The 54,232-nt window shown below is 65.7% G+C and carries 56 protein-coding genes, 1 other RNA gene and 1 pseudogene (1 of these 58 cut by a window edge); 39 read left to right on the top strand and 19 right to left on the bottom strand.

Going from position 1 to position 54,232, the window contains the following annotated elements; all coding sequences use genetic code 11:
• On the top strand, positions 1-336 hold the 3' end of the coding sequence (locus CK489_RS00310) for an aldo/keto reductase (protein ID WP_050629749.1). 657 nt of this gene lie to the left of the window's left edge; only the last 336 of its 993 coding nucleotides appear in the window; its start codon lies off the left edge, out of view; its stop codon occupies positions 334-336.
• A gap of 181 nt (positions 337-517) precedes the next feature.
• Here CK489_RS00310 and CK489_RS00305 read toward each other — a convergent pair whose 3' ends face one another.
• Together CK489_RS00305 and CK489_RS00300 are read right to left on the bottom strand one after the other, a co-directional pair.
• Positions 518-1,549, bottom strand: coding sequence for a peptidoglycan -binding protein (locus CK489_RS00305; protein ID WP_095730888.1), 1,032 nt, complete (start codon positions 1,547-1,549; stop codon positions 518-520).
• Between the two features lie 85 nt (positions 1,550-1,634).
• The gene (locus CK489_RS00300) at positions 1,635-2,627 is read right to left on the bottom strand and encodes a hypothetical protein (RefSeq protein ID WP_050629747.1); all 993 of its coding nucleotides are present in this window, start codon (positions 2,625-2,627) and stop codon (positions 1,635-1,637) included.
• A 538-nt stretch (positions 2,628-3,165) separates the two neighbouring features.
• On the opposite strand from CK489_RS00300, the gene CK489_RS00295 reads away from it, so the two are divergent.
• From CK489_RS00295 to CK489_RS00285, 3 genes are all read left to right on the top strand, one after another.
• Positions 3,166-4,371: an efflux RND transporter periplasmic adaptor subunit gene (locus CK489_RS00295; protein ID WP_095730887.1), complete on the top strand. Its 1,206-nt coding sequence runs from the start codon at positions 3,166-3,168 to the stop codon at positions 4,369-4,371.
• Positions 4,372-4,377: 6 nt separating this feature from the next.
• Positions 4,378-7,530, top strand: a complete 3,153-nt coding sequence (locus CK489_RS00290) for a multidrug efflux RND transporter permease subunit (protein ID WP_095730886.1) — start codon at positions 4,378-4,380, stop codon at positions 7,528-7,530.
• Positions 7,531-7,667: 137 nt separating this feature from the next.
• Entirely contained in the window at positions 7,668-8,798 is a 1,131-nt protein-coding gene (locus CK489_RS00285) for an AAA family ATPase (RefSeq protein WP_095730885.1), read from the top strand.
• Between the two features lie 14 nt (positions 8,799-8,812).
• On the opposite strand, the gene CK489_RS00280 is transcribed toward CK489_RS00285, so the two are convergent.
• The 8 genes from CK489_RS00280 to tkt form a co-directional block, all read right to left on the bottom strand.
• The gene (locus tag CK489_RS00280; RefSeq protein WP_095730884.1) at positions 8,813-9,607 is read right to left on the bottom strand and encodes an inositol monophosphatase family protein; all 795 of its coding nucleotides are present in this window, start codon (positions 9,605-9,607) and stop codon (positions 8,813-8,815) included.
• A 233-nt stretch (positions 9,608-9,840) separates the two neighbouring features.
• A complete protein-coding gene (locus CK489_RS00275; protein WP_198960790.1) occupies positions 9,841-10,926 on the bottom strand; it encodes a tetratricopeptide repeat protein in 1,086 nt (361 codons plus the stop codon).
• Between the two features lie 7 nt (positions 10,927-10,933).
• Complete coding sequence (locus CK489_RS00270; RefSeq protein ID WP_095730883.1) at positions 10,934-11,611, bottom strand: thiamine phosphate synthase; 678 nt, start codon at positions 11,609-11,611, stop codon at positions 10,934-10,936.
• Positions 11,612-12,652 carry a class I fructose-bisphosphate aldolase gene (locus CK489_RS00265; RefSeq protein WP_050629808.1) on the bottom strand — a complete coding sequence of 347 codons (1,041 nt, stop codon included), beginning with the start codon at positions 12,650-12,652 and terminating at the stop codon, positions 11,612-11,614.
• A 190-nt stretch (positions 12,653-12,842) separates the two neighbouring features.
• A complete protein-coding gene (gene fba, locus CK489_RS00260; RefSeq protein ID WP_095730882.1) occupies positions 12,843-13,910 on the bottom strand; it encodes a class II fructose-bisphosphate aldolase in 1,068 nt (355 codons plus the stop codon).
• Between the two features lie 40 nt (positions 13,911-13,950).
• Positions 13,951-15,147 carry a phosphoglycerate kinase gene (locus tag CK489_RS00255; protein WP_050629743.1) on the bottom strand — a complete coding sequence of 399 codons (1,197 nt, stop codon included), beginning with the start codon at positions 15,145-15,147 and terminating at the stop codon, positions 13,951-13,953.
• Between the two features lie 144 nt (positions 15,148-15,291).
• Positions 15,292-16,299, bottom strand: coding sequence for a type I glyceraldehyde-3-phosphate dehydrogenase (gene gap / locus CK489_RS00250; RefSeq protein ID WP_050629742.1), 1,008 nt, complete (start codon positions 16,297-16,299; stop codon positions 15,292-15,294).
• 160 nt (positions 16,300-16,459) lie between these two features.
• The gene (gene tkt / locus CK489_RS00245; RefSeq protein ID WP_095730881.1) at positions 16,460-18,442 is read right to left on the bottom strand and encodes a transketolase; all 1,983 of its coding nucleotides are present in this window, start codon (positions 18,440-18,442) and stop codon (positions 16,460-16,462) included.
• A gap of 322 nt (positions 18,443-18,764) precedes the next feature.
• Between tkt and CK489_RS00240 the strand changes: the two genes are divergently transcribed.
• The 5 genes from CK489_RS00240 to CK489_RS00220 all read left to right on the top strand — a co-directional run bounded on the left by CK489_RS00240 (position 18,765) and on the right by CK489_RS00220 (position 21,542).
• Positions 18,765-19,085: a DUF4164 domain-containing protein gene (locus CK489_RS00240; RefSeq protein ID WP_050629740.1), complete on the top strand. Its 321-nt coding sequence runs from the start codon at positions 18,765-18,767 to the stop codon at positions 19,083-19,085.
• On the top strand, positions 19,082-19,465 hold the full coding sequence (locus CK489_RS00235) for a cell division protein ZapA (RefSeq protein WP_050629739.1): 384 nt from the start codon (positions 19,082-19,084) through the stop codon (positions 19,463-19,465). The genes CK489_RS00240 and CK489_RS00235 overlap by 4 nt, the downstream gene beginning before the upstream one ends.
• 342 nt (positions 19,466-19,807) lie before the next feature.
• Positions 19,808-19,968: non-coding RNA, 6S RNA (gene ssrS / locus CK489_RS00230), on the top strand.
• A 168-nt stretch (positions 19,969-20,136) separates the two neighbouring features.
• Complete coding sequence (locus CK489_RS00225; RefSeq protein ID WP_050629738.1) at positions 20,137-20,715, top strand: 5-formyltetrahydrofolate cyclo-ligase; 579 nt, start codon at positions 20,137-20,139, stop codon at positions 20,713-20,715.
• Between the two features lie 2 nt (positions 20,716-20,717).
• Positions 20,718-21,542, top strand: coding sequence for a TIGR00282 family metallophosphoesterase (locus CK489_RS00220; protein ID WP_095730880.1), 825 nt, complete (start codon positions 20,718-20,720; stop codon positions 21,540-21,542).
• Positions 21,543-21,734: 192 nt separating this feature from the next.
• Here CK489_RS00220 and CK489_RS00215 read toward each other — a convergent pair whose 3' ends face one another.
• Entirely contained in the window at positions 21,735-23,159 is a 1,425-nt protein-coding gene (locus CK489_RS00215; RefSeq protein ID WP_095730879.1) for a methyl-accepting chemotaxis protein, read from the bottom strand.
• Positions 23,160-23,309: 150 nt separating this feature from the next.
• Positions 23,310-25,064: a methyl-accepting chemotaxis protein gene (locus tag CK489_RS00210; RefSeq protein ID WP_095730878.1), complete on the bottom strand. Its 1,755-nt coding sequence runs from the start codon at positions 25,062-25,064 to the stop codon at positions 23,310-23,312.
• A 213-nt stretch (positions 25,065-25,277) separates the two neighbouring features.
• Between CK489_RS00210 and CK489_RS00205 the strand changes: the two genes are divergently transcribed.
• From CK489_RS00205 to tolA, 8 genes are all read left to right on the top strand, one after another.
• The gene (locus CK489_RS00205; RefSeq protein ID WP_050629736.1) at positions 25,278-26,024 is read left to right on the top strand and encodes a YebC/PmpR family DNA-binding transcriptional regulator; all 747 of its coding nucleotides are present in this window, start codon (positions 25,278-25,280) and stop codon (positions 26,022-26,024) included.
• 229 nt (positions 26,025-26,253) lie between these two features.
• The gene (ruvC, locus tag CK489_RS00200) at positions 26,254-26,781 is read left to right on the top strand and encodes a crossover junction endodeoxyribonuclease RuvC (protein WP_050419558.1); all 528 of its coding nucleotides are present in this window, start codon (positions 26,254-26,256) and stop codon (positions 26,779-26,781) included.
• Entirely contained in the window at positions 26,778-27,395 is a 618-nt protein-coding gene (gene ruvA / locus CK489_RS00195) for a Holliday junction branch migration protein RuvA (protein ID WP_021076496.1), read from the top strand. The genes ruvC and ruvA overlap by 4 nt, the downstream gene beginning before the upstream one ends.
• Entirely contained in the window at positions 27,392-28,441 is a 1,050-nt protein-coding gene (ruvB, locus tag CK489_RS00190; protein WP_050629735.1) for a Holliday junction branch migration DNA helicase RuvB, read from the top strand. The genes ruvA and ruvB overlap by 4 nt, the downstream gene beginning before the upstream one ends.
• Before the next feature lie 171 nt (positions 28,442-28,612).
• The gene (locus CK489_RS00185) at positions 28,613-29,530 is read left to right on the top strand and encodes a metallophosphoesterase (protein WP_095730877.1); all 918 of its coding nucleotides are present in this window, start codon (positions 28,613-28,615) and stop codon (positions 29,528-29,530) included.
• 159 nt (positions 29,531-29,689) lie between these two features.
• Positions 29,690-30,091: a tol-pal system-associated acyl-CoA thioesterase gene (ybgC, locus tag CK489_RS00180; protein WP_430649191.1), complete on the top strand. Its 402-nt coding sequence runs from the start codon at positions 29,690-29,692 to the stop codon at positions 30,089-30,091.
• An 80-nt stretch (positions 30,092-30,171) separates the two neighbouring features.
• Positions 30,172-30,639 carry a nuclear transport factor 2 family protein gene (locus tag CK489_RS00175; protein WP_050629732.1) on the top strand — a complete coding sequence of 156 codons (468 nt, stop codon included), beginning with the start codon at positions 30,172-30,174 and terminating at the stop codon, positions 30,637-30,639.
• Between the two features lie 164 nt (positions 30,640-30,803).
• Complete coding sequence (gene tolA, locus CK489_RS42830) at positions 30,804-31,277, top strand: cell envelope integrity protein TolA (RefSeq protein WP_050629731.1); 474 nt, start codon at positions 30,804-30,806, stop codon at positions 31,275-31,277.
• 176 nt (positions 31,278-31,453) lie between these two features.
• Here the strand turns inward: tolA and CK489_RS00165 are convergent, their stop codons facing one another.
• Positions 31,454-32,098 carry a glutathione binding-like protein gene (locus CK489_RS00165; protein WP_095730876.1) on the bottom strand — a complete coding sequence of 215 codons (645 nt, stop codon included), beginning with the start codon at positions 32,096-32,098 and terminating at the stop codon, positions 31,454-31,456.
• A 100-nt stretch (positions 32,099-32,198) separates the two neighbouring features.
• Here CK489_RS00165 and CK489_RS00160 point away from each other — a divergent pair, with 100 nt between their 5' ends.
• The 4 genes and pseudogenes from CK489_RS00160 to CK489_RS00145 all read left to right on the top strand — a co-directional run bounded on the left by CK489_RS00160 (position 32,199) and on the right by CK489_RS00145 (position 34,667).
• Entirely contained in the window at positions 32,199-32,858 is a 660-nt protein-coding gene (locus CK489_RS00160) for a TetR/AcrR family transcriptional regulator (protein ID WP_095730875.1), read from the top strand.
• A gap of 90 nt (positions 32,859-32,948) precedes the next feature.
• A complete protein-coding gene (locus CK489_RS00155) occupies positions 32,949-33,596 on the top strand; it encodes a dihydrofolate reductase family protein (protein ID WP_095730874.1) in 648 nt (215 codons plus the stop codon).
• A 98-nt stretch (positions 33,597-33,694) separates the two neighbouring features.
• Positions 33,695-34,021 (top strand): annotated as a pseudogene (locus CK489_RS42075) (ArsR/SmtB family transcription factor); the annotation flags it as partial.
• Positions 34,022-34,175: 154 nt separating this feature from the next.
• Positions 34,176-34,667, top strand: a complete 492-nt coding sequence (locus tag CK489_RS00145; RefSeq protein ID WP_095730873.1) for an SRPBCC domain-containing protein — start codon at positions 34,176-34,178, stop codon at positions 34,665-34,667.
• Positions 34,668-34,859: 192 nt separating this feature from the next.
• On the opposite strand, the gene CK489_RS00140 is transcribed toward CK489_RS00145, so the two are convergent.
• Positions 34,860-35,825 (bottom strand): 2-hydroxyacid dehydrogenase, encoded by a 966-nt coding sequence (locus CK489_RS00140; protein ID WP_050629727.1) that lies wholly within the window; start codon positions 35,823-35,825, stop codon positions 34,860-34,862.
• 89 nt (positions 35,826-35,914) lie between these two features.
• On the opposite strand from CK489_RS00140, the gene CK489_RS00135 reads away from it, so the two are divergent.
• From CK489_RS00135 to CK489_RS00110, 6 genes are all read left to right on the top strand, one after another.
• Positions 35,915-36,202 (top strand): hypothetical protein, encoded by a 288-nt coding sequence (locus CK489_RS00135; protein ID WP_095730872.1) that lies wholly within the window; start codon positions 35,915-35,917, stop codon positions 36,200-36,202.
• A 166-nt stretch (positions 36,203-36,368) separates the two neighbouring features.
• Positions 36,369-36,749, top strand: a complete 381-nt coding sequence (locus CK489_RS00130; RefSeq protein ID WP_050629806.1) for a YciI family protein — start codon at positions 36,369-36,371, stop codon at positions 36,747-36,749.
• Positions 36,746-38,023 (top strand): RNA polymerase sigma factor, encoded by a 1,278-nt coding sequence (locus CK489_RS00125; RefSeq protein WP_095730871.1) that lies wholly within the window; start codon positions 36,746-36,748, stop codon positions 38,021-38,023. The genes CK489_RS00130 and CK489_RS00125 overlap by 4 nt, the downstream gene beginning before the upstream one ends.
• A 356-nt stretch (positions 38,024-38,379) precedes the next feature.
• Positions 38,380-38,790 carry a DoxX family protein gene (locus CK489_RS00120; RefSeq protein WP_050629724.1) on the top strand — a complete coding sequence of 137 codons (411 nt, stop codon included), beginning with the start codon at positions 38,380-38,382 and terminating at the stop codon, positions 38,788-38,790.
• Positions 38,791-38,823: 33 nt separating this feature from the next.
• Positions 38,824-39,360: an SRPBCC family protein gene (locus CK489_RS00115; protein ID WP_095730870.1), complete on the top strand. Its 537-nt coding sequence runs from the start codon at positions 38,824-38,826 to the stop codon at positions 39,358-39,360.
• 77 nt (positions 39,361-39,437) lie between these two features.
• Complete coding sequence (locus tag CK489_RS00110) at positions 39,438-39,848, top strand: VOC family protein (RefSeq protein ID WP_095730869.1); 411 nt, start codon at positions 39,438-39,440, stop codon at positions 39,846-39,848.
• Positions 39,849-40,064: 216 nt separating this feature from the next.
• On the opposite strand, the gene CK489_RS00105 is transcribed toward CK489_RS00110, so the two are convergent.
• Both CK489_RS00105 and cobT read right to left on the bottom strand, forming a co-directional pair.
• A complete protein-coding gene (locus tag CK489_RS00105) occupies positions 40,065-40,481 on the bottom strand; it encodes a hypothetical protein (protein ID WP_430649190.1) in 417 nt (138 codons plus the stop codon).
• Positions 40,482-40,584: 103 nt separating this feature from the next.
• Complete coding sequence (gene cobT / locus CK489_RS00100; RefSeq protein ID WP_095730868.1) at positions 40,585-41,598, bottom strand: nicotinate-nucleotide--dimethylbenzimidazole phosphoribosyltransferase; 1,014 nt, start codon at positions 41,596-41,598, stop codon at positions 40,585-40,587.
• 178 nt (positions 41,599-41,776) lie between these two features.
• Between cobT and cobS the strand changes: the two genes are divergently transcribed.
• Together cobS and CK489_RS00090 are read left to right on the top strand one after the other, a co-directional pair.
• On the top strand, positions 41,777-42,529 hold the full coding sequence (cobS, locus tag CK489_RS00095; protein WP_095730867.1) for an adenosylcobinamide-GDP ribazoletransferase: 753 nt from the start codon (positions 41,777-41,779) through the stop codon (positions 42,527-42,529).
• 6 nt (positions 42,530-42,535) lie between these two features.
• Positions 42,536-43,105: a histidine phosphatase family protein gene (locus tag CK489_RS00090; protein ID WP_095730866.1), complete on the top strand. Its 570-nt coding sequence runs from the start codon at positions 42,536-42,538 to the stop codon at positions 43,103-43,105.
• On the opposite strand, the gene CK489_RS00085 is transcribed toward CK489_RS00090, so the two are convergent.
• Positions 43,102-43,887 carry an SDR family NAD(P)-dependent oxidoreductase gene (locus CK489_RS00085; RefSeq protein WP_050629805.1) on the bottom strand — a complete coding sequence of 262 codons (786 nt, stop codon included), beginning with the start codon at positions 43,885-43,887 and terminating at the stop codon, positions 43,102-43,104. The genes CK489_RS00090 and CK489_RS00085 overlap by 4 nt on opposite strands.
• 165 nt (positions 43,888-44,052) lie before the next feature.
• Positions 44,053-45,723 carry a methyl-accepting chemotaxis protein gene (locus CK489_RS00080; protein WP_050629717.1) on the bottom strand — a complete coding sequence of 557 codons (1,671 nt, stop codon included), beginning with the start codon at positions 45,721-45,723 and terminating at the stop codon, positions 44,053-44,055.
• Positions 45,724-46,209: 486 nt separating this feature from the next.
• Between CK489_RS00080 and CK489_RS00075 the strand changes: the two genes are divergently transcribed.
• From CK489_RS00075 to CK489_RS00030, 10 genes are all read left to right on the top strand, one after another.
• Positions 46,210-46,863, top strand: coding sequence for a glutathione S-transferase family protein (locus tag CK489_RS00075; protein ID WP_095730865.1), 654 nt, complete (start codon positions 46,210-46,212; stop codon positions 46,861-46,863).
• A 154-nt stretch (positions 46,864-47,017) separates the two neighbouring features.
• Positions 47,018-47,389, top strand: coding sequence for a nuclear transport factor 2 family protein (locus CK489_RS00070; protein WP_050629715.1), 372 nt, complete (start codon positions 47,018-47,020; stop codon positions 47,387-47,389).
• 71 nt (positions 47,390-47,460) lie between these two features.
• Positions 47,461-48,669 carry a serine hydrolase domain-containing protein gene (locus CK489_RS00065; protein WP_095730864.1) on the top strand — a complete coding sequence of 403 codons (1,209 nt, stop codon included), beginning with the start codon at positions 47,461-47,463 and terminating at the stop codon, positions 48,667-48,669.
• 123 nt (positions 48,670-48,792) lie between these two features.
• A complete protein-coding gene (locus tag CK489_RS00060) occupies positions 48,793-49,209 on the top strand; it encodes a YciI family protein (RefSeq protein ID WP_095730863.1) in 417 nt (138 codons plus the stop codon).
• Positions 49,210-49,364: 155 nt separating this feature from the next.
• Positions 49,365-49,790, top strand: a complete 426-nt coding sequence (locus CK489_RS00055; RefSeq protein WP_050629712.1) for a YciI family protein — start codon at positions 49,365-49,367, stop codon at positions 49,788-49,790.
• 145 nt (positions 49,791-49,935) lie between these two features.
• On the top strand, positions 49,936-50,301 hold the full coding sequence (locus tag CK489_RS00050; protein WP_050629711.1) for a YciI family protein: 366 nt from the start codon (positions 49,936-49,938) through the stop codon (positions 50,299-50,301).
• A 101-nt stretch (positions 50,302-50,402) separates the two neighbouring features.
• A complete protein-coding gene (locus tag CK489_RS00045) occupies positions 50,403-50,936 on the top strand; it encodes a dihydrofolate reductase family protein (RefSeq protein WP_095730862.1) in 534 nt (177 codons plus the stop codon).
• A 93-nt stretch (positions 50,937-51,029) separates the two neighbouring features.
• Complete coding sequence (locus tag CK489_RS00040) at positions 51,030-51,743, top strand: TetR/AcrR family transcriptional regulator (RefSeq protein WP_050629709.1); 714 nt, start codon at positions 51,030-51,032, stop codon at positions 51,741-51,743.
• 130 nt (positions 51,744-51,873) lie between these two features.
• Complete coding sequence (locus CK489_RS00035; RefSeq protein WP_021080144.1) at positions 51,874-52,365, top strand: DUF2852 domain-containing protein; 492 nt, start codon at positions 51,874-51,876, stop codon at positions 52,363-52,365.
• 152 nt (positions 52,366-52,517) lie between these two features.
• Positions 52,518-53,279: a serine acetyltransferase domain-containing protein gene (locus CK489_RS00030; protein ID WP_245350205.1), complete on the top strand. Its 762-nt coding sequence runs from the start codon at positions 52,518-52,520 to the stop codon at positions 53,277-53,279.
• A gap of 29 nt (positions 53,280-53,308) precedes the next feature.
• Here CK489_RS00030 and CK489_RS00025 read toward each other — a convergent pair whose 3' ends face one another.
• Positions 53,309-54,067, bottom strand: a complete 759-nt coding sequence (locus CK489_RS00025) for a haloacid dehalogenase type II (RefSeq protein ID WP_245350204.1) — start codon at positions 54,065-54,067, stop codon at positions 53,309-53,311.
• Between the last annotated feature and the right edge of the window lie 165 nt (positions 54,068-54,232).

Genomic DNA, 54,232 nt, shown 5'->3' with positions numbered 1-54,232 from the left:
ACGACATTCGCGAACGACGATTTCCGCAACCTCGTGCCGCGCTTCACGCCGGAGGCCCGACGCGCCAATCAGGCGCTGGTCGATCAGCTCGGCCGGATCGCCGCCGGCAAGGGGGCGACGGCGGCCCAGATCGCGTTGGCCTGGCTGCTCGCGCAAAAGCCCTGGATCGTGCCGATCCCGGGCACCACCAAGCTCAATCGGCTCGAGGAGAACATCGGCGCGGCGCGCGTCGAGCTGAGCTCCGCCGATCTTGCCGAGATCGGCAAGGCGGTCGCCGCGGTCGAGGTGCAGGGCGCGCGCTATCCGGAACAGTTGCTGGGGTTGGTCGGGCGCTGAGGAAGTCGAGCCGCACACTCGGTGTCGTCCCGGGCTTGACCCGGGACCCATAACCACTGATGGCAATTGTCGCGCGATGCTGGGGCCGCGATCCCGTTCATCACCGAATGCGGTGGTCATGGGTCCTGGCTGTCGCCAGGACGACGGATGGTTAGAGCCGGAGCGGCTGACCGCTTCTGCCCTACCTCTCCGTCAGCTTCAGCTCGATGCGGCGGTTGCGCTTGTAGGCGTCTTCGGTCTGCGCGGTGTCGAGCGGCTGGAATTCGGCGAAGCCGGCGGCGACCAGGCGCTGCGCCGGCACACCGAGCGAGATCAGGTATTGCACCACCGAGATCGCGCGTGCGGAGGACAATTCCCAATTCGACTTGAACAGCGGGCTGTTGGTGATCGGCCGCACGTCGGTGTGGCCGTCGACGCGCAGCACCCAGGCGATCTCGGCCGGGATCTGCTTGTCGAGGTCGATCAGCGCATTCGCCACCGTATCGAGCTCAGTCTTGCCTTCCGGCAGCAGCGTCGCCTGGCCGGTGTCGAAGAACACTTCGGACTGGAATACGAAGCGGTCGCCGACGATGCGGATATCAGGGCGGTTGCCGAGGATTGCGCGCAGCCGGCCGAAGAATTCCGAGCGGTATTTCGACAGCTCCTGCACCCGCTGCGCCAGCGCGACGTTGAGGCGCTGGCCGAGATCGGCGATCCGGTTCTGCGATTCCTTGTCGCGCTTCTCGGAGGCGTCGAGCGCCTCCTCGAGCGCGGCGAGCTGGCGGCGCAGCGCACTGATCTGCTGGTTCAGCACCTCGATCTGCGCCAGCGCGCGCGACGACACGCTCTTCTCGGACTCCAGCGCCTTGTTGAGCTCGTTGGCGCGGCCCTGCGCGTCGTTGCCGGAATTGGCGAGCCCCTCATAGAGTCCCTTCATCCGGTCGCGCTCGCCCTCGGCGGAGGCGAGGCCGGCGCGCAGCTGCGCGACCTGGTCGTCGAGCGTCAGCTTGGAGAGCTTCTCCAGCGACAACAGGTCGTTGAGCTGGGCGATCTTGGCGGTGAGCTGCTCCAGCGCCTTGTCCTTGCCGGTCACTTCCTGCGACAGGAAGAACTGCACGACGAGGAACACCGACAGCAGGAACACGATCGACAGCACCAGCGTCGACAGCGCGTCGACAAAGCCGGGCCAGTAGTTGAAGCCGGATTCGCTACGGCGCGAGCGGGCGAGGGCCATCAAACAATCTCCTCTCTCGTGTCCCGGGCGCGGCGCGGCATGCAACGCCGCTCAGCAGAGCCGAGACCCAAATTCTCTGCCCCTCTCAGCTCTTCTCGGGCTGACGGGCGAGGCGTTCGAGCAGCCGCTTGATCTCGCGGTTCTGCTCGCCCTGGCCGTCGGCCCATTCGCGGATCATCTGCTGCTCGGTGCGCATATGCGCAACCAGCCCCTGGATCGCCTCGGCCAGATTGGCCATCGCCGCGGTGGTGTTGCGGCCGCCCGTGCCGCCGCCACCTTCCTCGAGCGTGGCACGCAGCCGGTCGATCGCGCCCTGCATGTCGGCGCCGCCGACGCCGTCGCCGGAAATGCCGCGCACGGTGGTGGCGAGCCAGTCCTCGAGGTCGGTGTAGAAGCGGTTCTGGGCCTGGCTCGATTGCAGGTCGAGGAAGCCGAGGATCAGCGAGCCGGCGAGGCCGAACAGCGAGGACGAGAACGAGATGCCCATGCCGCCGAGCGGGGCGGCAAGGCCCTCCTTCAGCGTATCGAACAGCGCGCCGGCATCGCCGCCGACCTTGAGCCCGTCGATCACCTTGCCGACCGAGCCTACCGTCTCGATCAGGCCCCAGAAGGTGCCGAGCAGGCCGAGGAACACCAAAAGGCCGGTCATGTAACGCGAGATGTCGCGGGCCTCATCCAGGCGGGTTGCGATCGAATCGAGCAGATGCCGCATGGTCTGCTGCGTGATCGACATCCGTCCGGTGCGCTCGCCGCCGAGAATGGCAGCCATCGGAGCAAGCAGCGTCGGCCGGCGCTCGATCGCAAGGCCGGGATCGGCGATGCGGAAATTGTTGACCCAGGCCACTTCAGGATAAAGCCGGATCACCTGGCGGAACGCCAGGATGACGCCGATCAAGAGCACCGCGCCGATCAGGGCGTTGAGCCCGGGATTGGCGAAGAAGGCGGTGACGATCTGCTTGTACAGCACCACCCCGACCAGGCCGCAGAGCACCAGGAACACCAGCATCCGCACCAGGAAGATCCTGGGCGAGGACAGCTTGCTCAGTTCGATCTCCATTTCGGAGCGGGAAGGGGGCATTGCCGGATCATCCGTTCGCGAAGGCCGCATCTGTGAGCAATATGGCACAGCGGCGGAGTGAGGAAAGCCGAATCCAGGGGCTGGCGGTAGAACCTGGGGTTGATACGGAGTGGACTGTTGCCGCTTTGTGCAGCTTTCCGGGGCGCCGGCGCATGAGGGGTGTGCAGAAAGCGCCAGTCCCACGCGCGGATCGCGAGACGCACGCCGGTTGCGTCGCTTGGTGGTGGGCGCGGCGGTCGGCGATTCGCGCGCCGCGCATTACGAGTTTGCAACCTGCGGCATTGTGCGCAGGCAAACGGCCACTTTCCCGCTCGCGCAGTCCTTAACGCATTCCCACAGCCTGCGATGGAACCCGCTCACAATCCGGTGAGTCGTCAAAACATGCCGCGAAATCAGAGCGATAGGATTGTGTGACATTGAGCCGCCCGAGAAACGCATTGCGTCGCAGCAAGCAGGATTTATTTTCAGCGGGCAGAGCGGTGCCGCTGTGGCGCCGCCATTTGTTTATCCTAACCAACCCACAGGGGCGATCATCTCAATGTCTGGACTTCGCGCGCAATCGGCATGCATTGCTCTGATGCTGGCCGTGACGGCGCCACTGCTTGCTGGCTGCGACGAGCCGAATTCTGCAACCGCCGCCGTGCAAGCACCCGAGCCGGACGTCAGCGTGGTCACCGTGAAGCCGCAGGCGCGCGCGATGGTGCGCGAGCTGCCGGGCCGCATCGCCCCGACCCGCGTTTCCGAGGTGCGCCCGCGCGTCTCGGGCATCGTCGTCAACCGCATGTTCCATCAGGGCAGCGAGGTGAAGGTCGGCGATCCCCTGTACCAGATCGATCCGCGCCCGTTCGAGGTCGAATTGCAGTCGACCGAGGCGGCGCTGGCGCGCGCCAAGGCCGTGCTCGAGCAGACCTCGCTGCAGGCCCGCCGCATCGCGACCCTCACCAACCAGCGCGCGACCTCGGAGGCCGAGAACGAGAAGGCGATTGCCAACCTGAAGCAGGCCGAAGCCGACGTGCAGGGCCGCGAGGCCGACGTCGCGCGTGCCAAGCTCAACCTGGACTACGCGACGATCCGTGCGCCGATCGACGGCACCATCGGTGCTGCCGTCATCAGCGAAGGCGCGCTCGTCGTGCAGAACGACGCCGCGAGCCTTGCGACCATCCAGCAGCTCGATCCGATCTACGCCGACTTCCAGCAGTCGGTGACCGAGATGAACCAGCTCCGCCGCGCCTTCGAGAGCGGCGATCTGGACCGCATCGCGCCTGACGCGATGAAGGTACGCCTCGTGCTCGACGACGGCTCGATCTATCCGCTGCCGGGCAAGCTGCTGTTTTCCGACGCCAAGGTCGACGCCTATACCGGGCAGGTGACCCTGCGCGGCGAATTCCCCAACCCGCATCGCATCCTGCTGCCGGGCATGTATGTCCGCGTGCTGATCGAGCAGGGCATCGACTCGGACGCGATCGCCGTGCCGCAGCAGGCGATCCAGCGCAATGGCGGCGGCGGCAGCGAGGTGTTCGTCGTCAAGGACGATAATCACGTCGCGGTGCAGCCGGTGCGCACCGGCTCGCTGCAGGGCGGCCACTGGTTCGTGAGCGAAGGCCTCAAGGCCGGCGACAAGGTCGTGGTCGAGGGCTTCCAGAAATTCGCCGCCGGCGACAAGGTCCGGCCGCTGGCCTGGCGCGAGGTCGATGCTGCTGCAGCACAATCGGATTCGCAGCAGACCGCCCACGCGAAGCAGTGATCCGACATGCCTAGCTTCTTCATCGACAGGCCGATCTTCGCCTGGGTCGTCGCGCTGTTCATCTGTCTGGTCGGCGCGATCTCGATTCCGCTGCTCGCGGTCGCGCAGTACCCGATCATCGCGCCGCCTTCGATCTCGATCTCGACGAGCTATCCCGGCGCGTCGCCCGAGAACCTGTACAACAGCGTGACGCGGCTGATCGAGGAGGAGCTCAACGGCGCCGCGAACATCCTGAACTTCGAATCGACCTCCGATTCGCTCGGCCAGGTCGAGATCATCGCGAACTTCAAGCCGGGCACCGACACCAGCCAGGCTTCGGTCGAGGTGCAGAACCGCCTCAAGCGCGTCGAGGCGCGGCTGCCGCGCGCCGTGATCCAGCAGGGCATCCTGGTCGAGGAAGCCTCCTCGGCCGTGCTGCAGATCATCACGCTGAACTCGACTGACGGCTCGCTGGACGAAGTGGGCCTCGGCGACTTCATGATCCGCAACGTGCTGGGCGAGGTGCGCCGCATCCCCGGCGTCGGCCGCGCCACGCTCTATTCGACCGAGCGTTCGCTCCGCATCTGGATCGATCCAGCGAAGCTGGTCGGCTACGGCCTGTCTGCCGACGACGTCAACAAGGCGATCACGGCGCAGAATGCCCAGGTCGCCTCCGGCAGCATCGGCGCCGAGCCGAGCACCGATACGCAGAAGATTTCCGCGCAGGTGCTGGTCAAGGGCCAGCTCTCCTCGCCCGACGAGTTCGGCGCGATCATCCTGCGTGCCAATGCCGACGGATCAACGGTGCGGCTGCGCGACGTCGCGCGGATCGAGGTCGGCGGCCTCAGCTACCAGTTCAACACCCGCCTGAACGGCAAGCCGACCGCCGGCCTCTCGGTGCTGCTGTCGCCGAAGGGCAACGCGCTGGCGACCGCGAGCGCGGTCGAGGCCAAGATGAAGGAGCTGTCGCGCTTCTTCCCGGCCAACATCTCCTATGAGATTCCCTACAACATCACGCCGGTGGTGAAGGCTTCGATCGAGAAGGTCCTGATGACCCTGGTCGAGGCGGTGGTGCTGGTGTTCATCGTGATGTTCCTGTTCCTGCAGAACATCCGCTACACCATCATTCCGACCATCGTGGTGCCGGTGGCGCTGCTCGGCACCTGCGCCACGCTGATGGCCGTGGGCTACTCGATCAACATGCTGACCATGTTCGGCATGGTGCTGGCGGTCGGCATCCTGGTCGACGACGCCATCGTCGTGGTCGAGAACGTCGAGCGCATCATGGCCGAAGAGGGCCTGCCGCCGAAGGAAGCCACCCGAAAAGCAATGTCGCAGATCACCGGCGCCATCATCGGCATCACGCTGGTGCTGATGGCGGTGTTCGTGCCGATGGCATTCTTCCCCGGCTCGGTCGGCATCATCTACCGCCAGTTCTCGGTCACGATGGTGGCGGCGATCGCGTTCTCGGCGCTGCTCGCGCTGTCGCTGACGCCGGCGCTGTGCGCGACCTTGCTCAAGCCGGTCGAGAAGGGCCACGGCCATGCCCGCAAGGGCGTGTTCGGCTGGTTCAACCGCGTGCTCGACAACAGTCGCGCCGGCTACACGCGCACGGTGCAGGGCTCGCTGAAGCGCACCGGCCGGCTGATGCTGATCTATCTCGTGCTGTTCGCAGGCGTCGCCTACGGCTTCGTGCGGCTGCCCGGCGGCTTCCTCCCGGTCGACGACCAGGGCTTCATCACGACCGACGTGCAGACGCCGTCGGAATCGTCCTATGCGCGCACGGAAGGTGCGGTCGAGCAGGTCGAGAAGTACCTGAAGGATCGCGCCGGCATCGAGAACGTCACCTTCCTCACCGGCTTCAGCTTCCTGGGCCAGGGCATGAACACGGCGCAGGCCTTCATCACGCTGAAGGACTGGTCGGAGCGCGGCCCGAAGGATTCGGCCGCCGCGATCGTTGCCGACATCAACCGCGACCTGTCGTCGATCCGCGACGCCAGGATCTCGGCGCTGCAGCCGCCGCCGATCGACAATCTCGGCAACTCGTCGGGCTTCTCGTTCCGCCTGCAGGACCGCGGCCAGAAGGGCTATGCGGCGCTGATCGCCGCAAGCGACCGCCTGGTCGCGGAGGCCAACGCCAGCCCGATCCTGCAGAAGGTCTATGTCGAAGGCCTGCCGCCGGCGCCGCAGGTCAACCTGATGATCGACCGCGAGAAGGCCGGTGCGTTCGGCCTCACCTTCGAGGACATCAACAACACGATCTCGACCAACCTCGGCTCGAACTACATCAACGACTTTCCGAACCGCGGGCGCATGCAGCGCGTCATCGTGCAGGCCGACAAGACCAGCCGCATGAATGCGGACGACATCCTCAACTACAACGTCAAGAACAGTCGCGGCCAGCTGGTGCCGTTCTCGGCCTTCGCCACCATCGAATGGACGAAGGGGCCGACGCAGATCGCGGGCTTCAACTACTATCCGGCAGTGCGCATCTCCGGCGAGGCGAAGCCGGGCTTCACCTCGGGCGACGCGATCGCGGAGATGGAGCGGCTTGCCAACAAGCTGCCGCGCGGCTTCGGTTATGAATGGACCGGCCAGTCGCTGCAGGAGAAGCTGTCGGGCTCGCAGGCGCCGTTCCTGCTCGCGCTGTCGGTGCTGGTGGTGTTCCTGCTGCTCGCCGCGCTCTATGAGAGCTGGACCATTCCGCTCGCGGTGCTGCTCACCATTCCGCTCGGCATTTTCGGCGCCGTGGTGGCTGCGACGCTGCGCGGGCTGTCCAACGACGTCTATTTCACCGTCGGCCTGATCACCATCATCGGTCTTGCGGCGAAGGATGCGATCCTGATCATCGAGTTCGCCAAGGACCTGCGCGCGCAGGGCAAGCCGCTGGTCGAGGCGACCATCGAGGCGTGCAGTCTCAGATTCCGCCCGATCCTGATGACCGGCCTTGCCTTCGTCTGCGGCGTGCTGCCGATGGCGATCGCGACCGGCGCCGGCGGCGCCAGCCAGCAAGCGCTCGGCACCAGCGTGATGGGCGGCATGATCGCCGTCGTCATCCTCGCGCTGCTCTTGGTGCCGGTGTTCTTCGTCAGCGTGCAGCGCGTGCTGGCCGGTGACCGGGAGAAGGTCGAGAAGCCGGAAGTCTACGGTCCGCCCGCGCCGGCAACGGGCGGCCACTGACATCGAGGCCGGTCCTGATTGAATCAGGGCCGGCTTGCTTTCGGGGCATCGCCAATCCAGACTGCATCTCTGGATTGAACGGATTGTCCTTGGCACGGTGACGGAATGCGCAGGCATCGGCCGATCGAGAGCAGGTGATGCGCCCGACCGACATCGAGATCGCGAATTATCGTTCCATTCGCCGGCTCTTCATGCCCATCCACCCGCTGTCGGTGTTCGTCGGCGAGAACGGCGTCGGCAAATCCAATCTCTACAAGTCGATGTCACTGTTGCGCGACGCGGCGGCGGGCCGGATCACCCACACCATCGCCGACGAGGGCGGATTGAATTCGGTCTCCTGGTCCGGCAGGCGCAAGCGGGGCGACGATCCCCGGCTGCGGCTGGCTGCACGATTCGACGACATCAAATATTCGATCGAGCTCGGATATCCCGGCCCGGCTGAGGCGGCGTTTGCCGGCGAGCCGATGATCAGGTCCGAGCGGATCGAGATGATCCGCGGCAAGCGCAAAGTCCTGATGGTGGAGAGGACGAACGCGCTGGTCAGCATCCGCAACGAGAGCGGCGTCTGGGAAAGCCACAAGGAGGCGCTGTTGCCGTCCGAAACCGTGCTGGCCGGCTTCTTTGACGGCAAGAACTCCCCCGAGATCGACCAGATCAGAAACGCGATGCTGGGCTGGCGGTTCTATCACGACTTCCGGACCGATCAGGCGTCGCCGATCCGAAAGCCCTGCCTCGCGGTCACGACGCCGTCGCTGAGTGCCGACGGCAGCGATCTGGCCGCGACGCTCGCGACGCTCTACTCCATCCGGCAGGATGCCGCCGAGCTGCAGGCCGCGATCGAGGATGCATTCCCGGGCGCGGAGCTCCGCGCATGGGTCCAAAACGGCCAGTGCGAGTTCGATCTGCAGCTTGCGGATATGCCGCGCCCGTTCAAGGCCCACGAATTATCCGACGGCACGCTGAAATATATCTGCCTGCTCGCCGTGTTCATGGGCTACCGGCTGCCGCCGTTCATCGTGCTCAACGAGCCGGAGGCGAGCCTGCATCCATCGCTGCTGGCGCCGTTGGCGCGGCTGATCGCCAAGGCCTCGCGCCGCGCCGATATCTGGATCGTCACCCACTCGGACCATTTGATGGAGGCGTTGCGTAGCGAGAGTTCGGTCCCGCTGCGCCGGGTGGTCAAGGTGAAGGGCGCCACCGCCATCGAAGGCCTGAGCATCGGCGGCGAATTTCGCGACGGCGATGACGATGATGACGACGACGAATAGCTCGCGCCGCTGCGTTACTGCCCGAGCGGCTTCAGGATCTTGATCAGCTCGCCGTGCACGAACTCGTTGCCGCCGACGACGTGGCCGGTCTGCAGCGGGTCGTCGTTGCCCTGGATGCCGGAGACGGTGCCGCCGGCTTCCCGGATCATCAGCAGGCCGGCCGCGAGGTCCCAGGGCTGCAGGTTGCGTTCCCAATAGCCGTCGAGGCGGCCGGCGGCGACGAAGGCAAGGTCGAGCGAGGCGGCGCCGAAGCGACGGAAGCCCGCGACCTTGCTCTGCAGCGCGGCCAGCTCCTGCAGCGCCAGCTGATGGTTGCCGCGGCCGATATGCGGCAGGCCGCAGGCGACCACGCATTCGTTGAGCTGGCGGCGGCCGGCGACGCGGAGCCGCTGGTCGTTGAGGAACGCGCCCTTGCCGCGCTCGGCGATGTAGAGCTCGTCATTGGCGGGATTGTAGATCACGCCCGCGATCACGGTGTCCTCGCGCAGCAGCCCGATCGAGATCGCGAATTGCGGGATGCCGTGCAGGAAGTTGGTGGTGCCGTCGAGCGGATCGACGATCCAGGTGTGGCTCTTGTCCGAGCCTTCGCGCTTGCCGCCTTCCTCGCCGAGGAACCCGTAGCCGGGCCGGGCCTTTTCGAGATCGGTGTGGAGCATCTCCTCGGCGCGCTTGTCGGCCAGCGAGACGAAGTTCGCCGGGCCTTTCAGCGACACCTGGAGATGTTCGATCTCGCCGAGGTCGCGCTTGAGGCTGCGGCCGGCGCGGCGCGCGGCCTTGACCATGACATTGATGAGGGCGGAGTAGAGCATGATGAGAACTTGTGACCGAGATTGTGAATGTCGATAGAGCGGCGGGCGCAAATCTCAGCCCGTCATCCTGAGGAGCGCGAAGCGCGTCTCGAAGGATCGACGGCCCGGTCCGGGGCCGTGCATCCTTCGAGGCTCGCTCCGCTCGCACCTCAGGATGACGGGCGAAAAAAGAACGGAACGCGGCCACCTGGGCTTCGGACTGGGTGCCCTCTGGAAGTGGCGCCGTCAAGGCGTCATTTGACGTTGTTTCCGATCCATTTTCGGGCAGCTGCCTCGCCCTTGGCGCGGTCTTCCGGGGTCATATCGGCGAGGATGTCGTCGAGATCGGGGTCGCCCTTGCCGGCGGTCTTGGCGACGGTGTGCCATTTCAGCGCCTCGACCTTGTCGATCGGGGCGCCGGCGCCGGTCGCCAGCACGTGGGCGAGGCGGTTTTGCGCGATCGGGCTGTTCTGCCGGGCCGCCTTGCGCAGCAGCGCGATTGCCGCCGGCACGTTCCGCGGCGTGCCGGAGCCGTTGTAGAGCGCGATGGCGTATTCGACCTCGGCATCGACATTGTCGGCCAGCGAGGCGGCCTGCAGCAGCCGCGCCGCCTTTTCGAGGTCCTTCGGCACGCCGGTGCCTTCCTTGTAGAAGGTTGCAAGCGCGTATTGCGCCTCCGGGCTGCCGGCGTCCGCCGCCATGCGCAACAGCTCAGCGGAGCGCTTGAGGTCCTGCGGCAGGGTCTGGCCGTCGAGATAGAGCAGCGCGAGATTATAGGCCGCCTTGGGTTCGCCCAGCTTGGCCGCCGACGCCAGCAGCTTGACCGCGGAATCCTTGTCCACCGCACCGCCGCGGCCCGCGATCCGCATCATGGCGAGTGCGAACATCGCCTCGCGGTCGCCGGCATCGGACGCGCGCTTGTACCAGTCGTCGGCCTTGACGTAGTCGCGCTTGACGCCGAGCCCGTTGGCATAGAGCTCGCCCAGCATCGTCATGGCCTTGGCATCGTTGTTGTTCTGCGCGCGCGCTGTCGCCAGGTCGAACGCCGTCTTGTACATGCCGCGCTGATAGGCACCGTAGACGAGGTCGACGTTGGGATCGTCCGGGGTCGGCGACGGCGTCGGGGTCGGTGTCGCTGATGCGCCGGGCTTCGGCGTCGCTGTTGCGGCAGGCTTCGGCGCGGGCTTCTTCGCGACCGGCGAATGTACCTTCGGCTTCGGCGCCTCCTTCTTCGCAGGGGGTGGCGTCTGTGCCGGCGGCGTGATCGAGAGCTGCGCCATCGCGCCGCCCGTCAGCATCATGCAGCCGAGCGCAACAGCTATCGGACGCAGGCATTTCATTCCGGCGTCATCCCTCGGCCTTGGCCGTTCCGAACGTGGCGGCATGCGCCTGCGCAATAGCCTCGCCGATCTCGACCAGGGCGGCCTTGGCGCCGCGCGGATCCGACCAGATGAAGTCTCCGACCAGCACGAAGTCAGCGCCCGCCGCCGCGAACGCCTCGGCCTCCTCGCGCGAGGTCGCAAAGCCGACGCAGGGCGGCTCGAACAATTCGTCCCACCATTCCAGCCGCTCGGCGATCGCCTCCGCCGAGGGCCGCTGCCCCTTGGCGTCGGGCTCGCCGAACAGCACGTAGTCGGCGCCGGCTTCGCCCGCTGCCATCGAATCGTGGCGTGTCGCGAGCCCGCCGACACCGACGATGCGGTCGGGCCGCAGCGAAGGCATCGCCTCTTCCATCGCGGCGACGCCGGTCAGATGCGCGCCATCGGCGCCGGCGCGGGCCACGATGTCGGGATGGCCGTCGATCAAGAGTGCCGCACCGGCGCGCTGGATCGCCGGCGCCAGCGCCTTGACGGTGGAGATCATGCTGCGCGGGTCGCTCTCGCGCAGCCGAACCAGAACCGCCGCGACGTCGGCCGCGGCAAGCACGTCGGCAAGCTCGGCCGCAAGCCGTGCGGGCTCGTCGACCGGCGGGGTTGCCAGATAGAGGCGCGGCGCCGGCCGCGGCGGAACGGGCTTGGTGGCCAACTATGCCGCCTGCTTTTCGAGGCCGGCTTCCCAATTGCCGGTGCTCGCGAGCCCGTTCATCCGGGCGCGATGCGAGAAGGCGCGCTGTCCGGCGGGGACGTTGTCGGGCTTGCCGGACCACGCCTTCTGCGGCGCCGCCTGCAAGGCGCGGCCATAGGAGAAGGTCAGCCGCCACGGCAGATGGCCGATCTTGTTCATGGCGTCGAGATGCGCGGTCGCTTCCTCGTCGCTCTGCCCGCCGGACAGGAAGGCGATGCCGGGCACCGCGGCCGGCACGCAGCTCTTGAGCAGGCGGATGGTCTTCTCGGCGACTTCCTGCACCGACGCCTGCTTCGGGCACTTCTTGCCGGATATGGCCATGTTCGGCTTCAGGATCATGCCTTCGAGCGCGACACGCTGCACCCGCAATTCCTGGAAGGTGCGGTTCAGCACGCGCTGCGTCACCTCATAGCAGCGGTCGATGTCGTGATCGCCGTCCATCAGCACCTCGGGCTCGACGATCGGGACGATCTGCGCGGCCTGGCACAGCGCGGCGTAGCGCGCCAGCGCGTGGGCGTTGACGCGGATCGCGGTCATGGTCGGGATGCCGCGGCTGCCGGCGCCGGAGCCGATATCGATCACCGCGCGCCATTTGGCGAAGCGCGCACCGCGCTCGTAATATTTCTTCAGCCGCTCGGCGAGCTTGTCGAGGCCGACGGTGACGAGTTCGCCGGGGCAGTTCGGCAGCGGCTGGGTGCCTTCGTCGACCTTGATGCCGGGGATCGCGCCTGCCTGCTCGATCAGCTTGACCAGCGGCGTGCCGTCCTTGGCGTTCTGCCAGATCGTCTCGTCGTAGAGGATGACGCCGGAGATGTACTTGCTCATCGCCTCCTGCGAGCGGAACAGCATCTCGCGATAGTCGCGCCGATTGTCTTCGGTCGAATCGACCTTGATGGCGTCGAAGCGCTTCTTGATGGTGCCGGAGGATTCGTCGGCAGCGAGCAGGCCCTTGCCCGGGGTGACCATGGCAAGCGCAATTTTGTTGAGGTCAGCGAGGTTCATCGGGAACATCCTCCAGAGCATTGCCTTTGCAAACCAAAATAGGCGGTTCTCGGGCAAATGCCTAGAAAACGTTCGTCGCGGCCGGCGTTTGCCGCAGCCGGCGATCAAGCCTTCGGGACACCGTTTCCGACTGCGTCAGAGCCGGTGTCCCGCCTTAATGATTCAGGCAAGAAGTTGTCAGGTCGCCTCGTCAGGCGACCTTGGGATCGAGCTCGCCCTTGGCGTAGCGCTTGGCCATGTCAGCCGTGGTCAGCACCTTCTTGATCTTGCTGGCCTGGCCCGCGGTGTTGAACTCCTGCAGGCGCTGCTTGCACAGCTTGGTCATCGCTTCCATCGCGGGCTTCAGATACTTGCGCGGATCGAACTCTTCCGGATTGTCCTTCAGCACCTTGCGGATCTGGCCGGTCATCGCCATCCGGTTGTCGGTGTCGATGTTGATCTTGCGCACGCCGTTCTTGATGCCGCGCTGGATCTCGGCGACCGGCACGCCCCAGGTCGGCTTCATCTTGCCGCCATTGGCGTTGATGATCTCCTGCAGCTCCTGCGGCACCGACGAGGAGCCGTGCATGACGAGATGCGTGTTCGGCAGCTTGCGATGGATTTCCTCGATCACGTTCATGGCGAGGATGTCGCCGTCGGGCTTGCGGGTGAACTTGTAGGCGCCGTGCGAGGTGCCCATCGCGATCGCCAGCGCGTCGACCTTGGTTTCCCTGACGAACTTCACGGCCTCGTCGGGGTTGGTCAGCAGCTGGTCATGCGACAGCTTGCCCTCGGCGCCGTGGCCGTCTTCCTTGTCGCCCATGCCGGTCTCGAGCGAGCCGAGCACGCCGAGCTCGCCCTCGACCGAGATGCCGCCGAGATGCGCCATGCCGGTCACCGTCCGGGTGACGCCGACATTGTAGTCCCAGTCGCCGGGGGTCTTGCCGTCGGCCTTCAGCGAGCCGTCCATCATGACCGAGGTGAAGCCGGCCTGGATCGCGGTCATGCAGGTGGCGGGCTCGTTGCCGTGGTCGAGATGCACGCAGACCGGGATCTGCGGGTAGATCTCGGTGACGGCGTCCATCATGTGCTTGAGCATGACGTCGTTGGCGTAGGAGCGCGCGCCGCGCGAGGCCTGGATGATGACCGGCGCGTCGACTTCGGAGGCCGCCGCCATGATCGACAGCGCCTGCTCCATGTTGTTGATGTTGAAGGCAGGTACGCCGTAATCATGCTCTGCCGCGTGGTCGAGCAGTTGCCGCAACGTTATGCGAGCCATTCCATTTCTCCCTGTAGTGCGTGTTCGGATTCGAACTAAATCAACGGTTTTTCAAAACTTCGACGCCCGGCAGTGGCTTGCCTTCCATCCATTCAAGAAACGCGCCGCCCGCGGTCGAGACATAGGAAAAATCGCCGGCCACGCCCGCCTGGTTCAGCGCCGCGACGGTATCGCCGCCGCCGGCGACCGAGATCAGCTTCTTGGCCCTGGTGCGCTCGGCGGCATGCTTGGCCGAAACCACGGTGCCGCGGTCGAACGGCGTCAGCTCGAAGGCGCCGAGCGGCCCGTTCCAGACCAGCGTCGCGGCGTCGTCGATCGCGGCATGGATGCGCGCGATCGATTGCGGGCCGACGTCGAGGATCATGCCGTCGGCCGGGATCGCATCGAGGCCGTAGGCGTGCGACGGCGCGTTGGCGGCGAACTGGTTGGCGACGACGGCGTCGACGGGAAGGATGATCGCGCAGTTCGCGGCGTTGGCTTTCTCCATGATCCGCAGCGCGGTCGCGGCGAGGTCCTTCTCGGCGAGCGACTTGCCGACCGCGACGCCCTGGGCGTGCAGGAAGGTGTTGGCCATGCCGCCGCCGATCACCAGCGCGTCGACCTTGTTCACGAGGTTTTCCAGCAGGTCGATCTTGGTCGAGACCTTGGCGCCGCCGATGATCGCGATGACGGGCTTGGTCGGGGCTTCCAGCGCCTTGCCGAGCGCGTCGAGCTCGGCCTGCATGGTGCGGCCGGCATAGGCCGGCAGTTTGTGGCCGAGGCCTTCGGTCGAGGCGTGGGCGCGATGCGCGGCGGAGAAGGCGTCGTTGACCCAGATGTCGCCGAGCTTTGCCAGTTCAGCGACGAAGCCGGCGTCGTTCTTTTCCTCTTCCTTGTGAAAACGCGTGTTTTCCAGGCAGAGGATGTCGCCGTCCTTGAGGGCTGCAACCGCCGTGGCAGCAGCTTCGCCGATGCAGTCCTCGGCGAAGGCGACCGGACGCTTGATCACCTTCGACAGCGCTTCGGCAACCGGCTTCAGCGACTCCTTGGGATCGCGTCCCTTGGGCCGGCCGAAATGGGCGAGCAGGATCACCTTGCCGCCCTTGTCGGAAATTTCGGTGATGGTGGGGGCAACGCGCTCGAGCCGGGTGGCGTCGGTGACGCGGCCGCCTTCCATGGGAACGTTGAGGTCGACGCGCAGCAGCACGCGCTTGCCCTTCACATTGACGTCGTCGAGGGTACGGAACGATTTTGTCATGAGCGTTTCCTGTGCGGCCGGACACAGCCGTCCGATGGACGGCGTCGCGTTCGCTTGCCGATGTCGCGGCCGTCGGGGCCGCGGATGCGGAGGGCCAAAGACGCAGATGCCCGGCTTTGGGCCGGGCATCGCGAACAGCCGAACTTAGATCAGCTTGCCGATCGCGACGGCGGTGTCCGCCATGCGGTTCGAGAAGCCCCACTCGTTGTCGTACCAGGCCATCACGCGCACCAGCGTGCCGTTCTGCACCTTGGTCTGGTCCATGTGGAAGGTGGCCGAGTGCGGATCGTGGTTGAAGTCGATCGAGACGTTCGGCGCGTTGGTGTAGCCGAGGATGCCCTTGAGCTGCTGCTCGGCGGCGCGCTTCATCGCCTCGTTGATCTCCTTGGCGTCGGTGGCGCGCTTGGCGACGATCTTGAGGTCGATCACGGAGACGTTCGGGGTCGGCACGCGGACCGAGACGCCGTCGAGCTTGCCCTTCAGCTCCGGCAGCACCAGGCCGATCGCCTTGGCGGCGCCGGTCGAGGTCGGGATCATCGACATCGCTGCCGCGCGGCCGCGATAGAGGTCCTTGTGCAGGGTGTCGAGCGTCGGCTGGTCGCCGGTGTAGGCGTGGATCGTGGTCATGAAGCCGGTCTCGATGCCGACGGTGTCGTTCAGGACCTTGGCGACCGGCGCGAGGCAGTTGGTGGTGCAGGAGCCGTTGGAGACGACCAGCTGATCCTTGTTCAACGTGTCGTGGTTGACGCCGTAGACGATGGTGGCGTCAGCGCCATCGGCAGGCGCCGAGACCAGCACGCGCTTGGCGCCCGCGGTCAGATGCGCCGAGGCCTTGTCCTTCGCGGTGAAGATGCCGGTGCATTCCAGCGCGACGTCGACGCCCAGCGCCTTCCACGGCAGCTTCGCGGGATCGCGCTCGGCTGAAACCTTGATCTTGTTGTCGCCGAGGCTGATCGAGTCGCCTTCGACGGTCACGGTACCCGGGAAGCGGCCATGCACGGAATCGAAGCGCAGCAGATGTGCGTTGGTCTCGACCGGGCCGAGGTCGTTGATGCCGACCACCTCGATGTCCTTGCGGCCGGACTCGGCGATAGCGCGCAGAACGTTGCGGCCGATGCGCCCAAACCCGTTGATCGCGACGCGGATTGCCATGCTCGTCTCCTCTAAAGCTGTTGTCAGCCCCGCGGGAGGGCTCCCACGAGGTTTTTACGGCGGAACGCCCGGTTCGGCCGGGCGCGTACGGAAAAGATGGAGCTTTGGTAATCCTTTTTTACGACAAGCTCAACCGTGGGCCGCGGGTGCCAGCCCAGCGTCAGACGCGCTTGGTGGCAGCGTTAACGACAGCCTCAGCGGTAATGCCGAAATGCGGGAAAAGGTCCTTCGCGGGGGCGCTGGCGCCGAATCCGTGCATGCCGATGAATTCGCCGTCGTGGCCGATCACGGCGTCCCAGCCCCAGCGCACTGCGGCCTCGATCGCGATCTTGACCGGAGCCTTGCCGATAATGGCATTTTGCCGCTCGGCGGGCTGCGCCAGCAGCAATTCCAGCGACGGGACCGAGACGACCCGCGTCGCGATGCCGCGCCCGGCCAGCTGCTTCTGCGCCTCGACCGCGATCTGGACCTCGGAACCGGAGGCGAACAATGACACTTTTGCGTCACCCTGCGCCGCGACCAGCTCGTACGCGCCGTGGCTGCACGGGTTGTCGTTCGGCGCCGTGGTGCGGAGCTGCGGCAGGTTCTGGCGGGTCAGCGCCAGCACCGTCGGTCCGTCGACGCGGTTGAGCGCCAGTTCCCAGCACTCGGCGGTCTCGACCGCGTCGCAGGGACGGAACACGCGCATGTTGGGCATCGCGCGCAGTGCCGAGAGATGCTCGACCGGCTGGTGGGTCGGGCCGTCCTCGCCGAGGCCGATCGAGTCATGGGTCATGACATAGACGACGCCGGTGCCCATCAGCGCCGACAGGCGCATCGCGCCGCGCGCATAATCGGTGAACACCAGGAAGGTGGCGCCGTTCGGCGCGAAGCCGCCATGCAGGAAGATGCCGTTGAGGCACGCCGCCATGCCGTGCTCGCGGATGCCGTAATGGATGAAGCGGCCCTTCGGCGTCTTGGCGCCGAACGCGGTCGCCGACTTCGCCTTGTTGTTGTTGGAGCCGGTGAGGTCGGCGGAGCCGGCGACGAACTCCATCGGCATCGCAGCCGCGATCACTTCGATCGCAGCTTCCGACGACTTGCGGGTCGCGACGTTGAGCGGATTTTCCAGGAGACCCTTCTTGAAGGCGCGCAAACCCTTGGCGAGCGCTTGCGGCCGCTCGTGACGGATGCGGCGCTCGAACTCGGCGCGCTTGCGGTTGCCGAGCTGCGCGAACTGCTCGTCCCACGTCTTGTGCTCGGCGGCGCCGCGGCTGCCCGCCTCGCGCCAGGCCTTCAGCACGTCGTCCGGCACCGAGAACGGCTCGAGCGAGATGCCGAGCCTCTCCTTGGCGCCCTTCAGCTCAGCGGCGCCGAGCGCCTCGCCATGCGCCTTGGCGGTGCCGGCCCTGGTCGGTGCGCCGAAGCCGATCGTGGTCTTGCAGGCGATCAGCGAAGGCTTGCTGGATTTCTGCGCGCGGGTGATCGCAGCGGTGATCGCCTCCGGATCATGGCCGTCGATCAATTCGGCGGCCCAGCCGGCGGACTTGAAGCGCTTCACCTGGTCGACGGAATCGGCGATCGAGGTCGGGCCGTCGATCGAGATGCCGTTGTCGTCGTACAGCACGATCATCTTGTTGAGGCGCCAGACACCGGCGAGCGCGATCGCTTCCTGCGAGATGCCTTCCATCAGGTCGCCGTCGGAGGCGAGCACATAGGTGTGGTGATTGACGATCTTCTTGCCGAACTCGGCGGCGAGCATCTTCTCGGCGAGCGCCATGCCGACCGCGGTCGCAATGCCCTGGCCGAGCGGACCGGTGGTGGTCTCGATGCCCTTGGTGTGGAAGTTCTCCGGGTGTCCCGGCGTCAGCGATCCGAGCTGGCGGAAATGCTTGATCTGGTCGAGCGTCATATCCTTGTTGCCGGTGAGGTACAGCAACGCATAGAGCAGCATCGAGCCGTGGCCGGCGGAGAGCACGAAGCGGTCGCGGTCGGGCCATGCCGTGTCGGCGGCATCGAACTTCAGGAATTTCGTGAACAGCACGGTCGCGATGTCGGCGGCGCCCATCGGCAGGCCGGGATGGCCGGAATTCGCCTTCTCGACGGCGTCCATGGCAAGGCCACGGATCGCATTGGCCATACGGGTGTGATCGACCTGCGTCATGATGAAAAGTCCGCCTGGAATGAGGAGCTGATTGCTGGACGTATCGGGGCGGGCAGCCGCGATACGCGCGTGGATGGCCTTACGGGTTGGAGGGTGGATTAGCACCTCAAATCCGCAAGTCCAAGGCGATGAAACGCCCCAAAACGGGGAAAAGTTGCTCGAAATGGCCCTATTTCATTGAACGGTGCATAGTTCTGCGCCGCCGTTGCGCTTCGCTCGCTCGCCACGTAAATTTCGTCCCGTAAACGCTTGCCGAACCGCCAGTTTTGCCGTGCGGCAGCCATCTCCAGCAGGCCTAATTGAGGGGTCCACGCCGCGTGTCATGAGTGATCGTCTCGCCAACGGGTCTGGCAATACCGAGGCACCGCTTGCCGATATCGATGCTGCGACCAAGCGGCTGATGGCAGCACTTGATGCGCTGGAAAGCTCGGTGGAGCGGCGCCGCGAGGCCGACCGCGACGAGAACGAATTGGCGAGCAGGATCCAGGCGCTCGGCGCCGATCGCTCGCGGCTTGCCGACGAACTCGACGGATCGCTGGTGAAGACGCGCAGGCTCGAGCGCGTCAATCGCGACATCGCAGAAAAGCTCGACGCGGCGATCGGCACCATTCGCGCCGTGCTCGAGGGCGGAGAGGGTAGATGAGCCACATCAACGTCACCATCAATGGCCGGCAATACCGGATGGCCTGCGAGGAGGGCCAGGAGGTGCGGCTGCTGAAGCTCGCGGAGAATCTGCAGCAGCGCGTCGAATCACTGCGCGGCAAGTTCGGCGAGATCGGCGATGCGAGGCTCACCGTGATGGCGGCGCTGACCGCCTGCGACGAGTTGGTCGATGCGAGCGCGCGCATTCGCAGCCTCGAGGAAGAGATCGAGCAGCTGCGCAATGCCCGCACCGCCGCCACCGATCGCGCCCGCGCGACCCAGGCCGCGGTCTCCAACGCGCTCAACGCCGCTGCCGAGCGGATCGAGCGCACCACGCAGGTGCTCAACCGCACCATCGGCGGCGGCATCGCGATCGGGTGATCTTGCTCCCCCCTCCCTCGGAGGGCAGGACTATCGCATATGGCTGCCGGCTATGACGACGTGGAAACGTCGGTTGCAGAAGCATGCAAATGCCATGCGCGCCCCTTGGGGGGAGTGCCGCCTGCCGGATTTCGGAATACCGGAAGAGTATCGGTGAGTTGCCCGACGCGTCAAGTCGTTTGGTCGAACGTCGGCCCCCGCCGCCGCTTTGCATGGGGTTGTTTTCGATATTTTGGCGGCGCGCCCCCGCAGATGCTCTCAGGTGGACAATGAAGAGGAGCAGGAGCTCTGCGTCGTCCTTACCGCTGGCGGATTTGGCCAACGATAGCTAGATTAGCCCCCGCGAAGCTGCGTCGTGCGTCAGGAGCCATATATCCCCGGGGCCTTATCGATCCTTTAGGGAACTGTCCCTGGCCGGGTCCGTGGACCCGGACATATGGTGCCCACCTACTTTCGTAGGGAACTCCGGGATCGAGCGCTCCAACGGCCTCTGCGGCTTCGCACTATTTTTGCTGTTGCCTGGTCGTCGCGCGGCGGCGGTTCGATTGTGGTGCAGCGCTGTCCCCTGCGAAGCAGGGCGTCCAGTGCGCCGCGGCCTGGCCCTTTGAATGCGAGCGTCTCTGAATGATGGATCGTCCGTTGTCGCGGACGACGACAGCGGAAGATGGATCATGCACGCATCTCCATCGAAGGCCGAGCTTCGGGCGCTCGCCCTCGCCAAGCGCGACGCGCTGAGCGACGAGCAGCGCGCGACGGCTGCGGAAGCGCTCGCCAAGCGCGGCGCGCCGTTCGAGATCACGCAGGGCATGATCATCTCCGGTTATGCGCCGATCCGCAGCGAGCTCGATCCGGCGCCGCTGATGAAGAAGCTTGCCGACAAGGGCGCGCGGCTCGCGCTGCCCTGCATCAATGCCCGCGGTCAGTCGCTGACCTTCCGCAGCTGGTCGCCGCAGGACCGGCTGATGCTCGGGCCGCTCGGCATTCCCGAGCCGTCGCCGGCGGCGGCCGAGGTGCATCCGGACGTGATGCTGGTGCCGCTCGCCGCATTCGATAAGCTCGGCCACCGCATCGGTTACGGTGCCGGCTATTACGACTATACCTTTGCGCATCTGCGCAAGGCCAAGCATGTGATCGGCGTGGGAATTGCCTTTGCTGCACAGGAAACCAAGGCTATCCCGGCGCTGTCGCACGACGTCCCGCTCGATTATGTGCTAACGGAGCGCAAGACGTTCGATTTCCGGAGTAGCTAGCCTTGCGTATCCTCTTCGTTGGTGACGTCGTCGGCAGGACCGGCCGCACCGCCATCTCAGACCATCTTCCCGGCATGATCAGGGACTGGTCGCTCGACCTCGTCGTCGTCAATGGCGAGAATTCCGCAGGTGGCTTCGGCATCACCGAGGCGATCTATCAGGAGCTCGTCGATGCCGGCGCCGACGCGATCACGCTCGGCAACCACGCCTGGAATCAGAAGGAGGCGCTGGTCTTCATCGAGCGCGCGCCGCGACTGATCCGCCCGCTGAATTTCCCGCGCCACTCGCCCGGCCGCGGCGCCACGCTGGTCGACACCAAGAACGGCCAGCGCGCGCTCGTGCTCAATGCGATCGGCCGCGTGTTCATGGAGCCGTCGTCCAACGATCCGTTCAGCGCGATCGATCGCGAGCTCGAGGCCTGCCCGTTGCGCGAAGGCGCAGATGCCATCGTGCTCGATTTCCATGCCGAGGCGACCAGCGAGAAGCAGGGCGTCGGCTTCTTCTGCGACGGCCGCGTCAGCCTCGTGGTCGGGACCCATACCCATGTGCCGACCGCCGATCACCAGGTGCTGCCCGGCGGCACCGCCTATATGAGCGATGCCGGCATGACCGGCGACTATGATTCGGTGATCGGCATGCAGAAGGAGGAGCCGCTGCAGCGCTTCATCACCGGCATTCCCTCCGGCCGTTTCGAACCGGCAGGCGGCGTTGCGACGCTCAGCGGCATCGCGGTCGAGACCGACGATGCGACCGGGCTTGCGGTCAAGGTCGCGCCGGTGCGCGCCGGCGGCCGGCTCGAGCCCGCGGTGCCGGGGTTCTGGACCTGAGTCATCATCAGGCCGCGGACTTCACGACTGGCCGGGACGAGGAGCGTCCATTATTTCGGAATAATGGAAAAATGCTCCTGAGTTGCCCGACGTGTCAAGCGCAGTGTCGGGCGCCGACAGCCGCCGGCTTGCTTTGCATGGGGTTGTTTTGCATTTTTTTGGCAGTGCGCCCCATCCCGGCCGGTGGCTGGCCTAGCCCTGGCGGAAGCCCATCCGGAACGCGCCCCAGTGGCGGCCGCCGACGAAGATCGGCGATGACAGGTCCTTCATCAGCACGAAATTGCCGCCGCCCATGTCGCGGCGGTAGGTCTGCAGCAGGAACGGCTTGGTGTTGGCCGCAACCTTGCTCACCGCGCGGTCGTTGAACAGCCGGCGGTTGCGGCAATTGGCGTTGTTCCAGACCGGGTCCGGTCCCTGCGGCTGCCGGTAGTTCGGATTGTGGGTCGGTAGGTAGCCGCCGCGCGCCCAGGCGACGCAGAACACGATGCGCGGATCGGCCTTCTGGATGGGGTCCTGGATCGCCGGCAGCACGCGGTCGGTGAAGCTGACGTAATCCGTCAGGTACTGCTTCGGATTGGTGCCGGCGATCTCGCGATACTTCTCGTCCATCAATTGCGCCAGCGTGATCTCGCCGCGTGCGACGGCATTCTCGAACAGGTCGGAGATCTGCTTCGCAGTCTCGATCACGACGCGGATCAGTGGCGCATCGCTGGTTTCCACGCCGCTGTCGGCGATCGTCACGATCAGACTCTCGGAGAGCTCGAGCAGCTTCGCCACGCGGCCGTCGGCGTGCTTGAGGTCGCGCGAGGACAGGTCGACGCCCTTGGCAAGCTCGTTCAGCTCCGCGATCACGGTGTCGCAATGACCGAGATTGGAGGTCGCGGCGCGCGCCACGTTGCCGATCTCGGCGCCGACGGATGAGAAGCCCTCCTGCACGCGCGCGATGATGCCCGAGATCTGCTGGGCGCCTTCACCGGCGCTCTTGGCGCGCAGCGAGGCATCGCCGCTCTCGCCGATCAGGCTGCCGATCTGGCCGTCGAGATCGCGCACGGTGTCGGAAATCTGGTGCGTCGCCTGGCGGGTCGCCTCGGCGAGGTTCTTCACCTCGCTTGCGACCACCGCAAAGCCGCGGCCGGCATCGCCGGCGCGCGCGGCCTCGATCGTGGCGTTCAGCGCCAAAAGGTTGGTCTGCTTGGCGATCGCCTCGATCGAGCCGGACACCTTGGCGACCTGGCTCAACGCCGAGCCGACCGCGGCGAGCCGCGCCTCGATCCGTCCGACCGCTGCGACGAGCTCGGCGATGTGGCTGACCGCCGTCTCGACCACGTTGCGCGATTCCGCGATCTGGCCGGCCGCGGCGGATGCGGTCGACTGCACCGCCTGCGACGCATTAGCGATGTCATGATTGGCCGAGACCATGATCTCGGCGGTCTCCTGCAAATGATGGAACCGCTCCGACTGGTTGGTGACGCGGTTGGCGACCTCCTGGACGTTGCCGGCAATGTCGGCAAGTTCCACGCCGAGGCCGCCGATGCGGTCGGCGAGCTGGTCGACCAGCCGTTCGGCCAGCGTCCGGTTCGATGACGTATCCAGCACTGCAAGCTGCGCAGCCGACATATCAGCACTTCCTCCAGTCACGGCGGCCCGTCGAGCCGCCGGAGCATTCCCCATTCCGATCTAGAGCGTGATTCGCGAAGGCCGTCTTGCCTGAGCGTGCACTGCGTACCCGGATGACGCTTCGCCGCATCCGGGCTACGGGAACTCCGATCAAAGCTTGTAGGCGGTGCGGAAAGCGCCCCAGTGCCGGCCGCGCACGCGGATCGGCACGTCGATCTCGCGCATCATCACGGTGGTGCCGTTGCCCATGTCGCGCGCGTAGCTTTGCACCAGGTAGGCGCGCTCATTGTGCGCGGCGGCGAGGCCCGCGGGATCGTTGAAGATGCGGCGATTACGGCAATTGGCGGTGTTGTAGGCGACGTCGCCCGGCCGCTGCGGATGCGAGTAGATCTTGTTGTGGACCGGCAGGTAGCCGTTGCGATCGACCGTTGCGCAGAACGCCAGGCGCTTGTCCCTGGCGAGGAACGCCTCGAGCAGGGCGGGCAGCGCGCGATCCGCCCAATCCAGCATCCTGGTGCGATACTGCACCGGATTGGTGTCGGGGATCTCGACATAGTCGGTGTCGAGCATGTCCGCGATCGTGATGGCGCCGTTCGCCAGTCCGTTCTCGAAGATCTTGTTCAGCTCGGCGCCTGCTTCCATCGCGCGGGTGATGAGTTCGGCGTTCTCCTCGTGGATCGCCCACATCCGGTCTTCGATCTTTTCGCGCAATTCAGCGGTCGACGCCTCGAACCGTGCCTGGCAGCCGGCCTTGGAGCGATCGCCGGTCCTGATCCGGCACGCGCCAATATCCTGCAAGGTCGCGCTCAGGGTCTCTTGCGCCGGCAGCTTTTCGGCATCGGGCCCGCCGATCAGGATGCCGTCCATCGCCAGCTCGTAGACGGGTGCGTTAATGACGCCGCGCGCGGTCGTGATCTCGATCCTGAGGCTGCAAGGCAGCCGCTCGTTCTTGCGCGGATCGCCGCGCTCGTCCTGGCGCAGCAGCACCGCACAGCGCGCCTTCAGCTTCTGGGCAAACGCAGTGACCGCCTTGCCGGCCTTCGCGACATCGGCGCCATGCGCGGCGGCTTCGCGCGTCGCACTGTCGATCTCGCCGGCGCTGGTGCCAACCGAGACGATGAAGTGCGAGGCGGAGGCTGCGTTCTGGCCCATCTCGCCGGTGATCTGGTTCTGCTCGGCCACCGCGCCGTTGACGTTCTCGAACACCGGGCGGATCTTTTCGATCGCCTCCGAGATCCGGTGGACGGCGTCGGCCGATCCGGTGGCGTCCTTCTGCAACGCCTCGATCTTCCTGGTGATCTCCTCGGTCGCGCCCTGGGTCTGCACCGCCAGCGCCTTGACCTCGGTCGCGACTACCGCAAAGCCCTTGCCGGCGGCGCCGGCGCGTGCCGCCTCGATCGTGGAATTGAGCGCCAGCAGCGTGGTCTGCCGCGCGATCTGCGCGATCAGGTTGACGACATTGCCGATCGCGGCCGAGGATTCGCGCAAGCGATCGACATTGGCGGTGGCCTCGCGCGCTGCGGCCGCGGCGTCGTCGGCGAGCTGGCTGGCGCTGCGCACCTGCGCGCCGATGCCTTCGGCTGAATGGGTGAAGCGGTCGGCGGCTTCGGAGAATGTCGTCGCGGTGCTCTGCGCGTCGCTGCTGCGGCCGGCCAGAGCATCGGTTCGGGCGCGGATGGTCGCGAGCCTTGTTGCCGTCGCCTCGGCGCCGTCGGCGACCGAGCTTGCGGCGCGCTCAAGCTGGCGGATCATTGCACCGAGCTCAAGTTCCAGCAGCTCCAGAATCTCCTTGGCCGAATCAGCCTCGGTGGAGATCTCAAGCTCGGCAACCGCGGCTGGAACCTGCGGCGCGACGGCCGGCGCAGCCGGCTCCGGCACTTGCTTTCGAAACAAACCGAACGCCATGGGAGTTCCGGGGGCTCTGGGAAAGTTACGGCGGGACGGCGGCGATCCTCGCATCGGGGCATGAAGTCATGGTTAACAAGTGCCTCATATTCCGGCTTGCGGTAGTATTCCCAAGCCGGAGGGCCCCGCCGATCCTTTGATTTTGACCGCAAGGGGCCTATAAGGCCGCGTTTTCCATCCCTGTTCAGACCCTAAGCTCCAAAGAGACGTCGCATGGCCGGCCATTCCCAATTCAAGAACATCATGCACCGCAAGGGCCGGCAGGATGCTCAGAAGTCGAAGCTTTTCGGCAAGCTGGCCCGCGAAATCACCGTGGCGGCCAAGCTCGGCACCCCGGACCCGGCGATGAACCCGCGGCTGCGTGCCGCCGTGGTCGCCGCCCGCGCCGAGAACATGCCCAAGGACAATATCGACCGCGCCATCAAGAAGGCCGCGGGCAATGAGGGCGAGAACTATGACGAGATCCGCTACGAGGGTTATGGCCCCGGCGGCGTCGCCGTCATCGTCGAGGCGCTGACCGACAACCGCAACCGCGCCGCCTCCGACATCCGCTCGTTCTTCACCAAGTCCGGCGGCAATCTCGGCGAAACCGGCTCGGTCGCCTTCATGTTCGATCGCACCGGCATCATCGAATACGACGCCAAGGTCGCCTCCGACGACGCGATGCTGGACGCCGCGATCGAGGCCGGCGCCGACGACGTCGTCTCCAGCGAAAGCGGCCACGAGGTCTACGCCTCGCAGGATACCTTCCGCGAAGTGGCAAAGGCGCTGGAGGCGAAGTTCGGCGAGCCGCGCAAGGCGGCGCTGACCTGGAAGCCGCAGAACACCGTCTCGGTCGACGACGAGACCGGCGAGAAGCTTTTGAAGCTGATGGACCTGCTCAACGAGCACGATGACGTTCAGAACGTGTTCGCCAATTTCGAGGTCTCTGACGCGCTGATCGCCAAGATGGGCGGGTAAGAGCCTCTGTCATCGGCTCAAGCTCTGGTGTCATCGCCCGGCTCGACCGGGCGATTCAGTATTCCAGAGGCCGGTGTTTGATCCGAGAAGCCGCGGCGTACTGGATCCCCCGCTTTCGCGGGGGATGACGAGTAGGGCTGGATGACCAGCACGGTGCGATGACAAGCGGAGCAGGGGATGAGCCTCCGTTTGTGTTTCGTTCTCGCCGGGCAGGCGGTATCACTACCCCATGACAGCCCAGCCGATTCGCTCTCCCGTCCGCATCATCGGTATCGATCCGGGTCTCCGCCGCACCGGCTGGGGCGTGATCGAGACCGAAGGCAACCGCCTGGTCTATATCGGCTGCGGCTCGGTCGAGCCGCCGGATGATCTGCCGCTGGCAAGCCGGCTGCTCGCGATCCATGAAGGGCTTGCCGCCGTGCTCGGCGACTTCAGGCCGGCAGAGGCCGCGGTCGAGCAGACCTTCGTCAACAAGGACGGCGTTGCCACGCTGAAGCTCGGCCAGGCCCGCGGCGTCGCCATGCTGGCGCCCGCAATGTTCGGTATCTCGGTCGCCGAATACGCGCCGAACCAGGTCAAGAAGACCGTGGTCGGCGCCGGGCATGCCGAGAAGAACCAGATCCAGGTGATGCTGAAGATCCTGCTGCCGAAAGCCGAGCCGCCGTCCGCGGATGCCGCGGATGCACTCGCGATCGCGATCACCCACGCGCATCACCGCCAGAGCGCGGCGCTGCGGCTCAGGGTGGCGAACCTATGATCGGCAAGCTGAAGGGGCTGATCGATTCCTACGGCGAGGATTACGTGATCCTCGACGTCGGCGGCGTCGGCTATCAGGTGCATTGCGCGGGTCGCACGCTACAGGCCTTGCCGTCGCCGGGCGGAGCGGCCGTGCTCTCGATCGAGACCTATGTCCGTGAGGACGCGATCAAGCTGTTCGGCTTCCGCAGTGATCACGAGCGCGAGTGGTTTCGCCTGCTGCAGACCGTGCAGGGCGTCGGCGCCAAGGTCGCGCTCGCGGTGCTCGGCACGCTGCCGCCGACCGATCTCGCCAATGCCATCGCGCTGCGCGACAAGGCGGCGGTGGCGCGCACGCCGGGGGTTGGGCCAAAGGTCGCCGAGCGCATCGTCAGCGAATTGAAGGACAAGGCGCCGGGCTTTGCCGATGTCGATCCCGCGGTGGTGCAGCTCTCGGGCGCGATCGACAACAACCGCGCGCCGCGCCCGGTGACGGATGCGATCTCCGCGCTGGTCAATCTCGGCTACGGCCAGCCGCAGGCCGCCGCCGCCATCGCCGCCGCGTCGCGCAGCGCCGGTGAGAGCGCCGAGACCGCGCAGCTGATCCGGCTGGGGCTTAAGGAATTGTCGAAGTGAACACGCCCTCGCGCATCGTGACGCCCGAACGCCGCTCCGACGATGTCGGTGACACCGCGCTGCGTCCGCAGTCGCTGACGGAGTTTGTCGGCCAGGCCCAGGCGCGCAAGAATCTCTCGATCTTCATCGAGGCCGCCAAGAAGCGCGGCGAGGCGCTCGATCACGTGCTGTTCGTCGGTCCCCCCGGCCTCGGCAAGACCACACTGGCGCAGATCGTCGCGCGCGAGCTCGGCGTCGGCTTCCGCGCCACCTCCGGTCCGGTGATTGCGAAGGCCGGCGACCTCGCGGCGCTGCTGACCAATCTGGAAGAGCGCGACGTGCTGTTCATCGACGAGATCCATCGCCTGAGCCCGGCGGTGGAAGAGGTGCTCTATCCCGCGATGGAGGATTTCCAGCTCGATTTGATCATCGGCGAAGGCCCCGCGGCACGCTCGGTGAAGATCGAGCTGTCGAAGTTCACGCTGGTCGGGGCGACCACGCGCGCCGGCCTGCTCACCAATCCGCTGCGCGACCGCTTCGGCATTCCGGTCCGGCTCAACTTCTACACCGTGGAAGAGCTGGAGAAGATCGTCACCCGCGGCGCCCGCGTGCTCAACATCGGCATGAGCCCGGACGGCGCCAACGAGATCGCGCGCCGCGCCCGCGGCACGCCGCGCATCGCCGGCCGCCTGCTGCGCCGGGTGCGCGACTTTGCCTCCGCGGCGGACGCCGATTCCGTCGATCGCGGCATTGCCGACCGGGCGCTGAGTGCGCTCGAGGTCGATAGCGCCGGGCTCGATGCGATGGACCGGCGTTATCTCACCACCATCGCCCTGAACTATGGCGGCGGGCCGGTCGGCGTCGAGACCATGGCGGCGGCATTGTCGGAGCCGCGGGATGCAATCGAGGACATCATCGAGCCCTATCTGATCCAGTGCGGCTATCTGCAGCGCACGCCGCGCGGCCGGCTCCTGACCTCGCATGCCTTCCGCCATCTCGGCCTCGCCGAGCCGAACCGTGATCCCTCGCAGTTCGGCTTGTTCGGCGGTAACGGCGACGACGACTAGGCCAGCGCTCTCGAAGACGTGAATAGACGTGTTGATGCAGCGCATCGCGCGGGCCGGTAACCTTGCGTGCTAACCATTGCGTAGCGTCTGCAGGCCGTTTGCACAAACGCGGCCCAATTTCGCTCCAATCAACGGGCCTATGGTCGTTCAGGCATCACCGATCACACGTCCATGATCTCACGTCGTCATTTTCTTCGCGGCTTCGGCGGATTGACCGCCGCCTCCGCTTCGACCGCAGCCTACGGCGTCAGCGAGCCGGTCGTCCGGCTCGCGCTGACGCGCTACGATCTGTCACCGCGGCAATGGCCTTCGGACTTTCCGCTCAGGATCGCCGCGCTCGCCGACATCCACGCCTGCGATCCCTGGATGTCGCTCGACCGCATCTCGGAGATCGTCGAGCGGACCAACGCGCTCAATGCCGACATCATCGTGCTGCTCGGCGACTATGTCGCGGGGCTGCGCCACGTCACGCGCTTCATTCCGGCGTCCGAATGGGCCGCGGTGCTCAAGGGCCTGAAGGCGCCGCTCGGCGTGCACGCGGTGCTCGGCAATCACGATTACTGGGAAGACAAGACGGTGCAGCGGCAGGGGCAGGGTACACCGGTCGCGCGTCGCGCCCTGGAGCGCGCAGGAATCCCGGTCTACGAGAACGACGCGGTGCGGCTCGTCAAGGACGGCCGTCCGTTCTGGCTCGCCGGTCTCGGCGACCAACTCGCCTTCATGGCGGCGCGGCGCTATCGCGAGATCAGGCGCATCGGCGTCGACGATCTCAACGGGACGCTCGCGAAAGTCACCGACGATGCGCCGGTGATCCTGCTGGCGCACGAGCCCGATGTTGCGCTGCGCGTGCCCTCGCGCGTCGCACTGCAACTGTCCGGCCACACCCATGGCGGTCAGATCCGGCTGCTCGGCTGGTCGCCGGCGGTGCCCGTCAAGCACGGCATGCGGCTCGCCTATGGCCATATCAAGCTGAAATGCGACGTCGTCGTCTCCGGCGGCCTCGGCTGCAGCGTCATGCCGTTCCGCCTCGGCGTGCCGCCCGAGATCGTGCAGGTGACGCTGGGTGCAAAGGGACCTGTGGTGTCCTGATCGCGCTTGCGTGATCGAGGAATTTGCGCAACACGATTGTTGTTCCAGAGCCTGATCCGGAAAAGCTTCCGAAGAGATCATGCTCAAACGACCTCAATCGAGGGGCCGCAATTGACCTTACCCCATATCGACGGCGCGATCCGCGACGGCCGGCACCATATGCAGGTCCGGGTCTATTATGAAGACACCGACTTTTCCGGCATCGTCTACCACGCCAATTACCTGCGGTTCATGGAACGCGGGCGCACCAATCATCTCCGATTGATGGGCGCCGAACAGAATGCGCTGTTCGAGGAGGCGCAGGAGGAGACCGGCGGCTTCGCCTTCGTGGTGCGCTCGATGACGCTGGACTTCCTCAAGCCCGCGCGGATGGACGACATGCTCGATGTTGTGACCTGGCCGATCGCGGTGAAGGGCGCCTCCATCATGCTGGCGCAGGAGGTCCGGCGCGGTGATGACGTGCTTGTGAAGGCGCAGGTCCGCGTTGCCTTCGTCAGCGGCGGCCGTGCGCAGCCGATCCCGAAATCCATTCGAGCGTTGATGAAGGCTGATTTGGCCTAACTATCGGGCGATAGCGAACGCCCCATCGACTCTCTGTCGCGTCGCGATAGATTTGCGCTGCCAACAAGGAGGGATCGCCGATGTCACGCCCGCCACTGCCGCCCTTTACCCGTGAGACCGCCGCGCAGAAGGCGCGCATGGCGGAAGATGCCTGGAATTCGCGCGACCCGGTTCGGGTTGCCGGCGCCTACACCGAGGACAGCCGCTGGCGCAATCGCTCAGAGGTGTTTCAGGGGCGCGATGCGATCGTGGCCTTCCTGACCCGCAAATGGGAAAAGGAGCAGGAGTACCGCCTGATCAAGGATCTCTGGGCGTTCGACGGCAACCGCATCGCGGTGCGCTTCCAGTACGAATGGCACGATGCCAGCGGCAACTGGTTTCGCTCCTACGGCAATGAGCAGTGGGAGTTCGACGAGCACGGCCTGATGCGTCGCCGCGAGGCCTCGATCAACGACATCGCGATCTCGGAGAAGGACCGCCGCTTCCACTGGCCCGCGCCCGGCCCGCGGCCGGCCGATGTGCCGGGGTTGGGGGATAGTCCGTTTTAGTTGTCGTCCCGACGCCCTGGTGAGCGATCGCACCGCTCCCGGATTGCGCTGCGCTTCATCCGGGCTACGGGATATTGCCCGGCCGATCGAAAGCGTTTGCAAGTCTCGATCACGATCGGTTTATTCGGCGATTGCAACCTCAACGCGTCTGCCGGACTCATTCCATGTCAATTGAACGTTCTACAGCCCTTGTGTTCACGGGCTTCCTCCTCGCGAGCGCTTTCTTAGCCATTCCAATTCAGCCAAGCGCGGCGAAAAGTGAGATGCGCGGGCCCGACACCTGGGGACCGATGTTCAGGCATCAGGTCGAGAGGTGTTGGAGGAAGCCTGTACGCGTCGGTGACGAGGCCGCGAGCATGAAGGTTGAGTTCGTGGTCAAGCTGACGCGAGAGGGTAAACTGGATGGGCAACCCGAGGTGTTGCCGGGGAGTAAGCCGGCTGCGTCAGATTATGCGCGAGCCTATCAAGCGAGTGCGCTGCGAGCGATCACTGACTGCCAGCCGTTCACTTTGCCGGCCGAATATTACGATCAATGGAAGCACTTCCAGCCGGTCTTTATGGAACGGCCCGCAGGGCAGGGGCAACCTGCCGCTGGAGAGCTCGATACGCGCAAGCTTTCGATTTGCCGGGGATGCTGACCGCGGCGCGCAGCCTACGGCGATACTTCACCTCGCCCCGCCTGCGGGGAGAGGTCGGATCGCATCGTCAGATGCGATCCGGGTGACGGGGAGTCTCCGCGAGTTCGTCTCTTAGCGACCTCGCGGAAACTCCCCCTCATCCAACCTTCTCTCCGCAAGCGGGGAGAAGGAGAAGCTTACGCCGCCGCCTTGTGGCGGGCGATCTCGGCCTTGTAGAGCTCGAATTCTTCCGCCACCGCCTTCGCGACCGAGGGCCGCGACCGCAGGCGTTCGTAGTAGGCCTTCAGCGCCGGCCATTTCGCGAGCTCGATCGGCGGTGTCGCCATGGTCCAGTTGATGACCGTGACGAGATAGGCGTCGGCGACGCTGAAGTGGTCGAGCAGATAGTCGCGACCCTTCAGATGATCCTCGACATGGTCGAGCCGCGAGACGTATTTTTCCAGCGCGTAGGTCTTGGCCTCCGGCGGCGCCTTCTTGTCGAGCAGCGGCAGGAACAGGCCCTTGTGCAGTTCGGTGCCGATGAAGCACAGCCATTGATGCAGCTTCGAGCGCTCGGCGTTCGACGCTGTGCCGAGGCCGGCCCGCGGAAACTGGTCGGCGACATATTGCAGGATCGCGGCGTTCTCGGTCAGCACCACGCCGTCGTCGGTGCGCAGCGTCGGCACCAGGCCAAGCGGGTTGACCTTGTTGAAGTCGGAGCCGTCGTTGCGCACCTGCTTGGTCTTCGGATCGACTTCGAGGTAGTTGGCCGGCTGGCCCGCTTCATAGAGCGCGACGCGGGTCGCCATCGAGCAGGCGAGCGGCGAGAAATAAAGGTCCATGGGGTGCCTCCTTGGCGGTGTCCGGCGCGGGTGTCCCGGCCGTTGTTGATTTTTGTACTGTCCTGGATAATATTTGTCCGGTCAAGGAATTTAATGCGAAATGGTACAAAAAAGTAAGAAGCCGCCATCTGCTGCCAAAATTGCAGCGCCCGTCGCGCCGAAGCGGCGCGGGCGGCCGCGCGCCTATGAGCCCGAGGTCGCGCTCGGCAAGGCACTCGACCTGTTCAGGCGCGACGGTTTTGCCGCGACCTCGCTCGATGATCTGAGTGCAGCGACTGGCATGAACCGGCCGAGCCTCTATGGCGCGTTCGGCGACAAGCGCGAACTCTACATCAAGAGCTACCGGCGCTATCGCGACGACGCGCGCGCCGCGATGGTCGACATCTTCCGCGCCGATGCACCGCTGCGCGAGCGGCTGGAACGCATCTATCGCATCGCGCTCGACATCTATCTCTCCGGCGAGTCCGGCCCGCGCGGTTGCTTCACGGTGATGACGGCTGCGTCGGAGGCGGTGTCGGATCCAGATATCCGCGCCATGGTGCTGGAGGGTCTGACCGAACTCGACAAGGCGTTCGGCATCTGCTTCCGCCATGCCAAGGAGCGCGGCGAGCTGCCTGATGGCGCCGACCCGGCGGCGCTGGCGCACCTTGCATCCGCCACCATCCACACCATCGCGATCCGCGCCCGCGCCCGCGTGCCGCGCCGGGAACTCGAGGCGATCGTGAAGGGGGCCATCGACCTGATGTGCCGGGCCAATTAGAGGCGACAAAAATCTTCAGCAGCAAATGTCGGGTGCTGGTTTTCCGACCCGTCTTCCGTAAGGTCTCCCCACTCACGGAAACGGAACATCATGGGAAAAGTCAGGACTTCAGCATTCTCGGTCTCGATCGACGGATTTGGCGCAGCACCGCGTCAGAGTCTCGAAAATCCATTCGGCGAAGGCGGCATGGTGTTGCCCGGCTGGTTCCTCCAGACCCGGACGTTCCGCCAGACATTCGGCCAGGACGGCGGCAGCACCGGCCTCGATGACGAGATCGCGCGCAAGGCGATGGAGAATATCGGCGCCTGGATCCTCGGGCGGAATATGTTCGGTCCGATCCGCGGGCCGTGGCCGGATCATGCCTGGAAAGGCTGGTGGGGCGACAACCCGCCGTATCACACGCCGACCTACGTGCTGACCCATCACGCGCGGCCCGACATCGAGATGGAAGGCGGCACCACGTTTCACTTCGTGACGTCAGGCATTCACGCCGCGCTCGAGCGCGCGCGTGCCGTTGCCGGGGACAAGGACATCCGGGTCGGCGGCGGCGTGTCGCTGGTGCGCCAATTCCTAGAGGCACGCTTGCTCGACGAAGTGCAGCTGGCGCTGTCGCCGGTGCTGCTCGGCGCCGGCGAGAATCTGTTCGCAGGGCTCGATCTGCCCGCGCTCGGCTATGCCGTCGTCTCACACGTCGCGAGCCCGAACGCCACCCACATCACCTTCGCGCGCAAATCGTAGTCGGCTCGCGCCCGCGTCGGCGGCCAAAATTGGCCGTTGACGCGGAGCGCGTTTGGGCGTACTTAACCTATAGGTTATTTAACCAATGAGCTAAGTATATGCCGCTGGACCCCCTCAGTTCGACCTTCGCGGCGCTGGCCGATCCGACCCGGCGCGCGATCCTGGCGCGGCTCGCACTCGGCGAGACCTCGGTGATGGAGTTGGCAGAGCCGTTCGACATGAGCCTGCCGGCGATCTCCAAGCATCTGAAGGTGCTGGAGCATGCCGGCCTGATCTCGCGCGGGCGCGAGGCGCAGTGGCGGCCGTGCCGCATCGCGCCCGACTCGTTCAAGCAGGTCGATGGCTGGCTCGGGAATTTCCGCCGTTTCTGGGACGAGAGCTTCAACCGCCTCGACGGACTGCTCGAGGAGATGAAGGCGGAGGAGGCCGCGAAGGTCCCGCCGCGCAAGCGTAAAGGCAAAGCGTTTTCAAGCGAAGTGGGCACCGGTTCGCGTGAAGAAAACGCGTCAAAGCAAGAGTCCGGAGCTTCGTCCCGATCTGATCGGAACGGAGGTTCTGGTGTGACAAAGGAGAAGCAACGTGGACGCACGCGTGGATAAGACGCTGAAGATCACCACCCCGTCGGATTTCGAATTCGCGATGACGCGCCAGTTCGACGCGCCGCGGCGCTTCGTGTTCGATGCGATGACCAAGCCGGAGTTTCTGGTCCGCTGGCTGGGCTGCGAGACGCTCGCCATGCCGGTGTGCGAGGTCGACCTGCGGGTCGGCGGCGCCTATCGCTTCGTGTTCCGCTCGTCCGAGGGCATCGAGCATGAACTCACCGGCACCTATCGCGAAGTGGTTCGTCCGGAGCGGCTCGCGTTCGGCGAAACCTTCTCGATGCCGGGCTTCACCAGCGACGAATATCTGGTGATCTCGACCTTCGTCGAGGAAGCCGGCACCACCACGTTGACCACCACCATCCGCCATCCGACCAAGGAGGCGCGTGACGGCCATCTCAACTCTGGCATCGATAAGGGCGTCGCGCCCGCCTACGACCGCCTCGCGGAGGTGGTTGCCGAGATGGGCTGAGGCGGTGGACTCTCGACTTGTCGTCCCGGCCGAGTGCGCGCTTGCGCACGGAGCCGGGACCCATAACCACGTCTTGTCGTTGTCGCGGCAAGCTGGGGCCCCAGCTTTCTTGATCACGAACGTAGGTGGTTATGGGTCCCGGGTCGCGCTTCGCTTGCCCGGGACGACACTGCCTTTATGGCCCCGCCGGTCTTAGTATCCCCGCTTGCGATCGACCAGGTTCTCGAGCTCCCCGCCTTGCTCGAAGCGTGCGATCTGCGCCGCGACGTATTTCGAGATCTCGTCGGCGTCGGTGTCGGCGGCGTTGTGCGGCGTCAGCACCACCTTCGGATGGCTCCAGAACGGGCTCGCCTCGGGCAGCGGCTCGGTCTCGAACACGTCGAGCGAGGCGGCGCCCAGCGTGCCGTCGTCGAGCGCGCGCAGGATATCGGCTTCGTTCTGCAAGCCGCCACGGCCGGCATTGATGATCACGGGCGCGCCGAGCGGGCTGCTGCGGTTGAGTTTGGCGAATGCATCGCGGTTCAGTACATGGCGCGTGTCGGGCGTCAGCGGCAGCAGGCAGACCAGGATGTTGGTCGCGCGCAGGAATGCGTCGAGCCCGTCGGTGCCGTGGTAGCAATTGATGCCGTCGATCCGCTTCTCGCTGCGGCTCCAGCCGACCACGCGGAAGCCGAGCGCGCGCAGCGCCTGCGCGGCGGCCGCGCCGAGCGTGCCGAGCCCCATCACGCCGACGGTGATGGCGTTCGCCGCCCATTGATAGTCCGGCGCCCAGCGCTTCAATCGCTGCGACTCGCGCAAGTACAGCTCCTGGCGGTGATGCATCAGCACATGCAGCACGACATATTCGGTCATGCGGTCGGTGAGGTCGCCAACCGAGACCCGTACCAGCGGCACGTCGGGCAGCGAGCGGTCGGCCATCAGCGCGTCGACGCCGGCGCCGAGGTTGAAAATGACGCGCAGGTTCTTGAATGAAGCGAGCTCGCCGGGCTTCGGCTTCCACACCGCGGCATAATGCACCTCGGCGGGATCCAGCGCCGGGTCCGGCAGCAGCACGACGGGGCGGTCCGGGCAGATCGCGTCGAACCGCGCCTTCCAGCGCGCCGACGACCAGTTTTCCGAGCCGCCGTTGATCAGCAGCGCCAATGCGCCCTTACCCATCCAGATACCTCCAAGTTCAATGTGATTGATATCACAGAGCAGATCCGACCCGCTCCCTAGTCTCCTGCCATCAACCGGGGAGAACTTCCATGCGCAAACTGATCCTGGCCGCGGCCGTCATCATCGCCTCCGCCGCCACCGCTGACGCCGGCCAGAGCCGCGGTCTGGTGCTCGCGAACGCCGATACGCCCGCCCAGGCGCAACTGGCCGTTGCTCCTGACCAAGCCGAGGCCCAGCCCGCGCCGTCGCAGGCCCAGCCGACTGAGGCTCCGAGGGCGCACGTGTCGCGTCCGGTGAAGCGGAGCCAGGCGAGCCGTCGGGAGAGCGACGAAGCCAAGGCGCGCCGGATCGCCGCCCGCTACGGCGTCTACTGGTGATCGCAGCATCCTCGTTGCGGTGATGGCCTGGCGCGCCACCGCCATGGCTTTGCGACGAGCCTCGGCCAAAATCATCGGCGGCATCAGGAACCGAAATTTCTTTCGCGCCGCCTGTCGGCAGCGGGCATAATCGTTCGTTCTTGCAATGAACGGAGATGCCTTTTCGATGCTGTACGCCATCCTCTGCTATCATGACGAAGACATGGTCGGCTCCTGGAGCAAGGAGCATGACGCCTCGGTCATGCAGAAATTGTCCGTCGTGCAGGACAAGCTCGCCAAGCAGGGCAAGCTCGGCCCAGTGGCGCGGCTGTTGCCGACCACGGCCGCGACCACGCTGCGCAAGGAAAACCCGCCGCTGGTGCTGGACGGCCCGTTCGCCGAAACCAAGGAGCAGTTGCTCGGCTTCTATCTGGTCGAGGGCAAGAACCTCGACGAGGTGCTCGATATTGCGCGCGACCTCGGCGAGGCCAATCCCGGCGGTACCTATGAGATCCGTCCGGTCGGCTACTTCACTCCGGGGGGAGCCAAGGAGGGAATGAAGCCGTGAGCGTGACCGACACCGCCTGGATCGATGCCGCGCTGACGTCGGCGCGTCCCCAGGCGGTGGGCGCATTGCTGCGCTACTTCCGCAATCTCGATACCGCCGAGGAAGCCTTTCAGAACGCCTGCCTGCGGGCGCTCAAGAGCTGGCCGCAGAACGGGCCGCCGCGCGATCCGGCGTCGTGGCTGATCATGGTCGGCCGCAATGTCGCGATCGACGACATCAGGCGCAGCAAGAAGCAGGAGGCGCTGCCCGACGACGACCGGGCGATCTCCGACCTCGACGATGCCGAGGACGAGATCGCCGAGCGGCTCGACGGCTCGCATTACCGCGACGACATCCTGCGGCTGCTGTTCATCTGTTGCCACAAGGACCTGCCGCCGACCCAGCAGATTGCGCTGGCGCTGCGCATTGTCTCCGGCCTCACGGTGAAGCAGATCGCGCGCGCTTTCCTGGTCTCGGAAGCCGCGATGGAACAGCGCATCACCCGCGCCAAGGCGCGCGTCGCCGATGCCAACGTGCCGTTCGAGACGCCGGGCGCGGTCGAGCGCAGCGAGCGCCTCGCCTCGGTCGCAGCGATGATCTATCTGATCTTCAACGAGGGCTATTCGGCGAGCGGCGACACCGCCGAAATCCGCTCGCCGCTGTGCGAGGAGGCGATCCGCCTCGCTCGCCTGCTGCTGCGGCTGTTCCAGAGCGAGCCGGAAATCATGGGGCTGACCGCGCTGCTGTTGTTGCAGCACGCCCGCGCCGCCGCGCGCTTCGACGCCGACGGCCAGGTGATCCTGCTCGACGACCAGGACCGCAGCCTGTGGAACCAGAAGCAGATCGCCGAGGGGATCGCGCTGATCGACAAGGCGATGCGCCACCGCCGCAGCGGGCCCTATCAGGTGCAGGCCGCGATCGCCGCGCTGCACGCCCGCGCGGAAAAGCCCGAGGATACCGACTGGACCCAGATCGACCTGCTCTACGGTGCGCTCGAGGTGATGCAGCCGTCGCCGGTGATCACGCTGAACCGTGCCGTTGCGGTCTCCAAGGTGAGGGGGCCGGAAGCCGCGCTCGAGATGATCGAGCCGCTGGCGCCGCGGCTCGCCAACTACTTCCATTATTTCGGCGTGCGTGGCGCCTTCCTGATGCAGCTCGGCCGCAACGAGGAAGCCCGCATCGCTTTCGACCGCGCCATTGCGCTCGCCAACACCACGGCCGAAGCCGCCCACATCCGCATGCACATCGACCGCCTGATGCGCGACAGCCAGCCGCGCAACGTGAAGGCGAAGTAGCAGCGCGCGTCTTGTTGCGCGTTGTTCGTGTCCAGTCTGAGAGACTTCCCGTGCAGTACCCCTCTCCCTAACCCTCCCCCGCAAGGGGGGAGGGAACCCTTCCGCCGGTGTGTCCCTCACATGAGATCAACAACATCGTCAGCCGATCGTGTGAGGTGAGCACGAACGTCTGGCTTCCTCCCCCCTTGCGGGGGAGGGGTGGGGAGAGGGGTAAGCCCCAAGCGAGATGATCAAGGTACGCGTCGCTCTCGCAACTCTGGTGACGCCCTCCAAAAAAATCTTCCCGCGCAGTGTCGGCCTCTCATCTCACCGTTCGTCTTGATGACAGAGCATCACAAAGCGTTACGGAGCCCGTCATGCCGACGATCGTCGACACCGAAGTCTCAAAGCCCGCCCGCATCACCGGCCGTGTCATGAGCGGCGTGGTCATCCTCTTCCTGCTGTTCGATGGCGCCATCAAGCTCGTGCCGTTGCCGGTCGTCACCGAGACCATGGACAAGATGGGCTGGGGCGCGAGCGATACGCTGGCGCGCAGCCTCGGCATCATCACCATCGTCTGCACGCTGTTGTACTCGGTACCGCCGACCTCGATTCTCGGCGCGATCCTGCTCACCGGCTATCTCGGCGGCGCGATCGCATCGCATCTGCGGATCGACAGCCCGCTGTTCACGCATACGCTGTTCGGGCTCTATCTCGGCCTGATGGTGTGGGGCGGGCTCTATCTGCGCGACGGCAATCTGCGCGCGCTGTTGCCGTTCCGCCGTTAAGCTATTCCTCAAAGCATCCTTCCGGAGACAATCATGTTCGAGACCATTGCCATCGTTGCCGTCGTCCTCGCCGTCGCGATCGCCGTCATTCTCATCCTCGCGGCGACCAAGCCGAGCACGTTCCGCGTCACGCGTGCGACCAGCATCAATGCGCCGGCCGAGCGGATCTTTCCGTTGATCGACGATTTCCGGCAGTGGACGGTGTGGTCGCCCTACGAGAACCGGGACCCGGACATGAAGCGCAGCTACGACGGCGCCGGGCGCGGGCAGGGCGCGGTCTATGCCTGGGACGGCAACAAGAATGTCGGCACCGGCCGCATGGAGATACTGCAGTCGTCGGCGCCGTCGAAGGTCGTCATCAAGCTCGACTTCCTCAAGCCGTTCGAGGGCCACAACACCGCCGAGTTCACAATGCTGCCGCAGGGAGATGCGACCAGCGTCACATGGACCATGTATGGTCCGGCCGTCTTCATGTCGAAGGTGATGCAGGTGTTCATGAACCTAGACCACATGATCGGCAAGGATTTCGAGGTCGGTCTCGCCAATCTGAAGAAGCTGACGGAAAAATAGCGTTTTCGAGCGAAGTGGTTTACCGGTTCGCGTGAAGAAGACGCGCCAGAACCAGAACCTACCCCAGGGAGCATGCGATGCAGGTCAACCCCTATCTCTCCTACGATGGCAATTGCGGCGCCGCGCTGAACTTCTACCAGAAGGTGCTCGGTGCGCGGATCGAGGAAACCTATCCCTACGGCGAGGGCAATCCACAGATGCAGACGCCGCCGGGATGGAAGGACAAGATCATGCATGCCCGCCTCACGATCGACGGCGAGATCATTATGGCCTCTGACGCGCCGCCCGGCCATTTCCAGAAGCCGCAGGGCTTCCACGTCTCGCTGCAGGTCGAGGATCCCGCCGAGGCGGAACGCCGCTTCAAGGCGCTGTCCGAAGGCGGCACGGTCACCATGCCGTTCGGCAAGACCTTCTTCTCCAACGGCTTCGGCATGTGCGTCGATCAGTTCGGCATTCCCTGGATGGTGAACTGCCCGCAGGGGATGTAGGCCAACACTAAGTCCGTCCTGGCGCCGTGTATCTCATTCTATCGCCGTCGTCCTGAGGTGGCCGCTTCTTCAGCTGTCCTCGATGGATCGACGGCCACCAGCCGGCCGCACATCCCTCGAGGCTCGCTCCGCTCGCATCTCCAGCGACAAAGGCGAAGCCTTTGCGCGGGGATGACGGAATCGGTAGCGGCGGTTGTCAGGTCGGTCAGATAGCCCTTACCGGCACCGCGGATAGATCGCGGCCAGCTCGCGGCCGCGCAGCAGCAGCAGGCGCGAGGTCAGGCCGCCGCGGCGCACGATCCAGCCGCGCACCGGCGCCGGATAGGCCTGCAGCACCGCCTCGGACGCTTCCGGCTCCGCGTAGGTGCGGCCGCGCTGGTCGATCGAGCGTGCGGCGTGGAAGCCGAGCACGGCGCGCCGTGTCACGCAGATGCGGTCGCCCGGCACCATCGAGAGCACCAGCGTGCAGGCCGACAGGCACGGCCCGTCGATCACGACGCGCTCGCCGGACTCGCGAACCTTGTCGAACAGATCGATGAACGGACCGACCTGTCCGCCGGGGCTGGCGAGAATGCGAACGTCTGCTTCAGCGCTTGAGACATCGGCAAGCAGCGCCGCCATCCCCAAGATCATGATCGTCCAGATCGCCCCGATGCGCATGCGGCGGTTCCTTCCGTTGACGTCGCTCCGGCTCGTGCCAGGCGCCAGTTAGGCTAGCCCATGCGGCGACAGTTTGTCAGTCCGCGCCGGAGACGCCGGCCTCGGCAAAGGTCGCCATGCCGCCGTGGCAGGCGAGCGCCGCGCGCAGCAGCAGGATCGCAATCCCCGCGCCGGAGGCTTCGCCGAGCCGCATCTCGAGATCGAGCAGGGGCGCAAGCTGAAGTTCGCGCAGCAATTCGCGATGGCCGAGTTCGGCCGAGACGTGGCCGGCGCGGCAATGCGCGAGTCCATTGGGCGCCAGCCGCGCCAGCGGCAGCACCGCCGAGGTTGCGACGAAGCCGTCGAGCAGCACCGGAATCGATCTCGCACGCGCCGCCAGCACGGCGCCGAAGATGGCCGCAAGCTCGCGCCCGCCAAGCGCGACTGCGACGGCGAGCGGATCGTCGAGCAGGTTGCGATGCATTTTCAGCGCGGTGTCGATCGTGGTGCGCTTGCGCAGCAGGCCGGCATCGTCGACGCCGGTGCCGCGGCCGGCCCAGCGCGCGCCCCGCCCGCCCATCAATGCCGCGCACAGCGTCGCCGCCACCGTGGTGTTGGCAATTCCCATCTCGCCGACCACGAGCAGATCGCATTGTTCGGGCACCGTGCGCCAGCCGGTGTCGAGCGCAACCAGGAAATCGGCGCCGTCCATTGCCGTCGCCATGGTGAAATCGCGGGTCGGCCGCGCGAGCTCGAGCGCCTCGACGCGGAGCTCGGCCCCGGCCAGTTTTGCGATCTGGTTGATCGCGGCACCGCCCGCGGCAAAATTCGCCACCATCTGCGCGGTGACCTCGGACGGGTAGGCGGAGACGCCGCGCTCGGCGATGCCGTGATTGCCCGCGAACACCGCGATCGTGACCTGGTCGAGCCGGGGCAGTTCGCGTTGCTGCCAGCGCGCCAGCCAGATCGCAGCGTCCTCCAGCCGGCCGAGGCTGCCCGGCGGTTTGGTCAGGTTCTGCTGGCGAACCGTAGCGGCCGCGGCGCTGGCCTCGTCGCCTTGGGGCAGGTCGCGACAAAAGCTGCGGATGTCGTCTAGAGTACTGAACTGCATGCGATTCCCTCGTCGAGCGGGCCGCAAGCTAAAGCATGATCCGGAAAGGCGTGAAGCGGTTTTCCCTCCTGACAAACGCCTGGCGTTTGTGCGGAGATCATGCCCTAACAAGAAGCTCAAGCGCGATGAGATTGAGCCCGATCCCATCGCGCTTTAGCCCAATTTCCAGGCCTTCACCATGAATCAATGGCTCGACGATCTCAGGATCGCCACCGCCTTCCTGACCCGGCTGCCGATGCCGCATCCGGACGGCGCGCGGCCGGAGAGCTTTGCGCGGGCGCAGCGGCTGTTTCCGCTGGTCGGGGCCGGCATCGGGGCTGCGATCGGCCTGTTCTGCCTGCTGCTGCGGTCGATCGGCGTGCCGGACCTTGCCGCGGCGGCATTGGCGCTCGGTGGAGCTGCGCTGTTGACCGGCGCGCTGCATGAGGACGGGCTTGCCGACGTCGCCGACGGGTTCGGCGGCGGCCGCGATGTCGCGGCCAAGCTCGAGATCATGCGTGACAGCCGGCTCGGCACCTATGGCGCGCTGGCGCTGTTGGTGAGCTTTGCCACCAAGCTTGCGGCGCTGGCTGCGCTTTCCGACGGCATCGTGGTGCAGGGCCTGATCGCGGCGCATGCGCTCGGCCGCGGCGTGCTGCCGTGGATCGCGATCAGCCTGCCTTACGCCCGGAAAGATGGTCTCGCCGCCAATGCCGGCCGGCCCGATGGTGCGATCGCGGCGGTCGCGGCCGGCATCGCACTTTTGATCGCAATCCTTGCTCTGCCCCTGGGCAGCGCGCTGCTGGCGGCGATCGCGGCCGGCGCCAGCGCACTGATCATAATGCAATTGGCAAGGCGGCAGATCGGCGGCCAGACCGGCGACGTGCTTGGCGCTGCCGAGCAGGTCGCGGAGACTGCGATCCTGGTGTTGCTCGCAGCGCGGTTGGGGTGAGCAGCAATGGATCACGAAACGCATCTCTGGCTGATCCGCCACGCGCCGGTCGACGGTCCGCGCGGTGTGATCCATGCACCGGATGCGCCGGCGGACCTCGGCGATGCCGCGGCCTTCGCCGCGTTGCAGGCGCGGCTTCCGATTGAAGCGGTCGCGGTCTGCAGCCCGGCGCGTCGCACCACCGAGACCGCAGCCCGGCTCGGTCTCACGGCAACGAAAGACGACGCTTTTCGCGAGCAGGATTTCGGCGAGTGGACTGGCCGTCGCCACAGCGAGATCGAGCAGGAGCTCGGCGCCGAGGCCTATCGCGCGTTCTGGAATTCGCCGGGGACCAACCGGCCGCCTGGCGGCGAAAGCTTTGCCGACCAGATCGCGCGTGCGCGGACAGGGCTAACTCGCCTGCCGGCAGGCGACGTCGTACTGGTCGTGCATTCCGGCACCATCCGCGCGATCCTCGCGATCGCACTCGATCTCGCGCCGGAGCTTGCGCTGCGCTTCGTGATCGACCCGCTGTCGCTCACGCGGATCGACCGGTTGTCGGATGCGTGGCGTGTCGTTGCCGTGAACGGGCGTTAGCCATTTCGCCGCTCGCCGCGCAGGGTCGGCAGGCCGATGCCGGCAGCGTCGAAGCCGCCGTCGACGGCGAGGATCTGTCCGGTGATGTAGCTTGAGCGATCCGAGCACAGGAAAAAGATTGCCTCTGCCAGCTCCTCTTCCAGCCCATAGCGGTTGAGCGGGATGGCGTCGTGATAGTCGGCGCGGATCTCCGGCGTGTGCACGGCCTTGGCCATCGCGGTCTCGACCGGTCCAGGCGCCACGCCGTTGACACGGATGCCGAGCGAGGCGAGCTCGACCGCGAGCTGCTTGGTGAGGTGCGCGAGGCCGGCCTTGCTGGTGCCGTAGGCCGAGCGCAGCGTCGAGGCGCGCACCGCCGAGATCGAGGTGATGTTGACGATCGCGCCGCCATGCTCGCGCATCGCCGGCGCAGCCGCCTTGGTGCACAGGAACGGGCCGGTGAGGTTGACCGCCATGATCCGGTTCCAGTCGGCGTCGGAGGTCTCCAGCACCGGCGCGAACACCGCCGTGCCGGCGTTGTTGACCAGCGCGTCGAGCCGGCCGAAGCGGGCCGTGATCGCGGCAATCGCCTTGGTCACTCCATCGGCGTCGGATACGTCGCAGGTCAGCGCCAGGGTGGCGTCGGGCTGCTTGAGCGCCGCAACGGCGCTTTCCAGCAATGCGCCCTCGATGTCGAGCAGCGCGACGCGCCAGCCGTCAGCAAGAAAGCGCTTCGCCGCGGCAAGCCCGATGCCGCGCGCGGCGCCGGTCACGAGCGCGACTTTGTGTGCTGAGGGGGTCATCGGGCGGTCCATCGGTTCGGGCAGGAAGCTCCGACCGTCTGCGACCTTTACCGTAGCGTGTCAACCCAGGGGAGGTGCTTCGTCCCGAGAAGACGGAAAGGCGCGTCTCGAAGGATGCGCGACCCCCAGCCCGGGCCGTTCATCCTTCGAGGATCGCACCGCTGCCTACGCCGCGAGCTCGGCGGAGGCGCGCTGCATGTTGGTGGACATGTCCTGCGTCACGATGCTCTGCTCCTCGACCGCCGCGGCGGTGGAGGTGATGTATTCGTTGACGCCGGCAATCGCAGCCTTGATCTCGGAGAGCGAGCTCGCCACCGCGGCGGCGATCGAGTTCAGCGCATCGATTTCCGAGGAGATCGTGTCGGTCGCCTGCTTGGCCTGGTTGGCGAGGCTCTTCACCTCGGAGGCGACCACCGCAAAGCCGCGGCCGGCTTCGCCCGCGCGCGCCGATTCGATCGTGGCGTTGAGCGCCAGCAGGTTGATCTGCCCGGTGATGCTCGAGATCATCTCGACGATGCCGCTCATCGCTTGAGCGGCGGCATTGAGCTTCTGCGCCTGGCCGTCGGCAGCCTCGACGCGGCCGGTGGCGACCGCGGCGTTCTGCTTCGACTTGGTCATGGTCTCCGAGATCTCGCGGATCGAGGCGCTCATCTCCTCGCTGCCGGCGGCAACCGCCTCGATCAGGCCGCGCGCGCTGTCGGCCTTCTTGCGGCCGATCGCCTGCGCGGTGATGTCGGTGGCGTATTTCACCACCTTGTAGGGCTTGCCGTTGGGATCGAGGATCGGATTGTAGGAGGCCTGGATCCAGATCTCGCGGCCGCCCTTGGCGATGCGCTTGTACTCGGCGGCCTGGAACTCGCCGCGGTTCAGTGCGCCCCAGAATTCGCGATAGGCCTGCGAACTCGCCTCGACCGGCTCCACGAACATGCTGTGATGCCGGCCCTGGATCTCGGCCAGCGAATAGCCCATCGCGGCGAGGAAGTTCGGGTTCGCGGAGCGGATCGTGCCGTCCATGTTGAACTCGATCACCGCCTGCGACTTGCCGATCGCATCGATCTGGCCGTCATTGTCGGCTGCCTTCAACTTCTGCTGCGTCACGTCGGTTGCGAATTTGACGACCTTGAACGGCTTGCCGCGGTCGTCGAGGATCGGATTGTAGCTGGCGAGGATCCAGATCTCCTTGCCGCCCTTGGCGATGCGCTTGAACTCGCCGGACTCGAGCTCGCCGCGGTTGAGCCGCGCCCAGAAATCGCGGTAGGCCGCGCTGTCGCGGTCGGCCGTCGGCATGAACATGCTGTGATGCTTGCCCTGGATCTCAGCGAGCGAATAGCCCATCGCGCCGAGGAAGTTCTCGTTGGCGTTGACGATGGTGCCGTCCATGTTGAACTCGATCACCGCCTGGGCACGGCCGATTGCGGCGATCTTGCCGGCATCTTCCATGCTGTGGATCTTCTGCGAGGTGATGTCGGTGGCGAATTTGATGACGCCGACCGGCTTGCCACCCTTGTCCATGATCGGGTTGTAGGAGGCCTGGATCCAGATCTCGCGACCGCCCTTGGCGATGCGCTTGTACTGGGCGGCCTGGAATTCGCCGCGGTTCAGCCGCGCCCAGAATTCGCGATAGTCGTGGCTGTCGCGGGTGGCGGGTTCGACGAACATGCTGTGGTGCTTGCCCCTGATCTCGTCGAGCGAGTAGCCCATCGCGTTCAGGAAGTTCTCGTTGGCGGTGACGATGGTGCCGTCGAGCTTGAACTCGATGACGGCCTGCGACTTGCCGATCGCTGCGGCCTGCGCCAGCGCACTGTCGATGTTTGCCTTGTTGCTGAAACTGAACATCAGGGCTCCGTGAATGTTCAAATGAAACGGGATGGAAAAGCGGATCGCGGCAACTCAAGGAAAGGTTGCAGCGAGCCGTTTAGCATCGGTAAAGCCTCGCGCCTGGCACGAACTGCACAACGCGCAATGGCTCGTGCGCATCTATTTCAATTTGCGAAGTAATTCTTTCATGTGCACGTTATCATCCATAGTCGGCATGCGATGTTTACCGTAATCTTACGGACGAAAATCGACGACAATTTTGATCTGATGTGAATCATCGGAACGGCCGGCCTTCAGCACCGCTGATAGACCCATCACGAAGTTTAATATGGCTGACTGCGTCACGGCTTGATTCAACACTTCGATTCGCGCTCTCGACCAATGCGCGTTCGCGGCGATGCGTACGCTTCGCGCCCGGCGACAACAAAATGAATCGCGGCACGAGATGTCGGCGGGGTGGTCCGTGGATCGTCCTCGGGGCACTGGTTCCATGATGGAGTTCTGATGTCACTCACCCTGCATTACCACCCGCTGTCCTCGTTCTGCTGGAAGGCGCTGGTCGCGCTCTACGAGAACGGCGCCCCGTTCACCCCGCACATGGTCAATCTCGGCGATCCCGCCGAGCGCGCGGCGCTGCTCGCCTTATGGCCGATCGGTCGCTTCCCCGTGCTGCGCGACGAGGCGCGCGGCGAGACGGTGCCTGAATCCAGCATCGTGATCGAATATCTCGACCGGCATTATCCCGGCACCGTCAGGTTGATCCCTGAGAGCCCGGAGCTCGCGCTACAGACCCGGCTGCGCGACCGCTTCCTCGATCTCTATGTCCATCTGCCGATGCAGAAGGTCGTCGGCGACCGGCTGCGCCCCGCGGACAAGAAGGACCCGCATGGCGTCGCCGAGGCGCGGGCGCAGCTCCGCACCTCCTATGCGATCCTGGACCAGTACCTCGCGCATGGCGGCTGGATGATGGGTGAGCGCTTCTCGCTGGCCGATTGCGCAGCCGCCCCGGCACTGTTCTACGGCAACAAGGTCGAGCCGATCGGGGAGGGCCACCGCCATCTGGCGGCCTATCTCGAGCGGCTGAAGGCGCGGCCGTCTTTCGCGCGCGTCCTCAACGAGGCCGAGCCCTATTTCGGCATGTTCCCCCAAGAATCCTGACCAAGTCCTGACCGGGAACCCTGGTCCGGTCCCGTCCCGAAAATAAATGACGGCGCGATGTCGCTTTCGCGCCGTTCCATTCGTCTTGTACCTGAGGCCCGGGTTCTGGAGCGCTTGGCGCTCCGGAGGCCCGGGCGATCTGTGTGGAGACGACATGGCTGCAACTGGCAACAGGGCGGAGATCATCCGCTCCCTCTTCGCCGCCTATCTCGCCAATGACCGTGCGAGCGTCGAGGCGGCGTTCGCGGAGGATTTCCGCTTCTCGACGCCCTATGGCGAGAACATCGACAAGCCGCGCTATTTCGCCGAGTGCTGGCGCGACTCGGGCTGGATCGGCCGCCACGAGATCGAGCGCATCATGGTCGACGGCGTGGAGGCCTTCGTCACCTATCGCTGCGTGGCGAAGGACGGCAAGAGCTTCCGCAACACCGAGTTCTTCGTGTTCGACGGCGACAAGGTGTCGCGGATCGACGTCTATTTCGGTCCGTCGCATCAGGACGGCGAACTCGTCAGGCAGGAGCGATAGACGGCTCCTGTGACATCGCCTGCTCGATCATGGTCATCGGGCGGGTGCGGCTTTTGTGAAGGAAACCCAAAATGACCATTGCGAGTGAAAACGGTGGCCTGTCGCAGGCCCGGCTCGGGCGCATGCGCGAGGTGCTGGCGCGCCACATCGATGATGGCGACGTCCCGGGCCTCGTGGCGCTGGTCAGCCGTCGGGGCGAGATCCATGCCGATGTGCTCGGACGCATGGCGGTGGGCGGGCCGCCGATGCAGCGCGACACCATCTTCCGCATCGCCTCGATGACCAAGCCGGTGACGGCGGCCGCAGCGATGATTTTGGTCGAGGAATGCCGGCTCAGGCTCGACGATCCCCTCGATCGCTGGCTGCCCGAGCTCGCCGACCGCAAGGTGTTGCGCACCATCGAATCCGGGATCAATGACACGGTGCCGGCCAAGCGCGCGATCACGCTGCGCGACCTTTTGACCTTTCGTTTTGGGCTCGGCATGATCCCGGTGTTTCCGGCGCGCTATCCGATCCAGATGGCGATCGCGGACGCCGGCTTCGCGCCCGGGCCGGTGTTTCCGTCGTTTCCGCCGGACGAATTGCTGCGCCGCTACGGCACGCTGCCGCTGGCCTATCAGCCCGGCGATCGCTGGCTCTACGATACGGGGAGTCAGATCCTCGGCGTCTTGATCGCGCGCGTTGCCGGAATCTCGTTCGCGGGCTTCCTGCAGGAGCGGATCTTCGGGCCGCTCGGCATGAACGATACGGCTTTCCATGTGCCGCAACACAAGCTGTCGCGGTTTGCGACCTGCTATGCCCGCGACCATGCGACCGGCGCGCTGAAGGTGTTCGACGAGCCGGCAACCGGCAAATACGCAGCACCGCCGGTGTTCGAGAACGGCAGTGCCGGGCTGGTGTCGACCGCGGACGATTTCAACGCCTTTGCCCAGATGATGCTCAATGGCGGACGGCTCGGCACCGAGCGCATCCTGTCGCGTCCCTCGGTGGAGCTGATGACCTCGAACCAGATCACGCCGGAACAACAGCTTGGCGCCGAGCTGTTACTTGGTGCGTCGCGCGGGTGGGGTTTCGGGCTGTCGGTCGTCACCGCGCGCGACGATCTCTGCCATGTGCCGGGCAGTTATGGCTGGGTCGGCGGCTATGGCACCTCCTGGTATTCCGACCCGTGCGAAGCGATGACAGGAATCCTGCTGACCCAGCGCGTGATGGATGCTCCGCAGCCGCCCGCGGTGTTTTCCGATTTCTGGACGCTCGCCTACCAGGCGATCGATGACTAGCGCAGAGCCTGCGTCAATGACGTCGAAGATAATTTCAATGGTCGTGTCGGGAGCGCAAACCGTCCGTCGTCTTTCAACCGAGCGCCGGTGCTGAGATCGGCAGAGAGACAACGGAGCACGACGATGAAGTTCATGGTGATCGTGAAGGCGAACAGGGATACCGAGGCCGGCGTGATGCCGAGCACCGAGATGCTTGCCGCAATGAGCAAGTTCAACGAGGAGATGGTCAAGGCCGGCGTGATGCAGGCAGGCGAGGGGCTGCATCCGACCAACAAGGGCGCGCGGGTCAGATATGCCGGCGGGCAGGGCACCGTGTCGCGCGGACCGTTCGGGCTGAGCAGCGATCTGGTTTGCGGCTTCTGGCTGATCGAGACCAAGTCGCTCGATGAGGCGATCGACTGGATGAAGCGCGCGCCGTTCGACAGCGGCTCCGAGATCGAGATCCGACAGGTATTTGCCGCCGAGGATTTCGGCGAGGCACTGACACCGGAGTTGCGCGAGCAGGAAGAGCGCTTGCGCGCGCAGGCAGGCAAGAAGTGACACCCGACGTCATTCCGCGATATCGCGCAGGCGGTGCGACCCGACTACATGACCTCCGTCGCAAGTCCTGGATTCCGGGTCTGTGTCTGGTGGCACATCGGGGAATGACAAGGGTGAAAATTGCGAGTGCTTCAACAGATAAGGAAATCCGACCAATGCGTTTCATGATGCTGATGATCCCGCTCGGCTACGAGTCCGCCCCCGCCAAGCTCGAGCTCGACCCCGAACGGGTCGCCGCGATGATGCGGTACAATCAGGCGCTGAAGGATGCCGGCGTGCTGATCACGCTGGAGGGTCTGCATCCGCCTGCCGCCGGCGCGCGCGTCAAGTTCGATGCCGGTGAGCCCGTCGTGATCGACGGTCCGTTCACTGAGGCCAAGGAAGTGATCGGCGGCTTCTGGATGATCGAGGTCGCCTCGCGCGCCGAAGCGATCGAATGGGCGAAGCAGTGCCCGGCCACCGCGAACGAGATGATCGAGATCCGCCAGGTGCAGGAGATGGCCGACTTCTCCGAGGAGGTGCAGCAGGCGGCCGCCACCTTCGAGCATCCGCAGGGCGGCTGGGGCAAGGCGCTGCGCTAGCGCATGATCCGGAAAAGTGCGCAGCGGTTTTCCGGAAAGATCATGCGCAGAGCAGAAGAGCCGAACAAGATGCGATGCCGCCGCACAGCGTCATCGCGCCAGCAATCGATCGTTGCACCATCAACCACCACAACGGAGAACCACGATGAGCACCAACACTTTCCTCGCCGTCTATCTCGGCGGCGGCAAAACCGGCGCGCGGATGGCAGCCTGGAACGCGCTGCCCGAGGCCGAGCGCCGCACCAGGGAGCAGCAGGGCATGGCCGCGTGGGGCGCCTGGGTCGAGAAGCACCACGACGTGATCGTCGAGATGGGCGGACCGCTCGGCAAGACCAAGAAGGTGGGGTCCGACGGCACCACCGACATCGCCAATCTGATGACCGGCTTCACGGTGGTGCGCGCGCCCTCGCATGAGGCGGCGGCCAAACTGTTCGAGAACCATCCGCACTTCTCGATCTTCCCGGGTGAAGCCGTGGAGATCATGCCGGTGCTGCCGATCCCCGGGCGATAGTACCGGGGCGACAGAGCCGCAAACTCGAAGCACCTCTCCCGCCTGCGGCGGGAGGGGTCTTTTCTTCCGAACTTGGGTTGGTTGGATGGGGGTCTTGCGCGATGGCGAAGCTCGTCTTTGGATTGAACCAGTCGCTCGACGGCTATGTCGATCACGACCAGCCGATGCCGCCGGCACCTGGGCTGTTTCGTCATTTCATCGAGCAGGTGCGCGGCACGACCGGCATGTTGTACGGCCGCCGCATGTACGAGGTGATGCGCTACTGGGACGACGACCTCCCCGATTGGAACGCGGAGGAGCGCGAGTACGCGGCCGCGTGGCGGAGCCGGCCAAAATGGGTGGTGTCGCGTTCGCTGACGTCGGTCGGGCCCAACGCGACCCTGGTCGCGGGCGATCTCGGGGCGGCGGTGCGCGAATTGAAGGCCCGGCTCGACGGTGAGATCGAAGTTGCGGGACCGGAGCTCGCGGGACGTTTGACCGAGCTCGGCCTGATCGATGAGTATCAGATCTACCTCCGGCCAGTCGTGCTCGGGCGCGGCAAGCCCTTCTTCGCCGGCCCCCGTGCCCCGCTGCGCCTCGTGGCAAGCGATCGGCTGGGCGAGAGCACGATCAGGTTGACCTACGTCTCCGCCTAGTCGCGCATTCGGCCCGCCGGTCCGTTAATCTTGATGATCGCATGATCCCGCCGCTAGTGACCTTTACCGCCGGCTCATGTAAAAGCCGTTCACATGAGCTGGCGCAAGGACCAAGGCCGCGCCGAGCGCGGCTATCATCACGGCAATCTCAAAGAGGCGTTGCTGCAGGCCGCCCTCGACCTGATCTCGAAGAAGGGGCCTGCCGGCTTCACCTTCGCCGATGCCGCGCGCATGGCCGGCGTCAGTCCCGCCGCGCCCTATCGTCACTTCCGCGACCGCGACGAACTGATCGCCAGCATCGCGCAGCGCGGCTTCGAGCAATTCGAGTCTTTGCTGACCCAGGCTTGGGATGACGGCCGCCCGGATACCGTCACGGCGTTCGAGCGGGTCGGCAAGGCCTATCTCGCCTTCGCGCGCGAGGAGCCCGCGTTCTATTCCGCGATGTTCGAATCCGGCCTGCCGCCTGATGCGAATCCAACGCTGATGGCCGCAAGCGAGCGGGCGTTCGCGATCATTCGCGCCGCCGCAGAGCGGCTTGCGGCGCTGGCGCCGCCGGGCATGCCGCGTCCGCCGGCGATGATGATGGCGCTGCACATCTGGTCGATGTCGCACGGCGTCGCCTCGCTGTTCGGCCGCGGCGATGCCGCGCGGCGCAAGCTGCCGATGTCGCCGGAGGAATTGCTCGAGGCCGAAGTGCTGATCTATCTGCGCGGCCTCGGCTTCCGGACCGACCAGAGGCCTGGAACCGCGGCCGCCGACGACAAGCCGGCAGGCGAGAAGGCTGGTCCGTGGGGCAAGCCGAAATAAGGTTCAACGGCTAAGCCAAAAATAATCCGAGGGGTGCGTCATCCGCGCTGCTTGACTTTCCCGGGGGATGGGCTACCTATGTAAATGTTATTTACATTCACAACGGCGTGATGCCGTGATGGAGAAGGAAATGGCCTACACCGCTGATGTCAATCGCTGGCGCGGCCCCGTCGAAGAGCCCTACCGTCCCTACTTCTACGCGACGCCGTGGCATCCCCTGAAGATCGCCGGGATCATCCTCGGCTTCATGATCTGGTGGCCGATCGGCCTCGCCCTTCTCTTTTTCACACTCGGGAGCAGAAAAATGGCCTGTTGGAGTCACAACGACATGGATCGCTGGCAGAACAAGATGGAGCGCATGCAGGACAAGATGGAGCGGATGAAGAGCCGCATGGAGCGCCGCGGCTTCCCGTTCGGCGGCTTCGGCCCGCCCTCCAGCGGCAACCGCGCCTTCGATGAATACCGCCAGGACACGCTGCGCCGTCTCGAGGAAGAGCAGGTCGAGTTCAAGAACTTCCTCGATCGCCTGCGTCACGCCAAGGACAAGGAAGAGTTCGACGCCTTCATGGCGCAGCACAAGACCCGTCCGACCCCGCCGAACGACCAGCCGCCGCAGAGCTGATCACGCGAGGCAAGTGCTAGCCTTCAGGCGATGTGCCCCCATAGAACCTGATGGCCCTGAGCCGCCCGTTTGCGATGAGCAAGCGGGCGGTTTGCATTTTGGTGCGGCCATGCCCACTGTATCGTTCGGGATCGGACGATGAGGCGAAGGTGATGGCATCCGCGACGATGAGTTCTGACGATCTCTGGCTTGCGATCCGGCGCGAGGCGGAAGCTGCTGTTGTCGCCGATCCCTTTCTCGAAGCGTCGGCCGCCTTCATCCTCGACCAGGGCGATTTCGGCGGCGCGCTCGCATTCCTGATCGGCCGGGCGATCTGCCGCGCTGATGTCGATCGCGCGCAGTTCGTGCGGACCGCCCGCGAGGCGTTCGCGGCCGAGCCAACGCTGGTCGATGCCGCGGCGACCGATCTCGTGGCGATCGTGCGCCGCGATCCCGCGATCACGGGTCTGCTGCCGCCGCTCCTCAACTTCAAGGGCTACGTCGCGCTGCAGGCCTGGCGTGTCTCGAACTGGCTGTGGCGCTTCGATCGCCCCGACCTTGCGCTGTTGATGCAGAGCGCGACTGCGGATCAGCTGCAAATCAGCATTCATCCTTCGGCCCAAATCGGAACGGCGGTGTTCCTCGATCACGGCACCGGCATCATCATCGGCGCGCTGGCCTCGGTCGGCGACGAGGTCACGATCCTGCAGAACGTCACCATCGCGCGGCATCAGGACGATCCGCGCCACGCTCCGACGATCGGCCGCGGCGTGCTGCTTAGCGCCGGCGCCACTGTCATCGGCAACCTCAGCATCGGCGATTTCGCCAAGATCGGCGCCGGTGCGCTGGTGACGTCGGATGTCCCCGCCGGCTGCACCGCCGTCGGCGTGCCGGCGCGGCTGACCAATTGCGCGGAGGCGGGCGCGCCGGTGTAAGCCGGGCACACTGACTCACCCGCGCATCGTCACGCCGGCCCGAGCGCGTCGGCGAGCTGCGTAAAGCTGTCGACATGCAGGTCGAACCAGGGCTCCGGCGCGACGTCCACCTTCGCCGCCGGTCCGAACTCCAGCGGACGAGCGACGAACGCTGTGCGCATGCCGAAGGCGCGGGCCGCCTTCAGATCATATTTGTGGCAGGCGACCATCAGGATCTTGTCGGCAGGATAGCCGAGATAGTCGACGGCGAGCTGATACACCGCCGGTGACGGCTTGTAGCTGCGCGCAAGCTCGGCGGTCAGCACGGCATCGAACGGCAGCCCGGCGTGCTTGACCACCGCCACCACAGCGGCCATGCCGGCGTTCGACAATGTCGAGGTCACGAACCGGCGGCGCAGCCGCGCCAGCCCGTCGACGCTGTCGGGCCACGCATCGAGCTTGCTCCACACCGTGTTCAGTTCGTCGCGCTCGTCCCTGGAGAAAGCTTTCGAGAGCTCGTGGCGATCGAGCAGCACATCCAGCGCCTCGCGATAGATGCGGTCCACCCTGATCCACGGCCGCTTGCCGGCGATCACGTCGTCGAGCGCGGCACGATAGAGATCGCGCCACTCGCTTGAGAGTTTTGCCCAGTCGAGCGCGAGCCCCTTCGCGGCGTTGACGGCTTGCCCGGCACGCAGGATCGGCTGGTAGAAGTCGACGCACGTCCCCTGGACGTCGAACGCGATCGCGCGGATCTCATCGCGCCACGTCGCGGCCCTTGCCGGCTGCATCCCCGTCATCGCGGCCATGATCGATAGTCCCCCTGCGGTCACAAAGCTTCGTCTGGTCAGATCGGGTAGCACGGTTCTGTCCCCGGTTGCGGTATCGGAGGGCGGCGCGCGTCAGGTGGGCAAGCCAGTCAGGCTCCCTCTCCCGCTTGCGGGGGAGGGTGGGGTGGGGGCTCTCTCCGCGAG

The organism is Bradyrhizobium sp. UFLA03-84 (genome assembly GCF_002289535.1).
GTDB classification, from domain to species: domain Bacteria; phylum Pseudomonadota; class Alphaproteobacteria; order Rhizobiales; family Xanthobacteraceae; genus Bradyrhizobium; species Bradyrhizobium viridifuturi.
The sequence above is the reverse complement of the archived record's forward strand: the minus strand, read 5'-3'. Positions and strand labels throughout refer to the sequence as shown.

What these genes read in the sequence shown, in the direction of transcription:
- CK489_RS00305 (WP_095730888.1), bottom strand. Translation starts at nt 1,549, where the DNA reads ATGGCCCTCGCCCGCTCGCGCCGTAGCGAATCCGGCTTCAACTACTGG.
- CK489_RS00300 (WP_050629747.1), bottom strand. Translation starts at nt 2,627, where the DNA reads ATGCCCCCTTCCCGCTCCGAAATGGAGATCGAACTGAGCAAGCTGTCC.
- CK489_RS00295 (WP_095730887.1), top strand. Translation starts at nt 3,166, where the DNA reads ATGTCTGGACTTCGCGCGCAATCGGCATGCATTGCTCTGATGCTGGCC.
- CK489_RS00290 (WP_095730886.1), top strand. Translation starts at nt 4,378, where the DNA reads ATGCCTAGCTTCTTCATCGACAGGCCGATCTTCGCCTGGGTCGTCGCG.
- CK489_RS00285 (WP_095730885.1), top strand. Translation starts at nt 7,668, where the DNA reads ATGCGCCCGACCGACATCGAGATCGCGAATTATCGTTCCATTCGCCGG.
- CK489_RS00280 (WP_095730884.1), bottom strand. Translation starts at nt 9,607, where the DNA reads ATGCTCTACTCCGCCCTCATCAATGTCATGGTCAAGGCCGCGCGCCGC.
- CK489_RS00275 (WP_198960790.1), bottom strand. Translation starts at nt 10,926, where the DNA reads ATGAAATGCCTGCGTCCGATAGCTGTTGCGCTCGGCTGCATGATGCTG.
- CK489_RS00265 (WP_050629808.1), bottom strand. Translation starts at nt 12,652, where the DNA reads ATGAACCTCGCTGACCTCAACAAAATTGCGCTTGCCATGGTCACCCCG.
- fba (WP_095730882.1), bottom strand. Translation starts at nt 13,910, where the DNA reads ATGGCTCGCATAACGTTGCGGCAACTGCTCGACCACGCGGCAGAGCAT.
- CK489_RS00255 (WP_050629743.1), bottom strand. Translation starts at nt 15,147, where the DNA reads ATGACAAAATCGTTCCGTACCCTCGACGACGTCAATGTGAAGGGCAAG.
- gap (WP_050629742.1), bottom strand. Translation starts at nt 16,299, where the DNA reads ATGGCAATCCGCGTCGCGATCAACGGGTTTGGGCGCATCGGCCGCAAC.
- tkt (WP_095730881.1), bottom strand. Translation starts at nt 18,442, where the DNA reads ATGACGCAGGTCGATCACACCCGTATGGCCAATGCGATCCGTGGCCTT.
- CK489_RS00240 (WP_050629740.1), top strand. Translation starts at nt 18,765, where the DNA reads ATGAGTGATCGTCTCGCCAACGGGTCTGGCAATACCGAGGCACCGCTT.
- CK489_RS00235 (WP_050629739.1), top strand. Translation starts at nt 19,082, where the DNA reads ATGAGCCACATCAACGTCACCATCAATGGCCGGCAATACCGGATGGCC.
- CK489_RS00225 (WP_050629738.1), top strand. Translation starts at nt 20,137, where the DNA reads ATGCACGCATCTCCATCGAAGGCCGAGCTTCGGGCGCTCGCCCTCGCC.
- CK489_RS00215 (WP_095730879.1), bottom strand. Translation starts at nt 23,159, where the DNA reads ATGTCGGCTGCGCAGCTTGCAGTGCTGGATACGTCATCGAACCGGACG.
- CK489_RS00210 (WP_095730878.1), bottom strand. Translation starts at nt 25,064, where the DNA reads ATGGCGTTCGGTTTGTTTCGAAAGCAAGTGCCGGAGCCGGCTGCGCCG.
- CK489_RS00205 (WP_050629736.1), top strand. Translation starts at nt 25,278, where the DNA reads ATGGCCGGCCATTCCCAATTCAAGAACATCATGCACCGCAAGGGCCGG.
- ruvC (WP_050419558.1), top strand. Translation starts at nt 26,254, where the DNA reads ATGACAGCCCAGCCGATTCGCTCTCCCGTCCGCATCATCGGTATCGAT.
- ruvA (WP_021076496.1), top strand. Translation starts at nt 26,778, where the DNA reads ATGATCGGCAAGCTGAAGGGGCTGATCGATTCCTACGGCGAGGATTAC.
- CK489_RS00185 (WP_095730877.1), top strand. Translation starts at nt 28,613, where the DNA reads ATGATCTCACGTCGTCATTTTCTTCGCGGCTTCGGCGGATTGACCGCC.
- ybgC (WP_430649191.1), top strand. Translation starts at nt 29,690, where the DNA reads ATGCAGGTCCGGGTCTATTATGAAGACACCGACTTTTCCGGCATCGTC.
- CK489_RS00175 (WP_050629732.1), top strand. Translation starts at nt 30,172, where the DNA reads ATGTCACGCCCGCCACTGCCGCCCTTTACCCGTGAGACCGCCGCGCAG.
- tolA (WP_050629731.1), top strand. Translation starts at nt 30,804, where the DNA reads ATGTCAATTGAACGTTCTACAGCCCTTGTGTTCACGGGCTTCCTCCTC.
- CK489_RS00165 (WP_095730876.1), bottom strand. Translation starts at nt 32,098, where the DNA reads ATGGACCTTTATTTCTCGCCGCTCGCCTGCTCGATGGCGACCCGCGTC.
- CK489_RS00160 (WP_095730875.1), top strand. Translation starts at nt 32,199, where the DNA reads ATGGTACAAAAAAGTAAGAAGCCGCCATCTGCTGCCAAAATTGCAGCG.
- CK489_RS00155 (WP_095730874.1), top strand. Translation starts at nt 32,949, where the DNA reads ATGGGAAAAGTCAGGACTTCAGCATTCTCGGTCTCGATCGACGGATTT.
- CK489_RS00140 (WP_050629727.1), bottom strand. Translation starts at nt 35,825, where the DNA reads ATGGGTAAGGGCGCATTGGCGCTGCTGATCAACGGCGGCTCGGAAAAC.
- CK489_RS00135 (WP_095730872.1), top strand. Translation starts at nt 35,915, where the DNA reads ATGCGCAAACTGATCCTGGCCGCGGCCGTCATCATCGCCTCCGCCGCC.
- CK489_RS00130 (WP_050629806.1), top strand. Translation starts at nt 36,369, where the DNA reads ATGCTGTACGCCATCCTCTGCTATCATGACGAAGACATGGTCGGCTCC.
- CK489_RS00120 (WP_050629724.1), top strand. Translation starts at nt 38,380, where the DNA reads ATGCCGACGATCGTCGACACCGAAGTCTCAAAGCCCGCCCGCATCACC.
- CK489_RS00115 (WP_095730870.1), top strand. Translation starts at nt 38,824, where the DNA reads ATGTTCGAGACCATTGCCATCGTTGCCGTCGTCCTCGCCGTCGCGATC.
- CK489_RS00110 (WP_095730869.1), top strand. Translation starts at nt 39,438, where the DNA reads ATGCAGGTCAACCCCTATCTCTCCTACGATGGCAATTGCGGCGCCGCG.
- CK489_RS00105 (WP_430649190.1), bottom strand. Translation starts at nt 40,481, where the DNA reads ATGATCTTGGGGATGGCGGCGCTGCTTGCCGATGTCTCAAGCGCTGAA.
- cobT (WP_095730868.1), bottom strand. Translation starts at nt 41,598, where the DNA reads ATGCAGTTCAGTACTCTAGACGACATCCGCAGCTTTTGTCGCGACCTG.
- cobS (WP_095730867.1), top strand. Translation starts at nt 41,777, where the DNA reads ATGAATCAATGGCTCGACGATCTCAGGATCGCCACCGCCTTCCTGACC.
- CK489_RS00090 (WP_095730866.1), top strand. Translation starts at nt 42,536, where the DNA reads ATGGATCACGAAACGCATCTCTGGCTGATCCGCCACGCGCCGGTCGAC.
- CK489_RS00085 (WP_050629805.1), bottom strand. Translation starts at nt 43,887, where the DNA reads ATGACCCCCTCAGCACACAAAGTCGCGCTCGTGACCGGCGCCGCGCGC.
- CK489_RS00080 (WP_050629717.1), bottom strand. Translation starts at nt 45,723, where the DNA reads ATGTTCAGTTTCAGCAACAAGGCAAACATCGACAGTGCGCTGGCGCAG.
- CK489_RS00075 (WP_095730865.1), top strand. Translation starts at nt 46,210, where the DNA reads ATGTCACTCACCCTGCATTACCACCCGCTGTCCTCGTTCTGCTGGAAG.
- CK489_RS00070 (WP_050629715.1), top strand. Translation starts at nt 47,018, where the DNA reads ATGGCTGCAACTGGCAACAGGGCGGAGATCATCCGCTCCCTCTTCGCC.
- CK489_RS00065 (WP_095730864.1), top strand. Translation starts at nt 47,461, where the DNA reads ATGACCATTGCGAGTGAAAACGGTGGCCTGTCGCAGGCCCGGCTCGGG.
- CK489_RS00060 (WP_095730863.1), top strand. Translation starts at nt 48,793, where the DNA reads ATGAAGTTCATGGTGATCGTGAAGGCGAACAGGGATACCGAGGCCGGC.
- CK489_RS00055 (WP_050629712.1), top strand. Translation starts at nt 49,365, where the DNA reads ATGCGTTTCATGATGCTGATGATCCCGCTCGGCTACGAGTCCGCCCCC.
- CK489_RS00050 (WP_050629711.1), top strand. Translation starts at nt 49,936, where the DNA reads ATGAGCACCAACACTTTCCTCGCCGTCTATCTCGGCGGCGGCAAAACC.
- CK489_RS00045 (WP_095730862.1), top strand. Translation starts at nt 50,403, where the DNA reads ATGGCGAAGCTCGTCTTTGGATTGAACCAGTCGCTCGACGGCTATGTC.
- CK489_RS00040 (WP_050629709.1), top strand. Translation starts at nt 51,030, where the DNA reads ATGAGCTGGCGCAAGGACCAAGGCCGCGCCGAGCGCGGCTATCATCAC.
- CK489_RS00035 (WP_021080144.1), top strand. Translation starts at nt 51,874, where the DNA reads ATGGCCTACACCGCTGATGTCAATCGCTGGCGCGGCCCCGTCGAAGAG.
- CK489_RS00030 (WP_245350205.1), top strand. Translation starts at nt 52,518, where the DNA reads ATGGCATCCGCGACGATGAGTTCTGACGATCTCTGGCTTGCGATCCGG.
- CK489_RS00025 (WP_245350204.1), bottom strand. Translation starts at nt 54,067, where the DNA reads ATGGCCGCGATGACGGGGATGCAGCCGGCAAGGGCCGCGACGTGGCGC.